At 56.8% G+C, this 50,457-nt stretch carries 47 protein-coding genes and 1 tRNA gene (1 of these 48 running past the window's edge); 31 read left to right on the forward strand and 17 right to left on the reverse strand.

The window, feature by feature from the left end:
• Window positions 1-94, forward strand: partial view of a D-alanyl-D-alanine endopeptidase gene (gene pbpG / locus QN370_RS09335; RefSeq protein WP_322128299.1) — the final stretch only. 971 nt of this gene lie to the left of the window's left edge; 94 of the gene's 1,065 nt are visible here — the last part of the coding sequence; the start codon falls outside the window, past its left edge; the stop codon is at window positions 92-94.
• Window positions 95-423: 329 nt separating this feature from the next.
• Window positions 424-1,767: an ankyrin repeat domain-containing protein gene (locus tag QN370_RS09340; protein ID WP_322128298.1), complete on the forward strand. Its 1,344-nt coding sequence runs from the start codon at window positions 424-426 to the stop codon at window positions 1,765-1,767.
• Between the two features lie 90 nt (window positions 1,768-1,857).
• Here the strand turns inward: QN370_RS09340 and QN370_RS09345 are convergent, their stop codons facing one another.
• A complete protein-coding gene (locus QN370_RS09345) occupies window positions 1,858-2,646 on the reverse strand; it encodes an IclR family transcriptional regulator (protein WP_322128297.1) in 789 nt (262 codons plus the stop codon).
• A gap of 263 nt (window positions 2,647-2,909) precedes the next feature.
• On the opposite strand from QN370_RS09345, the gene QN370_RS09350 reads away from it, so the two are divergent.
• A complete protein-coding gene (locus QN370_RS09350; protein ID WP_322128296.1) occupies window positions 2,910-3,317 on the forward strand; it encodes a diacylglycerol kinase in 408 nt (135 codons plus the stop codon).
• A gap of 100 nt (window positions 3,318-3,417) precedes the next feature.
• Here the strand turns inward: QN370_RS09350 and QN370_RS09355 are convergent, their stop codons facing one another.
• Window positions 3,418-4,470 (reverse strand): sulfate ABC transporter substrate-binding protein, encoded by a 1,053-nt coding sequence (locus QN370_RS09355; protein WP_322128295.1) that lies wholly within the window; start codon window positions 4,468-4,470, stop codon window positions 3,418-3,420.
• Between the two features lie 153 nt (window positions 4,471-4,623).
• Here QN370_RS09355 and QN370_RS09360 point away from each other — a divergent pair, with 153 nt between their 5' ends.
• Entirely contained in the window at window positions 4,624-5,877 is a 1,254-nt protein-coding gene (locus QN370_RS09360; RefSeq protein WP_322128294.1) for an MFS transporter, read from the forward strand.
• A 55-nt stretch (window positions 5,878-5,932) separates the two neighbouring features.
• On the opposite strand, the gene QN370_RS09365 is transcribed toward QN370_RS09360, so the two are convergent.
• Window positions 5,933-6,697: a sulfite exporter TauE/SafE family protein gene (locus QN370_RS09365; RefSeq protein WP_322128293.1), complete on the reverse strand. Its 765-nt coding sequence runs from the start codon at window positions 6,695-6,697 to the stop codon at window positions 5,933-5,935.
• Window positions 6,698-6,834: 137 nt separating this feature from the next.
• Here QN370_RS09365 and QN370_RS09370 point away from each other — a divergent pair, with 137 nt between their 5' ends.
• The gene (locus QN370_RS09370) at window positions 6,835-7,851 is read left to right on the forward strand and encodes a sulfate ABC transporter substrate-binding protein (protein ID WP_322128292.1); all 1,017 of its coding nucleotides are present in this window, start codon (window positions 6,835-6,837) and stop codon (window positions 7,849-7,851) included.
• A 130-nt stretch (window positions 7,852-7,981) separates the two neighbouring features.
• On the opposite strand, the gene QN370_RS09375 is transcribed toward QN370_RS09370, so the two are convergent.
• Window positions 7,982-9,154, reverse strand: coding sequence for an ATP-binding protein (locus QN370_RS09375; protein WP_322128291.1), 1,173 nt, complete (start codon window positions 9,152-9,154; stop codon window positions 7,982-7,984).
• 210 nt (window positions 9,155-9,364) lie between these two features.
• Here QN370_RS09375 and cysT point away from each other — a divergent pair, with 210 nt between their 5' ends.
• Genes cysT through QN370_RS09395 form a run of 4 tightly spaced genes read left to right on the forward strand, consistent with a single transcriptional unit; the run spans window position 9,365 to window position 13,089 of the window.
• Entirely contained in the window at window positions 9,365-10,228 is an 864-nt protein-coding gene (gene cysT, locus QN370_RS09380) for a sulfate ABC transporter permease subunit CysT (RefSeq protein ID WP_322128290.1), read from the forward strand.
• A gap of 1 nt (window position 10,229) precedes the next feature.
• Window positions 10,230-11,084 (forward strand): sulfate ABC transporter permease subunit CysW, encoded by an 855-nt coding sequence (cysW, locus tag QN370_RS09385; protein ID WP_322128289.1) that lies wholly within the window; start codon window positions 10,230-10,232, stop codon window positions 11,082-11,084.
• Window positions 11,085-11,086: 2 nt separating this feature from the next.
• Window positions 11,087-12,166, forward strand: coding sequence for a sulfate ABC transporter ATP-binding protein (locus QN370_RS09390; protein WP_322128288.1), 1,080 nt, complete (start codon window positions 11,087-11,089; stop codon window positions 12,164-12,166).
• Window positions 12,163-13,089 carry a CysB family HTH-type transcriptional regulator gene (locus tag QN370_RS09395; RefSeq protein ID WP_322128287.1) on the forward strand — a complete coding sequence of 309 codons (927 nt, stop codon included), beginning with the start codon at window positions 12,163-12,165 and terminating at the stop codon, window positions 13,087-13,089. The genes QN370_RS09390 and QN370_RS09395 overlap by 4 nt, the downstream gene beginning before the upstream one ends.
• Window positions 13,090-13,209: 120 nt before the next feature.
• On the opposite strand, the gene QN370_RS09400 is transcribed toward QN370_RS09395, so the two are convergent.
• From QN370_RS09400 to QN370_RS09425, 6 genes are read right to left on the reverse strand one after another with little or no spacing between them, the layout of a single operon-like run.
• Window positions 13,210-13,410, reverse strand: coding sequence for a hypothetical protein (locus QN370_RS09400; RefSeq protein ID WP_322128286.1), 201 nt, complete (start codon window positions 13,408-13,410; stop codon window positions 13,210-13,212).
• 21 nt (window positions 13,411-13,431) lie between these two features.
• The gene (locus QN370_RS09405) at window positions 13,432-14,475 is read right to left on the reverse strand and encodes an aldo/keto reductase (protein ID WP_322128285.1); all 1,044 of its coding nucleotides are present in this window, start codon (window positions 14,473-14,475) and stop codon (window positions 13,432-13,434) included.
• Window positions 14,472-15,515: a quinone-dependent dihydroorotate dehydrogenase gene (locus tag QN370_RS09410; protein ID WP_322128284.1), complete on the reverse strand. Its 1,044-nt coding sequence runs from the start codon at window positions 15,513-15,515 to the stop codon at window positions 14,472-14,474. Before QN370_RS09410 ends, QN370_RS09405 begins: the two co-directional genes overlap by 4 nt.
• Window positions 15,516-15,573: 58 nt before the next feature.
• Window positions 15,574-16,296 (reverse strand): arginyltransferase, encoded by a 723-nt coding sequence (locus QN370_RS09415; protein ID WP_322128283.1) that lies wholly within the window; start codon window positions 16,294-16,296, stop codon window positions 15,574-15,576.
• The gene (gene aat / locus QN370_RS09420) at window positions 16,283-17,038 is read right to left on the reverse strand and encodes a leucyl/phenylalanyl-tRNA--protein transferase (protein WP_322128282.1); all 756 of its coding nucleotides are present in this window, start codon (window positions 17,036-17,038) and stop codon (window positions 16,283-16,285) included. Before aat ends, QN370_RS09415 begins: the two co-directional genes overlap by 14 nt.
• A gap of 15 nt (window positions 17,039-17,053) precedes the next feature.
• On the reverse strand, window positions 17,054-17,623 hold the full coding sequence (locus QN370_RS09425; protein ID WP_322128281.1) for an NUDIX hydrolase: 570 nt from the start codon (window positions 17,621-17,623) through the stop codon (window positions 17,054-17,056).
• A gap of 140 nt (window positions 17,624-17,763) precedes the next feature.
• On the opposite strand from QN370_RS09425, the gene QN370_RS09430 reads away from it, so the two are divergent.
• The 9 genes from QN370_RS09430 (at window position 17,764) to typA (ending at window position 29,442) form a co-directional block, all read left to right on the forward strand.
• A tRNA-Met gene (locus QN370_RS09430) sits at window positions 17,764-17,840 on the forward strand.
• Between the two features lie 183 nt (window positions 17,841-18,023).
• Window positions 18,024-18,794, forward strand: a complete 771-nt coding sequence (gene scpB / locus QN370_RS09435) for an SMC-Scp complex subunit ScpB (RefSeq protein ID WP_322128280.1) — start codon at window positions 18,024-18,026, stop codon at window positions 18,792-18,794.
• Window positions 18,781-20,673 (forward strand): pseudouridine synthase, encoded by a 1,893-nt coding sequence (locus QN370_RS09440; protein WP_322128279.1) that lies wholly within the window; start codon window positions 18,781-18,783, stop codon window positions 20,671-20,673. Before scpB ends, QN370_RS09440 begins: the two co-directional genes overlap by 14 nt.
• Before the next feature lie 303 nt (window positions 20,674-20,976).
• Complete coding sequence (rimP, locus tag QN370_RS09445) at window positions 20,977-21,462, forward strand: ribosome maturation factor RimP (protein ID WP_322129177.1); 486 nt, start codon at window positions 20,977-20,979, stop codon at window positions 21,460-21,462.
• Window positions 21,459-23,018, forward strand: coding sequence for a transcription termination factor NusA (nusA, locus tag QN370_RS09450; RefSeq protein ID WP_322128278.1), 1,560 nt, complete (start codon window positions 21,459-21,461; stop codon window positions 23,016-23,018). Before rimP ends, nusA begins: the two co-directional genes overlap by 4 nt.
• A 50-nt stretch (window positions 23,019-23,068) precedes the next feature.
• The gene (infB, locus tag QN370_RS09455; protein ID WP_322128277.1) at window positions 23,069-25,891 is read left to right on the forward strand and encodes a translation initiation factor IF-2; all 2,823 of its coding nucleotides are present in this window, start codon (window positions 23,069-23,071) and stop codon (window positions 25,889-25,891) included.
• A gap of 163 nt (window positions 25,892-26,054) precedes the next feature.
• A complete protein-coding gene (gene rbfA / locus QN370_RS09460) occupies window positions 26,055-26,444 on the forward strand; it encodes a 30S ribosome-binding factor RbfA (protein WP_322128276.1) in 390 nt (129 codons plus the stop codon).
• A 23-nt stretch (window positions 26,445-26,467) separates the two neighbouring features.
• The gene (gene truB / locus QN370_RS09465) at window positions 26,468-27,400 is read left to right on the forward strand and encodes a tRNA pseudouridine(55) synthase TruB (RefSeq protein ID WP_322128275.1); all 933 of its coding nucleotides are present in this window, start codon (window positions 26,468-26,470) and stop codon (window positions 27,398-27,400) included.
• 209 nt (window positions 27,401-27,609) lie between these two features.
• Window positions 27,610-29,442: a translational GTPase TypA gene (typA, locus tag QN370_RS09470; protein WP_322128274.1), complete on the forward strand. Its 1,833-nt coding sequence runs from the start codon at window positions 27,610-27,612 to the stop codon at window positions 29,440-29,442.
• Window positions 29,443-29,666: 224 nt separating this feature from the next.
• On the opposite strand, the gene QN370_RS09475 is transcribed toward typA, so the two are convergent.
• Both QN370_RS09475 and QN370_RS09480 read right to left on the reverse strand, forming a co-directional pair.
• Window positions 29,667-31,010: an aspartate aminotransferase family protein gene (locus tag QN370_RS09475; RefSeq protein ID WP_322129176.1), complete on the reverse strand. Its 1,344-nt coding sequence runs from the start codon at window positions 31,008-31,010 to the stop codon at window positions 29,667-29,669.
• A gap of 149 nt (window positions 31,011-31,159) precedes the next feature.
• The gene (locus QN370_RS09480) at window positions 31,160-32,623 is read right to left on the reverse strand and encodes a DUF6056 family protein (RefSeq protein ID WP_323581711.1); all 1,464 of its coding nucleotides are present in this window, start codon (window positions 32,621-32,623) and stop codon (window positions 31,160-31,162) included.
• A 261-nt stretch (window positions 32,624-32,884) separates the two neighbouring features.
• Between QN370_RS09480 and QN370_RS09485 the strand changes: the two genes are divergently transcribed.
• Complete coding sequence (locus tag QN370_RS09485) at window positions 32,885-33,907, forward strand: glycosyltransferase family 2 protein (protein WP_322128273.1); 1,023 nt, start codon at window positions 32,885-32,887, stop codon at window positions 33,905-33,907.
• On the forward strand, window positions 33,882-34,310 hold the full coding sequence (locus tag QN370_RS09490) for a GtrA family protein (RefSeq protein WP_322128272.1): 429 nt from the start codon (window positions 33,882-33,884) through the stop codon (window positions 34,308-34,310). Before QN370_RS09485 ends, QN370_RS09490 begins: the two co-directional genes overlap by 26 nt.
• A 203-nt stretch (window positions 34,311-34,513) precedes the next feature.
• Here QN370_RS09490 and QN370_RS09495 read toward each other — a convergent pair whose 3' ends face one another.
• A complete protein-coding gene (locus tag QN370_RS09495; protein WP_322128271.1) occupies window positions 34,514-35,560 on the reverse strand; it encodes a PDDEXK nuclease domain-containing protein in 1,047 nt (348 codons plus the stop codon).
• Between the two features lie 286 nt (window positions 35,561-35,846).
• On the opposite strand from QN370_RS09495, the gene dusA reads away from it, so the two are divergent.
• Window positions 35,847-36,854, forward strand: a complete 1,008-nt coding sequence (dusA, locus tag QN370_RS09500) for a tRNA dihydrouridine(20/20a) synthase DusA (RefSeq protein WP_322128270.1) — start codon at window positions 35,847-35,849, stop codon at window positions 36,852-36,854.
• Between the two features lie 216 nt (window positions 36,855-37,070).
• Here the strand turns inward: dusA and QN370_RS09505 are convergent, their stop codons facing one another.
• From QN370_RS09505 to pgi, 4 genes are all read right to left on the reverse strand, one after another.
• Window positions 37,071-37,208: a hypothetical protein gene (locus QN370_RS09505; RefSeq protein ID WP_322128269.1), complete on the reverse strand. Its 138-nt coding sequence runs from the start codon at window positions 37,206-37,208 to the stop codon at window positions 37,071-37,073.
• Between the two features lie 202 nt (window positions 37,209-37,410).
• Window positions 37,411-38,292 (reverse strand): SIS domain-containing protein, encoded by an 882-nt coding sequence (locus QN370_RS09510; protein ID WP_322128268.1) that lies wholly within the window; start codon window positions 38,290-38,292, stop codon window positions 37,411-37,413.
• Window positions 38,293-38,297: 5 nt separating this feature from the next.
• Window positions 38,298-39,770: a glucose-6-phosphate dehydrogenase gene (gene zwf / locus QN370_RS09515; RefSeq protein WP_322128267.1), complete on the reverse strand. Its 1,473-nt coding sequence runs from the start codon at window positions 39,768-39,770 to the stop codon at window positions 38,298-38,300.
• 24 nt (window positions 39,771-39,794) lie between these two features.
• A complete protein-coding gene (gene pgi / locus QN370_RS09520) occupies window positions 39,795-41,462 on the reverse strand; it encodes a glucose-6-phosphate isomerase (protein ID WP_322128266.1) in 1,668 nt (555 codons plus the stop codon).
• Between the two features lie 234 nt (window positions 41,463-41,696).
• Here pgi and edd point away from each other — a divergent pair, with 234 nt between their 5' ends.
• From edd to rpiA, 10 genes are all read left to right on the forward strand, one after another.
• The gene (edd, locus tag QN370_RS09525) at window positions 41,697-43,550 is read left to right on the forward strand and encodes a phosphogluconate dehydratase (protein WP_322128265.1); all 1,854 of its coding nucleotides are present in this window, start codon (window positions 41,697-41,699) and stop codon (window positions 43,548-43,550) included.
• Between the two features lie 17 nt (window positions 43,551-43,567).
• A complete protein-coding gene (gene eda / locus QN370_RS09530) occupies window positions 43,568-44,197 on the forward strand; it encodes a bifunctional 4-hydroxy-2-oxoglutarate aldolase/2-dehydro-3-deoxy-phosphogluconate aldolase (RefSeq protein ID WP_416172180.1) in 630 nt (209 codons plus the stop codon).
• A 153-nt stretch (window positions 44,198-44,350) separates the two neighbouring features.
• A complete protein-coding gene (locus QN370_RS09535) occupies window positions 44,351-44,503 on the forward strand; it encodes a DUF3309 domain-containing protein (protein WP_322128263.1) in 153 nt (50 codons plus the stop codon).
• A 59-nt stretch (window positions 44,504-44,562) separates the two neighbouring features.
• Window positions 44,563-45,501 carry a DnaJ C-terminal domain-containing protein gene (locus QN370_RS09540; RefSeq protein ID WP_322128262.1) on the forward strand — a complete coding sequence of 313 codons (939 nt, stop codon included), beginning with the start codon at window positions 44,563-44,565 and terminating at the stop codon, window positions 45,499-45,501.
• Window positions 45,498-45,815, forward strand: coding sequence for a chaperone modulator CbpM (locus QN370_RS09545; RefSeq protein ID WP_322128261.1), 318 nt, complete (start codon window positions 45,498-45,500; stop codon window positions 45,813-45,815). The genes QN370_RS09540 and QN370_RS09545 overlap by 4 nt, the downstream gene beginning before the upstream one ends.
• Window positions 45,816-46,008: 193 nt before the next feature.
• Entirely contained in the window at window positions 46,009-46,404 is a 396-nt protein-coding gene (locus QN370_RS09550; RefSeq protein ID WP_322128260.1) for a TraR/DksA family transcriptional regulator, read from the forward strand.
• Window positions 46,405-46,436: 32 nt separating this feature from the next.
• Complete coding sequence (locus QN370_RS09555; protein ID WP_322128259.1) at window positions 46,437-47,309, forward strand: universal stress protein; 873 nt, start codon at window positions 46,437-46,439, stop codon at window positions 47,307-47,309.
• Between the two features lie 130 nt (window positions 47,310-47,439).
• Window positions 47,440-47,904: an RcnB family protein gene (locus QN370_RS09560; RefSeq protein ID WP_322128258.1), complete on the forward strand. Its 465-nt coding sequence runs from the start codon at window positions 47,440-47,442 to the stop codon at window positions 47,902-47,904.
• A 303-nt stretch (window positions 47,905-48,207) separates the two neighbouring features.
• A complete protein-coding gene (locus QN370_RS09565; RefSeq protein ID WP_322128257.1) occupies window positions 48,208-49,548 on the forward strand; it encodes a hemolysin family protein in 1,341 nt (446 codons plus the stop codon).
• A gap of 51 nt (window positions 49,549-49,599) precedes the next feature.
• Window positions 49,600-50,271, forward strand: coding sequence for a ribose-5-phosphate isomerase RpiA (gene rpiA / locus QN370_RS09570; protein WP_322129174.1), 672 nt, complete (start codon window positions 49,600-49,602; stop codon window positions 50,269-50,271).
• Window positions 50,272-50,457 lie beyond the last annotated feature (186 nt).

Below are 50,457 nucleotides of genomic sequence, written 5' to 3' on the forward strand. Positions count from 1 at the left end.
GATTCGCAAATGGATTGAAACATCGAAGCCTGACAATCTGACCAATCCGCTGGCTGTGCCAACTGCGCGTAACTTACCGGTAGCACACAGCTGAAAAAGTAGGTTGTTGAAGAAAAATCAGATCCTATCCTGATGCCGTTCAGTTAAACACTGAGCGGCATTTTTTATGGGGATTCCGATTTTGCGTATCGATGATGGCCTTCAGCATGAAGTCCATTTGTGATCAGACAGACCGTTCTAAAAGCGTTTGTTCTGCGTCGCCTGATGACATTGGTTTGTCAACGCATCACATATGTTGGTTTGTCGATACGCTGAATCCCGTTTTGGTAAGACGGAACCTAGTTGAGGGAAGTGTTACTTAATGAGCTGTCAATACGGTTTTTAACGTTGGTCGCACCGACTCTCTTTAATGGAACTCTTTCAATGCAACCCTATTCACCACTATCCAGAACGCAAAATACTTACTTGCCGCACAGTGCTCATGATCAATCGGGACGTATCTCCGATGCTCACTTCCTTCCCGGCGCAGTCGAGGTACAGACACGGGCTAGCTACCTGCCGCGAACGGTCCCTGCGCCACGTGGCACGGCGATGGCGGCAGGACTCCGGTCACAACTTTCAATGACCAGCGAACCCGACTACCTTCTCGATATCAGCATGGCTGATGAGGCCGAACTTCATCGGATGCTGGATACATTTTGTGCTGACATAAACCGATCATCGGCTGACGGCACTACGCTGCTCATGACAACAGTCAGGAAAAACAATTTGCCCGAAATGCAGGTTCTGCTGGAGTGGCCTGAGCTGGATGTGAATTTAACGGATCAACAAGGCAACACGGCCCTGCACATGGCGGCTCAGGCAGGGCAGATCGATCATCTGGACGCATTGCTTGGCGATGCGAGAGTCGATCCTCATGTACGAAATAGGCATGGCAATACTGCGTTGTGCCTTGCTGCTCAACACGATCAGTACCAAGTGGTGGAGCGGCTTCTCAATCACCAGTTGTTAAATTTAAGCATCCCTGAAAATGCCGCTGACGAGTACAACAAGACCTACCGGTTGGCCGCGGATCAACACGGGTTCAATACCGTCTTCACTTTATTGGACTCCAAACCATGGCTCATGAATGCGGTCAGGTCAGATGGACATACGGCATTGACATCGGCAATCAAGGCAGGTCGTATCGATGTGGTGAAGGCGCTTTTGCAGCACTATCCCGAGCTCAACGTTAATCTGGCGGGCGAGGGACTGGGAACAGCCCTGAATGTGGCGGCCGGTCAGCACAATGCAGAGATGGTGCTGACATTACTGAGGCATCCCGGACTGGATCCCAATAGTCCTGTTGATCACAGTGGCAGCACTGTGTTGCATCTGGCCGCCGCCCGTGGTGACGCGAACATTGTCCAGGCCTTGATGAGTGCACTGCCTGTCATTAACGTGAATGCCGAAGCAGCATGTCGTGACACACCGTTGCATCGGGCGGCGTATTTCGGCCAATTGGATACCTTGCGCATGTTGGCGACGCGGGTGGATGACATCAACCAGAGGAACAAAGAAGGTCTGTCGGTAATGCATTTCGTCGCCGGTTCCGGAAATATGGAAGCAGTCAAATTTTTGCAGCAACTACCAGGCATTGATCCGTTAGTCTTTTCGGATATTGGTCAATATCCCTCGGATATCGCACAGCAGTCCGGTCATGCCGACGCCGCGCGGGTTCTGCAAGAAGCGGAATTTCAGAGTTACGTACGCTCAACCGAAAGCTAGCCTTAGCCTGACATATCGCCACCTGAGATGCGTGCAGTCGCAGAAATCGCCAGCGCGTCGCCGCTTTCAATTCAGAGCGGGACTGCCGGGTTAGCCGGCATCCTGAGGAGAATATCCCAATACCGCAGAGATCTGATTCACGGTCAGCATCAAGTCGTCGAGCCATTCTTCTTGCAGCCGATCGGCGGGTGCGGAAATGGACAGTCCGGCGATCAGGCGTCCCGAGTCATCGCGAATGCCGGCAGCCATGCAGCGCACGCCGAGTTCGAGCTCTTCGTTGTCACGCGCAAAACCGCGTGCCCGCACCAGGCTCAATTCGCGTTCGAGCGTGGTCAGTTCAGTGATCGAATTCTTGTTGTGTCCCGATAGACCGGTGCGAGTTGCATACGAGCGCACGGACTTGGGATCATCAACCGACAGGAATAGCTTGCCGGTCGAGGTCAGGTGTAGCGGTGCGCGTCCGCCGATGGCGCGTACTACCTGCATGCCGGAGCGTTCCGAAAAAGCCCGGTCGATGTAGACGATCTCATCGCCTTGGCGCACCGAGAGGTTCACCGTCTGGAATGTCTTGCGATGCAGTGCACGCATGAAGTCGACTGCCGCTTCCCGCACGTTCAGGCGGCTTTTGACGACGTTGCCCAGTTCCAGCAAACGCATGCCCAGACGATAGGCCCCTGGCTCTGCGCGTTCAACGAAACGCTTGAGCACCAGGTCGTTGAGGATGCGGTGGGCGGTCGAGGGATGCAAGCCGGTATCGGCTGAAAGCTGCTTGAGGCTGACCGGATCGGGGTAGCGGGCCAGTGCATCGAGCAGCGAGGTCAGGCGTTCGATGACTTGAATGGACGTTTTATCGGTCTCTGAAGGCGCTGTCGCAGTCATGATGTTTTTCGTGGCAAATGGAAGCTACCGTTTATACCACAATGCGAAACGCGGACGCCGATCCCTGACTTATTACGGTGGGATTATTTCAGCTTGATGACCTGTGATTCACGACCAGAATAATGCCTTCGTAACCTCGGCGCACTGTTAGAATCCGGCGGCGGTGCGCGCGTACGATAGACTCTGTGCGGCCGCTTTCGCGACCGGTTAGCGATTATTTTTTCCGCCGATTTGTTTGATAACGTAATCCAGCCAGGGCCAGCATGAGCGACGAAAATCAACCGATCAGCCAGTTCAAGAGCAAGAGTGGTCTCAAGCGCATCGCCGGCGCATTCTTTTATTCGATGGAAGGATTCAAAGCAGCCTGGAAAGGCGAACATGCGTTTCGCCAGGAACTGGCGGTCATGGTGGTGGCAACCATTGTCGCGCTGTGTTTGCCGGTGCCCGCCTTGCACCAGCTGTTGCTGATCGGCGTGTTCGTGCTGGTGCTGGTCGTCGAGTTGCTTAATTCGGCGATCGAAGCAGTGGTCGACCGGGTCTCGCTGGAACGCAATCCGCTGTCAAAAAATGCCAAGGATTTTGGTAGCGCGGCGGTCTTCCTTACTTTTTCGCTGGCAGCGGCGACCTGGGGCGTGATCGTGATACCGCTGCTGCGGGGATTCTGGAGCTGAGGTGGCGTTTAAAATTCTGGTAAAGCGCAGGGCAGGCACGATACTGCCGTGATCATCCTTGCGCTTGCTGTTGACCGCCAGGTGCAGGTGGCCGCGCTGGCTATTTGACGTATATCTTGTCGAATTCGCCGCCGTCATCGAAATGCGTCTTCTGCGCTTGTTTCCAGCCCCCAAAAAATTCATCCACGGTGAATAGTGAAACCGGCTTGAAACTGGCCTGGTATTTTTTCGTCACCGCTTCAAGGCGCGGGCGCAGGTAATGCTGGGCTGCGATTTCCTGGCCTTGCGGTGAGTACAGGAATTGCAGGTAGGCCGTGGCTTGCTTGCGGATGCCGCGCTTGTCCACCACCTTGTCGACCACCGCCACCGGCGACTCAGCCAGGATCGATACATCCGGATAGACCACATCGAAGTTATCGCCGAATTCCTTGCGTACCAGTTGCACTTCATTTTCAAACGTCACCAGCACATCGCCGATGGCACGTTGCGTGAAGGTCGTGGTCGCTGCGCGGCCGCCCGTATCGAGAATCGGGACGTTCTTGAACAGCTTCGTCACCAGCTCACGGGCTTGCACGTCGGTGCCGCCTTTTTTGAGGACCGAGCCCCATGCCGCCAGATACGTGTAGCGGCCGTTGCCTGAGGTTTTCGGATTCGGCACGACGACCTTGATGCCCGGCTTGGCGAGGTCGTCCCAGCCCTTGACCTGCTTCGGATTGCCCTTGCGCACCAGATACACCATCGTCGAATAAAACGGTGCCGCACCGTTCGGGAATTTCTTCGACCAGTCGGCTGCCAGCAAGCCGCGTTCGGCCAGCAAGTCGATATCGTTGGCCTGGTTCATCGTCACCACCGAGGCTTCGAGGCCATCGGCGACCGAGCGGGCCTGTTTGCTGGAGCCACCATGCGACTGGTTGATGGTGAGGGTTTCGCCAGTGGTCTTTTTCCACTCGGCGATGAAGGCCGGATTGATGTCCTTGTACAGTTCGCGGGTGACGTCATACGACACGTTGAGCAAAACCGTATCGGCGGCATTGGCAGTGTGAGCGAACGCGAACGTCGCGCTCGCCAGCAGCAGGACCTGGCCGACGCGGCGCAGCAGGGCAGGAGGTGTGAAGACGAATGTGGACAGGTGCGTGGACAAGTGCGTTGACATGGGGCAGGCCTCGGAAAATGGACCCGTGATTGTGCAAACTGTTGGCGGGAAAGCCAACAACTCATTCGTCATAAGCTTAGGGAATGTGCAGCGCCGTGTTTTTTGAGGTCACTCTTCGGTAAGATGACGCGATTCTTTCAGGCAAGGCAATGGATGACATCCGACCCGGACTCAGGCAGTCGCTACGGCGTTCTGCGTTACCGCAATTTCCGTTTTTATCTGGCAGCGCGATTACTCTCGACGCTGGCCGTGCAAATGCAAAGCGTCGCCATCGGCTGGCAGGTCTATGCGATGACCGGCGATGTCTTCGACCTTGGCCTTATCGGGCTGGCGCAGTTTGCGCCGTTCCTGTTACTGATCCTGTACGCCGGCCATGTCGCTGACCGCTACGACCGGCGCAAGATCATCACCGGTTGCATCCTTGCGCAACTGGCATGCGGACTCGGCTTGCTGGCATTGACGTTCATGGGTCTGCAAGTGGTCTGGCCGATCTTCGCGGTGCTGGTGCTGTTCGGCAGTGCGCGCGCATTCATGATGCCCGCCAGTCAGGCCATCCTGATCAACATGGTGCCGACCGACAGCTTTGGAAAAGCCGTCGCCTTAAGTTCGTCGACCTTCCACGTCGCGGTGATCGTCGGCCCGGTGCTGGGCGGTTTGCTGTATCTGGCCGGTCCGAAAACGGTCTATCTGATTGTCGCCATGTTGCTGGTGCTGTCCGCCGTCCTGATGCTGATGACCCGTAGTACGCCGCAAGTGACGCACAAGGAACCGGCCACCTGGCACAGCGTGATGGAAGGCTTGCGCTTCGTCTGGTCTCGCCCGGTCGTACTCGGCGCGATTTCGCTGGACCTGTTTGCCGTACTGTTCGGCGGGGCCACCGCGCTGCTGCCGGCGATTGCCAGCGACATCCTGCATGTCGGTCCGAACGGCCTCGGCTTGCTCCGCACTGCACCGGCTCTCGGCGCGGCGGCTACCTCGATTGCACTGACGTTCTGGCCGATCACGCGCCGTGTCGGGGTGTGGATGTTTGGTGGTGTCGCGCTGTTCGGCGCCGGCACCGTCGTGCTGGGTCTCACGGGTAGCGTCGTCGTGGCGATGGGTGCGCTGGTGCTGATGGGCGTTGGTGACATGGTCAGTGTTTACATCCGGCATTTGCTGGTGCAGTTCGAAACGCCGGACGCCATCCGCGGGCGCGTCAGTGCCGTCAACTCGGTCTTCATCGGCGCGTCCAACGAGCTCGGTGAGTTCGAGTCGGGCATCACCGCCGGCTGGTTCGGGCTGGTGCCGGCGATTCTGATCGGCGGCATTGCCACGCTAGCGGTCACCGGTGCATGGGCCCTCGGCTTTCCGGTGCTATCAAAAATGGACCGCTTCCCGCACGCTAGCAAGGAGACTAAAAAAGAGTAGGGTGCGATAACCGAAGGGCATTGCACCGAGCGGACCGCGCAGGTTCAACAGAAACTCACATGACCCAGTGCCGCAATCCATCCCAGCTTAGCTTCAACCCGGTCAGCAACAAAAAGCCATACGAGATCCGGTAAAACACCTTCGCATCAATGCGGTCATGCATCCACGCACCGAGTTTTACGCCGATCGGCGCCAGAGGCGACAACACCGCCGCCGTCGCGAGGTTGTCCACGCTGAGCTGACCAAGCAGCGCATAGGGCACGATCTTGGCGTAATTGATTGTCGTGAACAGGATCGTTACGGTACCAACATAAACCGCCTTGTCGAGGTTTTTTGGCAGCAGATAAATAGCCATCGGCGGGCCACCTGCGTGGGACACGAAACTGGTGAATCCCGAGAGGAATGACCACAGTCCTGCGCTAGCTTTGTCCGGCAAATGCACGGGGGAACACACCTTGCCCTTGAACCAGTAATTGAGCGCGAACACTAGCGCCATCACGCCTACCATCGCCGTCACCATCGCGTCGTTTAATTGGTGGAACATTAGCGTACCGGTAAGTATGCCAATCAACGCGCCGGGCAACAGCAGTTTGAGCAAGCCAGGATCGCAGCGTTTGCGCCAGGTCACGAAACCGGTCAGGTCCATCACGCACAATATAGGCAGCATGATGCTGGCGGCTTGGGTCGGCGAAATCGCCAGTGCCATCAACGGCACCGCCACGATGCCCAGTCCTCCGGCAAAACCGCCCTTCGAAATGCTGGTAATCAGTACGGCGGGAATGGCGACGGCGTAGAACAGCGGGTCCAGGATGATCTGCATGATTGCTAATTAGTAACTGATGGGAACGCGGAGCATATCTGAAATTTGCATATCGAAGCGCGAATGCATTCGTTCAGTTTTGCCAATGCGGCGCTTACTGTGGAGGCCTCAGAAACTACTTGTTCCAGGACCATCAGATGGCACTCCCCTCTTTATTCAAGTTGCTACTCGTCGCCGTGCTGCTCATCCCCGCCGCGCAGTGCGTGAGTGCCGCCGAGCTGTCACTGCTCAATGTATCGTACGATCCGACCCGCGAGCTGTACCAGGATTTCAATCAGGCTTTTGCAAAGCAATGGACAGCCAAGCAGGGTGACACGATCCGCTTCAAACAATCCCACGGGGGTTCCGGTAAGCAGGCCCGTGCCGTCATCGATGGTCTGGAAGCGGACGTCGTCACGCTGGCGCTGGCCTATGACATCGACGCGATCGCCGCACGTGGCCTGATCGCACCCGACTGGCAAAAACGCTTGCCGAACAACAGCGCGCCATACACCTCGACGATCGTGTTCCTGGTCCGCAAGGGCAATCCGAAAGGCATCAAGGACTGGAGTGATTTGATCAAGCCCGGCATCGCTGTCATCACGCCGAATCCGAAGACGTCGGGCGGTGCGCGCTGGAACCATCTGGCGGCATGGGGCTATGCGCTCAAGCAACCTGGCGGCAATGAAGCAACGGCGCGCGCTTTCCTCGGCAAGCTCTACAAGAACGTGCCGGTGCTCGATTCCGGCGCACGCGGTGCCACCACCACCTTCGTCGAACGTGGTATCGGCGACGTACTGATCGCATGGGAAAACGAAGCGCTGCTGGCGATCAAGGAACTCGGTCCGGACAAGGTCGAAATCGTTGCGCCGCCGCTGAGCATCCTGGCCGAACCGCCAGTGGCCGTGGTCGATAAAGTGGTCGACAAGCACGGCACCCGCAAGCTTGCCGAAGCCTACGTCCAGTACCTGTATTCGGACGAGGGACAAGAGATCGCCGCCAAACATTACTACCGCCCGACCTCGGTGGCAGCGGTCAAAAAATACGCCACGCAATTCCCGAAAGTGCAATTGCTGACCATCGACGACGTCGCTGGTGGCTGGACCAAGGCACAGAAAATCCATTTCGCCGATGGCGGCGTGTTTGATCAGATTTATCTACCGGAGCGCAAATGAACCGCTTCACTATCCTGATGCAGGCGGGGAGCCTGCGATCTTGGTCATGACGGAGCGCAGACAGAATCAGCAACCGCAGTCAGGGCATTGCACCAAATGTCCGGACTGCCATCATTAAAACGCAGCCAACTCAGGCGCGCAGCAATCCCGTCAGTTCCGGCAAGCCGATGGCTTCGGCACCGTGACGCAAGGCGAAGCGCTCGGTGCCGGGATAGACCACGAAGCGTTGCGTGATGCCGAGGTCATCGCAGGCAATGGCAAAGCCTCTGGCCGGAGTCGGTGATGACGAGCGCTTGATCTCGATGGCCATCTCGATCCGGCCGCCTTTTTCGAATAGCAGATCCAGTTCGGCACCGGCCTGGGTACGGTAGTAATACGGCACCCGATTCGGACCAGCAGCGGCGATCAGGTTATCGATGCAGTGTCCTTCAAAACTCGCACCACAGACTGGATGGCCGAGTACGTCGTCCTGTGTTTCCAGTGACAGCAGCGCATGCACGATGCCGCTGTCGCGCACGTACACTTTCGGACCCTTGACCAGGCGCTTGCCGGCGTTGCCGCTCCACGGGCGCAGTCGTCGCAGCAGCTGCAGGTCGACCAGTAAATCAATGTAGCGATCGACAGTCGGGTTGGCGACGGCCAGCGCGCTGGCCAGGCGCGTCTGCGTCAATATGCCGCCTTGCTGATGCGCCAGCATGGTCCAGAGCCGGCCGATGGTTTCGGCGGGAAGGCGCGGGGCAAACATCGGCACGTCGCGTTCCAGATAACTGCGGATAAAGTCGCGTCGCCAGTCGAGGCTGCGCCTGTCGTCGGTTGCCAGCAGGCTGTCCGGGAAACCGCCACGCAGCCAGAGCGTGGCATCGGCGATGCCTGCGTCGCTGGCTTCGCTGGTCTCGATCGGGCCAATCTCCATATAAGCGATGCGTCCGGCCAGCGTTTCGCTGGACTGGCGCATCAGGTCCAGCGAGGCGGAGCCCAGAAGCAGGAATTGACCGTTGCGCTGGCCAGCGCGGCGGTTGTCGTCAATGATGCCGCGCAGGATTTCAAATACGCCGGGTGCGCGGTGGATTTCATCGAGGATGACCAGCTTGCCTTGCTGCGCACGCAGGTAGCTGTCGGCATCTTCCAGCCGCAGCCGATCGGCCGGGCGTTCCAGGTCCAGATACACCGCGCCACCGGGCCAGCCATCGGCGACGGTGCGCGCCAGCGTAGTCTTGCCGACCTGGCGCGGTCCCAGCAGCACGACGGCCGACGTGTGGGAGAGCTTTTCCTGAAGCAACAATAAGGCGGTTCGATTGATCATAGGTAGTTATCTTAACGTCTGTCGTTAAAATAACAAGGTAAGTAAAGTAAATGTCGGTGTTTTTTAATCGTGTCAGTTTTTTTCCAACACAGCCGCACGCACGGCTTATATGGATTCCAGCTATCCACATGCACAAAAAATCGTTTTCGTTATTTGTCCATCATGCAATCATCGCGCCTCGATAGTTGGATCGGTAATAACGAGGCGTCAATGACTACTGCAGCAACTTCTCTTCCCGGCCGGGCATCCGCGTTTCGCGTGATGCCCGGCTTTAATTTGTCACTCGGGTTCACGGTGTTTTACCTGAGCCTGATCGTGCTGCTGCCGCTGTCGGCGGTGTTCCTGAAAACCTTCGGCATGACCTGGGAAGCGTTCTGGAGTGCAGTCAGTTCCGAGCGTGTGGTGGCGTCCTACCAGCTCACGTTTGGCGCAGCGCTGATCGGTGCCTTGCTCAATGTGCTGTTCGGCGGCATCGTCGCCTGGGTGCTGGTGCGCTACGAATTCCCCGGCAAAAAAATTGTCGATGCGCTGGTCGATTTGCCATTCGCGCTGCCGACTGCCGTCGCCGGCATCGCGCTGACGGCGCTGTATTCGTCCAACGGCTGGCTGGGACGTTATCTCGAACCGCTCGGTATCAAGGTCGCATTTACGCCGCTGGGCATCATCGTGGCGCTGACCTTCATCGGTTTGCCGTTCGTGGTGCGTACCGTGCAACCGGTGTTGCAGGATGCCGAGCGCGAACTGGAAGAAGCCGCTGCCAGCCTCGGTGCCTCGCGCTGGCAAACCTTTATTCGCATCATCATGCCAACGATTTTGCCTGCCTTGCTGACCGGTTTTGCGCTGGCCTTTGCCCGTGCTACCGGCGAATACGGCTCGGTGATTTTCATTGCCGGGAACATGCCGATGGTGTCAGAGATCACACCGCTGCTGATCATCACCAAACTCGAACAATACGATTACGCCGGTGCCACCGCGATTGCAGCCGTGATGTTGACCGCCTCGTTCGTGCTGCTGCTGTCGATTAACCTGTTGCAAGCCTGGACCCGCAAGCGCGGCCAGACAGAGAGGATCTGAGATGGCCGCGACCCGGATTTCTTCTACCGTCGAACCCGTGTGGATACGCTGGATACTGATCGGTATCGCGCTGATCTTCCTGACGCTATTTTTGTTCGTGCCGCTGGTAGCGGTATTTGTCGAAGCCTTCAAGAAAGGCTGGGAGACGTATCTTGCTGCGGTGATCGAGCCGGATGCGCTGTCGGCGATCCGGCTGACCTTGCTGATCGCGGCGATTGCCGTGCCGCTCAATCTGGTGTTCGGCGTGGCGGCAGCATGGACGATCGCCAAGTTCGAGTTTCGCGGAAAGAACATCCTGCTGACGCTGATCGATTTGCCGTTCTCGGTCTCGCCGGTGATTTCGGGGTTGATCTACGTGCTGCTGTTCGGTGCGCAGGGCTGGTTCGGACCGTGGCTGCAAGCGCATGACATCAAGATTCTGTTTGCTGTGCCGGGCATGGTGCTGGCGACGATCTTCGTGACCTTTCCGTTCGTGGCACGCGAGCTGATCCCGCTGATGCAGGCACAGGGCAGCGAAGAAGAAGAGGCCGCGCTGGTGCTGGGTGCATCCGGCTGGCGGACTTTCTGGCATGTCACGCTGCCCAATATCAAATGGGGTTTGTTGTACGGCGTGATCCTGTGTAACGCCCGGGCGATGGGTGAATTCGGCGCGGTATCGGTGGTGTCCGGACACATCCGCGGCGAGACCAACACAATTCCGCTGCATGTCGAAATCCTCTACAACGAATATAACTTTGCGGCTGCCTTTGCCGTTGCGTCGTTGCTGGCTGTGCTGGCACTGGTGACACTGGTGCTGAAATCATTCATCGAATGGCGCTTGCAGGAGAGCGGCGCCCATCAACCGGAAGGACATTAATCATGGCTATCGAAGTCAGGAACATCCACAAGCGTTTCGGCAATTTCATCGCCCTCGATGACGTGTCGCTCAATTTTCCGGCTGGAGAATTAACTGCACTCCTGGGGCCATCCGGCTGTGGCAAGACCACGCTGCTGCGCATCATCGCCGGCCTCGAACAGGCCGATCGTGGCCAGGTGCTGCTCGATGGCGAAGATGCTTCGGCGCGCCATGTGCGCGAACGTCAGGTCGGTTTCGTGTTCCAGCATTACGCGCTGTTCAAGCACATGACGGTGTTCGAGAACATCGCCTTCGGCCTGCGCGTCAAGCCGCGTGCATTGCGTCCGTCCGAAGCGCAGATCCGCGACAAGGTCAAGAGTTTGCTGGAGCTGGTGCAGCTCGATTGGCTGGCTGATCGCTTTCCGCCGCAACTCTCGGGCGGCCAGCGCCAGCGCATTGCCCTGGCGCGTGCGCTGGCGGTCGAGCCGCGTGTGCTGCTGCTTGATGAGCCGTTCGGTGCGCTCGATGCGAAGGTCCGCAAGGAGTTGCGTCGCTGGCTGCGCCGCCTGCATGACGAACTGCAGGTGACCAGCATTTTTGTCACGCATGATCAGGAAGAGGCACTCGAAGTGGCTGACCAGATTGTCGTCATGAACAAGGGCGTAGTGCAGCAGATCGGTGCGCCGAAAGAGGTCTATAACCATCCTGCCTCGCCGTTCGTCTACGGCTTTCTTGGCAACGTCAACCTGTTCCAGGGCCGCGTGCATGAAGGTGTACTGGAGTCGGGTGGCGTCACGTTTGATGCGCCCGATCATGCGCTGGCGCAGGACGCTGCCGGGGTCGGATTCGTGCGTCCGCACGACATCGAGATTGACCGGTATGCGGTCGGTGCCGAAGGCATCGTCGCGACTTTGCGGCGTGCCCATGCGATCGGTCCGCTGGCGCAGCTCGATCTCGAACGTGACGACAACGGCGAGATGATCGAGGCGGTGATATCGAACGAGCGCTTTATTCAGCTCAATCTGAAAGAGGGCGAGACGCTGGTGCTGCGACCAAAGCGCTTGCGCGTGTTCGTGAACGAAGCGGTCGACGAATCGCTGTGAATTTCCAGCAACTGCGCTCGGTCCGCGAAGCCACGCGCTGCGGTTTCAATCTGACCGAAGTGGCCACCGTGCTGTTCACGTCGCAGCCCGGCGTGAGCCGCCAGATCCGTGAACTCGAAGACGAACTGGGCGTCGAGATTTTTCAGCGCAACGGCAAGCGTCTGACCGGTCTGACCGACCCCGGCAAGGGCATCCTGGCTATCGTCGAACGGTTGCTGATCGAAGCCGATAACCTGCGTCAGGCCAGCGAAGAATATGCCGGCAAAAAGAGCGGCACGCTCACGGTGGCGACGACCCACACGCAGGCGCGCTATGTCTTGCCGCGCGTGGTGCAGGCATTTCGTACCGCGTTCCCGGAGGTACGCATCGCTTTGCAGCAAAGTTCGCCCGAGCATATCGCTGAATTAGTTTTGTCAGGCAAAGCCGATGTCGGTATCGCCACCGAGGGGTTGAGCCAGTTCGATGAGCTGGTGTCGTTCCCGTGCTACGCATGGAATCACGCGATCGTGGTGCCGGACGGTCATCCGCTGCTGGCCTTGCCAAGCGTGTCGTTGCATGATCTGGGCGCGTATCCGCTGATTACGTACGACGTTGGATTCACTGGTCGCGGGCACATTGATGACGCGTTCCGGCAAGCCGGCATCGCCACCGACATTGTCCTCACGGCGATGGATTCGGACGTGATCCAGCAGTATGTCGTGCTCGGGATGGGCGTGGGCATCGTCGCCTCGATGGCGATCGAAGCGAGCCAGCGCAATGGTCTCAAGACGATTGTGGCAAGCCATCTGTTTGCGCCCAACGTGACCCGGTTGGCCGTGCGACGTGGCGCTTACCTGCGCACTTATACACGTGACTTCATCCTGCAATTTGCGCCTGAGCTGACGCGGGTGGATATGGATGAGGCGATGAAAAACGGGGGGTGATGTCAGGCTGAGTTTGTAATGAACAATGCGTGATCATTTGGAGAAGAGACGCTTCATCAGATGCGATCTGAAATTATTTTTGATCAGGTATTTGCATCATCAAAAATAAGAATCTTCGATTTATCCCTCCGCATCCATTTCTACAAAGAAGGCGTCCGCTATCTGGTAGTTGCCTTGTTCAAATTCTCTCCTTCCGAGCGCGATGAGCTTCAGTAGCGCGAAAGTCTCTTGCTGGCACTCATATTCGTGACTGTCTATAGCAACCATTTTCGCTTCCCCATTCTGGGTAATGATGAGCGTTTCATAGCCAAGGTAACGCATGCGCAGTATGAAGCACGGTCTTTATTGCCCCGGATTCGTGATCTCCTTGTGGATCACATTGATCGCAGCAATCACTTCATCGCTCAATACGACCGTGTGCGCATCGATGTTTTCCTTCAGTTGCGACAGGCTGGTCGCGCCGATGATGGTCGAGGCGACGAACCAGCGCGAGTAGCACCAGGCCAGCGCCAGCGCCGCCGGTGTCATGCCGTGCTCGGCAGCCAGTATGGCATAACGGCGCGCGGCCTCCACCACGGTCGGGCGCAAATAGCGCGGGCTCCAGGTCGGCGGGAAAATTGTCAGTCGGCCACTGGCTTTCGCATCGCTGAGGTATTTGCCGGTGAGTTGACCAAATGCGAGCGGGCTGTAGGCCAGCAAGCCGACCTGCTCGTGAAAACAGACTTCGTCGAGCGCACCTTCAAAACTCCGGTTGGCCAGATGGTAGCCATTCTGGATCGAGATAATGCGCGGCGAGCCGTGCAGTTCGGATTGCTTGATGAACTCGCTGACGCCCCAGGCACTTTCATTCGATACGCCGATCTGGCCGATCTTGCCTTCCTTGACCAGTTCACCGAGAACGTCGAGCGTCTCGGCGATCGGCGTGCAGGGACGCTCTGCGTCCGGATTGAACGAGCTCTGGCCGAAAATCGGCACGTTGCGGCTCGGCCAGTGCAACTGGTACAAATCGATCCGGTCGGTTTGCAGACGCTGCAGGCTGCCATCGACGGCGGCGCGCATATTGACCGCATTGAGGTCGCTCTTGCCGCCGCGTATCCAGTGCATGGCCGGATTCGGGCCGGCTATTTTGGTGGCTAGCACGATGTCGTTGCGACGGCCGGATTTCTTCAGCCAGGTGCCGATGAAGCGTTCAGTCGAACCCTGGGTTTCGGCGCGTGGCATGACCGGATACATCTCGGCAGCATCAATGAAATTGATACCGCGTTCGAGCGCGTAATCGAGTTGCGCGTGCGCTTCGGCTTCGCTGTTCTGTTCGCCGAAAGTCATCGTGCCGAGGCAGATAGGTGTCACTTGCAGATCGCTGTTGCCAAGCCGGATTTTTTTCATGAGTTTCCTTTCAGGGCGCTGGCGCATTCGCGTACCAGTGCCGGGCCGCGATAAATCAAACCGGTGTAGAGCTGGACCAGCGCGGCACCGGCATCCTGTTTTTCCTTTGCATCCGCACCGGAGAGGATGCCGCCGACGCCGATGATCGGTACTGTGTCACCGAGTTCGGCTTTCAATGCGCGGATTACGGCCGTCGACAAGTCCTTGACCGGCGCGCCCGACAAGCCGCCGGCTTCGTCGGCATGCGCCATCCCTTTGACTGCTTCACGGTTGGTCGTGGTGTTGGTCGCGATGACACCGTCGATGCCGTGGCGCAGCAGGGCGGCGGCGATAGTTTTGATCTGTTCTGAATCGATATCCGGCGCGATCTTCAACGTCAGCGGCACGTAGCGGCCATGCTTGTCGGCCAGTCGGCGCTGTGCCGTTTTGAGTTGCGACAGCAAGGCATCGAGTTCATCGGCCCCTTGCAACTGGCGCAGGTTCTTGGTGTTGGGCGACGAGATGTTGACCGTCACGTAACTGGCGTAGGGGTAGACTTTTTCGAGGCAGATCAGGTAGTCGTCGGCAGCACGCTCGATCGGCGTATCGGCATTCTTGCCGATGTTCAGGCCGAGGATGCCGACCTTTTCCTGATAAAAGCGTGAGGCTTGCACGTTGCGCACAAAAGCGTCGGCACCGCCATTGTTGAAGCCCATGCGATTGATCAGCGCGTTGGCTTGTTGCAGACGAAACATGCGCGGCTTGGGATTGCCTGGTTGTGCACGCGGTGTCACGGTACCGACTTCAATGAAACCAAAACCGAGCGCGGCGAGCCCATCAATATAGGCACCGTCCTTGTCGAGTCCGGCGGCGAGTCCGACCGGATTGGGAAAGTGCAGACCCATGACGGACCGCGGATCGGCAGCGGGTTTCGGGATCAGTCCGGTCAGGCCAAACCGGGCGGCGCGGCGCAGTGACGGCAGGGTCAGGTTATGGGCAGTTTCGGCATCAAGCAAAAAGAGTAGCGGGCGGGTGGCAGCGTAGAGAAGTTTGTCGGACACGGGAATAAAGTAGAGAAGGTGAATGGACGTGAAGAATGCGCGCAGGGACTAGCGGGGCTTAGAGCCGCGCCCAGATGCCCAGTCGCAGTGCTTCCAGCGGTTTGAAGTTGATCTTGTACGCCATCTTGGGACTGGCCTCGATCCAGTAGCCCAGATACACATAGGGGATGCCAAGCGTTCTGGCCTGTTCGATTTGCCACAGCACATTGTAGGTGCCGAATGACACGCCTTCGATGTCAGGTTCGTAAAACGTGTAGACCGAGGACAGGCCATCGTCGAGTACATCGATGATGCTCACCATGCGCAGCGTGCCATCGTCTTCGCGGAATTCGACCAGGCGCGTATTGACTTTGCTTTGCAGCAGGAACTGTGCGTACTGATCGCGGCTGTCCTGATCCATGCCGCCGCCGGCGTGGCGGGCGGCCTGGTAACGCAGGTACAGGTCGTAATGTTCGTGGCTGTAGGCGAGGCTGGTAACGGCGATGGTCAAGTGCTTGTGCTGTGCCCATGCACGGCGCTGGCTGCGGTTGCGCTGGAAGGCGGCGACATCGACACGCACCGGTGTGCAGGCCTGGCAGCCATCGCAATACGGACGGTAGGTAAAGACTCCGCTGCGACGAAAGCCTGTCTTGACTAACTGCGAGTAGACATCCGCATTGATCAGATGCGACGGCGTCGCTACCTGCGAGCGGGCTTGCCTGTCACTCAGATAACTGCATGGATACGGTGCCGTTGCATAGAACTGCAAGGTGGAAAACGGCAAGTCTTTAAGATGCGTCATCGTCGTTCGGCCCTGTTCGCGTTACTACCGAGGATACATTGACTGGTGCCCAGTGTTCGATCTGCGGTTGGGTGACGGCGTCACGCAGATGCTCGATGAATGCGGCACGCCGGATTGGCGCTGCCCCCAGAGAAGCCAGATGGGCTGTCTCTTGCTGGCAGTCTATCATTGAAACCGCATGGCTTTTCAGGAAACCTACCAGGTAGGCAAGGGCAATTTTGGACGCATCAGTGACGCGGGCAAACATTGATTCGCCATAAAACATGCGACCGATACTGACCCCGTAGGCACCGCCGACCAGTTCGCCGTCGAGCCAGACTTCGGATGAATGGGCATAGCCGAGTCGATGCAAGCCGCAATAGCCAGCGACGATCTCCTCGCTGATCCAGGTTCCCGGGCCATCGCGTCGCGGCGCAGCGCACGCTCGCATTACTTGCTCAAAGGCGCAATCGAAACGGACCTCCCACCGGCTGTCGCGGCTGACCTTGCGCAAGGTTTTTTTCAGGCTATCGGAAACCACAAAATGTGCGGTTTGCAACACCATGCGTGGATCGGTACTCCACCACAAAATGGGCTGGCCTTCTGAAAACCACGGAAAAATACCTTGCCGGTAGGCTTCCAGCAGCCGCTGTGGTGACAAGTCGGCACCTGCTGCCAGCAAACCGGCAGCGCCGTCGGTTTCGGTCAGTGCCTGTTCCACGTCCGGAAACGCGTCATGGTGATCGAGCCAGGGGATATTCAATGTTGCCGTGTCCTGTTAGGTGGAGCGCATCGGTTTGAGGATGTCCTGTGCATGGAAGCCAAAACTTCCGCCTTCCCTGACCTTGCGCATGTCCTTGAAAAATAGCTCCAGTGTCAGGCTGACGGTCGGAAAGGCGATGTCATCCCACGGTATCGTTGCTTCGGAAAACAACTGCACTTCAAGGCTTTCGATTCCCGCCACATAGTTCAGGTCCAGCAGCGTCGCGCGATAAAACAAATGGACTTGATGCACATGCGGGACATTCATCATCGTAAAGACATCGTGCAGTGCAATGTTCGCACCGGCTTCTTCTTCCGTTTCGCGCTGCGCGCCCGCCGCACTCGTTTCCGCATTTTCCATGAAGCCAGCTGGCAAGGTCCAGTAACCCATGCGCGGTTCAATGGCCCGGCGGCACAGTAATATCTTCGTGTCACCGCCCTGGTCCCAGATCGGGATGGAGCCGACCACCAGCTTCGGATTCTCGTAATGGACCATGCCACATCCGGAGCACACATAACGTAAGCGGGTGTCGTCAGGAGGAATGATCATCGTGACGGGTTGCGCGCATTCGGAGCAGAATTTCATGGCTTGTCGCTTAATGAGTAGGGGGAATGCTTGGCTGGGGTCAGGCCCTTAATGCAGGCCGCCATAGAGTGTATCACCGCAAAATCGGCATTGAAGTCGTTGCCATATCGACTGAGACGCTGTATATTCCAGCAATCAGACGCGGGGTGGAGCAGTCTGGCAGCTCGTCGGGCTCATAACCCGAAGGTCACAGGTTCAAATCCTGTCCCCGCAACCAAGTCTCTTTCAGCAGTGCCAAGCCAAACTTAATAAATATCCCCGCTCATTAACTATCTCCCTGGTATGGGCGCCGGAAAGCAAGATCAACAGGTTCTCTGACCGTGCAGTCGTTTCATATGACTGTGGTTGAATACAAATTTCTACACGCTCACGCAATAAAAAAGTTGGACAACAATTATTAATGAATACCGCTGAGGCGAAAATAGTCCTCGAAACAGCTCTCTTGTGCGCCCACGAGCCCTTGTCGGTTTCTGCGCTGAAAAAGCTCTTCGTCGATCCGGATGTTCGCGGCGATGACGTCGGCGCGGATACGATCCGTTCACTGCTGGAGCAATTGCGGGTGGATTGGTCCGGCAAGGGAATTGAGCTGATTAGTCTGGCGACAGGCTGGCGCTTCCAGAGTCGGCCTGAAATGAAAACTTATCTTGAGCGACTCAACCCGGAAAAGCCGCCAAAATATTCGCGTGCGACGCTCGAAACGCTGGCCATCATTGCTTACCGCCAGCCCGTAACGCGTGGTGACATCGAAGAAATCCGCGGCGTCGCGGTTAATTCCTTGACGATCAAGATGCTGGAAGAGCGCAACTGGGTCGAAGCCATCGGACACCGTGATGTGCCGGGTCGTCCCGCCTTGCTGGCGACGACGCGGCAGTTTCTTGATGACCTTGGTCTGGCGTCGCTCGACCAGATGCCGCCGTTGCAGCAGGCGCTCAAAGGTGCCGAGCAAGAGGGCTTGCTGGAGCAGATTCAGAGTCTCGATGCCGGTCTGAAGTCCTGGATGGAGCGAGACGGAGCAGTTCGCCTTTCCGTAGTACCGCAACCCGAATTAACCTTAGCACCGGCAGCGTCATCGGGGCAGGTCGCAGTTCCTGACGATACGCATGTCCCAGACCCGATGGCCGACACCTCGTCGGTCGAGAACAATAAAGAATCCAATAATGAATCCGCCTAATCCTCACGACGACAGTCCGAACGAAGCCATTCCAGCAGCATCAGCCGAACCAAAGGCACCGCGCAAGCGAGCTCCGCGTGCAAAAGCGGCCGTGCCGGCTGTCGTTGAAGCGGCGGGCGCAGAGACGGTTGCGGTCGTGGAATCCGGGGCACCCAACTTATCGCTATCCTCGGTGCCGGATGCGGCAACCGTTGCACCCCGGCGCGCGGTGCGCGGTCCGCGTAATCTGCGTCGTACCCGTGACCCGGTCGAGCGCAATGTGGTGACGCAGGATGGTGTTGCGGCGGGAGCTGCCGTGACTGCACAGGAAGGTGTTGTCGATAGCGCTGCCAATCCAGTCCAGCCCGCGCAGGTCCGGCCGCCTCGTCAGCATGCCCCGCGTGAAGCGCGTGCCCGTCCCAATGAAGATCGTCCGAAAGGACAGGGCGCTGGCCAAAAAACGCGTCAGAAGCCGGTGGCCGGCAATGCAGGCCGCCAGGCACCGCGTGCTACCGATGCGGATTCGGTGTTTTCTTTTGTGACGTCGGCTGCGTTCGATGATTCCGATGGTGGGCAAGACGCGGGTGCCGAAGGGGGCCGGAATGGTCGTGCTCCCGCTCCAAAAGCGGTGCGACGTGACCTGACCGCCGATGATGACGCACCGAAGTTGCATAAAGTCCTGGCCGAAGCAGGACTGGGTTCACGGCGCGATATGGAAGAGCTGATCATTTCCGGGCGCGTCTCGGTCAATGGCGAACCGGCTCACATTGGTCAGCGCATTTTGGCGCAGGACCAGGTGCGCATTAACGGCAAGCTGATCCAGCGCCGTGTCAGCAAGAAGCCACCACGTGTGCTGGTGTATCACAAGCCCGCAGGTGAAATCGTCAGCCATGATGACCCGGATGGTCGTCCATCGGTTTTCGAGCGTTTGCCCAACATGAAGGCCGGAAAGTGGCTGGCCGTGGGTCGTCTCGACTTCAATACCGAAGGCTTGTTGCTGTTCACAACCTCGGGTGACCTGGCCAATCGGCTGATGCATCCGCGCTATAACATCGACCGCGAATACGCCGTGCGTACGCTGGGCGAGCTCGAAGAAGGAATGCGCCAGAAATTGCTGGCCGGTGTCGAGCTTGATGATGGCGTGGCGCAGTTCTCGCGGGTCGCTGATGGCGGCGGCGAAGGCGTCAACAAGTGGTACCGCGTCACCATCGGCGAGGGACGCAATCGTGAAGTGCGTCGTATGTTCGAGGCCATCGGTCTGACCGTGTCGCGGCTGATTCGCACGCGGTATGGCGCGATGGTATTGCCGCCAAACCTCAAGCGTGGTCGCTGGGAAGAAATGGATGAACATTCGGTACGCGACCTGTTGAAGATCAGCGGACTCGAAAAAACGGTCGGCAAGAGTGAGCCATCGAGAAGTCGCAGCGACGAACATGACAGCGAAGGCGGCGTCAATGGTAATCGCATCGAGCGTGCACCCGCGACGGCACGCAACGGCGGGCCGAACGGTAATCGTGCCAATGCGCCGGAGCCAGGTCAATGGCCGGGCAAGAGCCGGGGTGCGCAAGCGCGCGGTCCGGGCGGTTTCGCTGGTCAGGGCCAGCCACGTGGTCCGGGTGCTTATCCGGCCCAGAGTCAAGGTGGCCAGGGTCAAGGACGCGGTGCTCCGGCCAAGGCGCGGTCTCGCCAGCCTGATCCAATGCAAACCGCGCTCGGGTTTCCCGGAATGGGGCAACCGCGTCGCACGGGCGGGCCGGGACGTGGTCCAGGTCAGGGTGGTCAAGGTGGTCAGGGACGCAGCGGTCAGGGCGGTTCCGGCGGTAATCAGGGTGGCGGCCAGGGTGGCTTTGGCGGCAATCAGGGTGGTCCAGGCGGTCAGCGGCGTCGTTCGCGGGGATAATATCGCGTTGGTAAAACGCTTGTCTTCGGTTAGTGGAGCGTCAGTTTGTTCGGTCTCAATGCACTCGGATTGAGACCAGTTCAGGATTGCAGCGACCAACGTAATGGACTATACTGCGGCAGTTATTAAAATCGTCGGATAGCCTGTGCAAGTACATCAAACATACTCAAGCGCAAAGTGACGCTACCGACGAGGCAGGATTGTAAGATGGGCATCTGCCCATTTTTTTTTTTGTTGAACAGATTGTGTTGATCGTGCTGGCATGATGGTGAACAGTTTTGCTGCCCAATTTGGAGAATGGCCTTGCAGTTGCTGGAATTGATAGAGAAAACCGTGGTTGGGATGGAGTATGAACTGGTCGATTTCGAGCAGGCCGCACGCGGTCTGCTGCGCGTATACATCGACTTTCTCCCCGAGCAGGCCGAGCGCGGCATGATCACGGTCGAAGACTGTGAAAAAGTCACGCATCAGTTGCTGCATGTGCTCACTGTCGAAAATGCGGTGTATGAACGGCTGGAAGTATCTTCTCCTGGTCTGGATCGGCCACTCAAAAAATTGGCCGATTATGCGCGATTCGCCGGGATGGAAGCAATTGTGAAGTTGCGCATGCCGATGCCTGGCGCAGCGAACCGGAAATCATTCCAGGGAATATTGCAGGCCCCCGAGGGCGATCAGTTGGCGCTCGAATTTGAAGGTAAAGAAGGGTCGGCGATGCTGGAGTTTACGCTCGCCGATGTGGATAAGGCACATCTGGTGCCGAAAGTGGATTTTAGGAGTCGCAAAGCATGAGTCGCGAAGTTTTATTGTTGGTTGATGCGCTGGCGCGCGAAAAAAATGTCGACAAAGATATCGTCTTTGGTGCCCTGGAGCACGCGTTGTCCCAGGCAACCAAAAAACGCTATGACGGAGATGTCGATATCCGGGTGACGATCGATCGTGACACCGGATTGTTTGAGTCGTTCCGCCGCTGGCATGTCGTTCCCGATGAAGCTGGCCTGCAACTGCCTGACCAGGAAATCCTGCACTTTGAAGCTATCGAACAGATCAGTGATATCGAAATTGACGATCATATCGAAGAGCCGATCGAGTCAGTCGATTTCGGCCGACGATTCGCGCAGGACACCAAGCAGGTCGTCTTGCAGCGTATTCGTGACGCAGAGCGCGAGCAGATATTGCAGGACTTCCTTGATCGCGGCGACGCGATGGTCACCGGTACGATCAAGCGCATGGAGCGCGGTGACGCCATCGTCGAGTCAGGCAAGATCGAAGCCCGTTTGCCACGTGACCAGATGATTCCGAAAGAAAACCTGCGTATCGGTGATCGCGTCCGCGCCTTCATTCTGCGGGTTGACCGCAACGCACGCGGACCACAAGTGATCCTGTCGCGCACATCGCCAGAATTCATCATGAAACTGTTCGAGCTCGAAGTGCCAGAGATTGAGCAAGGTTTGTTGATTATTAAATCGGCAGCCCGCGATGCTGGTGTTCGTGCAAAGATTGCTGTTTTCACCAGCGACAAGCGGATCGATCCGATCGGAACGTGCGTCGGCATGCGCGGCTCGCGTGTGCAAGCCGTAACCGGTGAACTCGGTGGTGAACGCGTCGACATCGTATTGTGGTCCGAAGACCCGGCGCAATTCGTCATTGGTGCGCTGGCACCGGCGAACGTGTCATCGATTGTTGTCGACGAAGAAAAACATGCGATGGACGTCGTGGTCGACGAAGAAAATCTGGCCATTGCGATCGGTCGTGGCGGACAAAATGTCCGTCTGGCAGCAGAGCTGACCAACTGGCAAATCAACATCATGACCGCTGAAGAGTCGGCCAGCAAGTCCGCTAATGAAACCGCCGCCATTCGCGCGCTGTTCATGGAAAAGCTCGATGTTGATCAGGAAGTCGCCGACATTCTTGTCGATGAAGGTTTTGCTAGCCTGGAAGAAATCGCGTACGTGCCGATCAGTGAAATGCTGGAGATCGAATCGTTCGACGAAGATACCGTCAATGAGCTGCGCACCCGCGCCCGCGATGCCCTGGTGACGGAGGCAATTGCTTCCGAAGAAGGTCTTGAGGGTATGGATGACGCGTTGGCAACGATGGAAGGTATGGACCGGGTTACCGCCGGCAAGCTCGGATTGGCTGGCGTGAAAACGCTGGCGGCATTCTCCGGCTTGGCCTACGACGAGTTTGGCGCGATCCTGGCTTTGCCAGCAGACCGCGCACGGCAATTGATCGATGATGAATTTAAAGATGTGACCGATGAAGAGATGAAGCTCATCGATGCCAAGTACGATGATCGTGTCAAGGCCCTTCAAGCCAAAGCATGGAACCTCGCGGAAACCAAATGATCCGAGAAGTTCGATTATCATCTACCGCGCCACATAGAAAAGAGGACTGAATGGCGAGTAACAACGTAGCCCAATTTGCGACCGAGCTGAAGATGCCGGCTGATTTGCTGTTGACTCAGCTGCGCGCTGCTGGCGTAGACAAAATGACGACCGATGATGTGCTGTCGAAAGAGGATAAGGACAAGCTTCTTGATCATCTGCGGCGAGCGCATGGTGCCACTGCGGCCAGCGAAGCAAAAAAAATCACGCTGACCCGCAAGGAAACGACCGAGATCAAACAGGCCGATGCCACAGGGAAGTCACGCACCATTCAGGTCGAAGTTCGCAAGAAGCGCACTTTCGTGCAGCGTGATGAAACACCGGTGGCTGCGCCAGTCGCCGTGGCACCCGTGGTGCCGGTGATCGATGAAGCGGAAGTGGCTCGTCGTGCCGAAGAAGGCCGTCGTCAGGCCGAGTTGATCGTGCAGCAGGAAGCCGAGTTGCGCGAAAAGCAGGAACGTCTTGCCAAGCTCGATGCCGACAACCTGGCACATGCCAAAGCCATGCAGAAAGCGGAACTGGAGGCCCTAAAAGCCGCCGCCGTCGAAGCTCCTGTTGAAGTTTCCAAGCCGGATGGTTCAGTGATCGAAGAGAAAAAGCGTGCAGATGCCGAAGAGGCAAAGAAAAAAGCCGCCCTGTTAGCCAAGGAAAGCGCTAGAGAAGCGGCAGAAAAAGCCGCTGCGTCGGACAAGGCTCGCAAGGCTGTGGCAGACGAAGTAGCGCAGATCAAGGCAATGATGAGTGCGCCACGCCGCGTCATCAAGGCACCGGAACCCGTAGCGCCGCCAGTCGTTGCAGCCAAGAGTGCCGAAGGAACGTTGCACAAGCCCGCAGACAAGAAGCCAGGCGAAAAGAAAGACGAGAAGAAACCGGCCGTTGTCGTCGACAAGAAGGCAATCAAGACTGCCAATGTCTCGTCAACCTGGCAGGACGATGCCAAGAAGCGCGGCGCCGGTATCAAGACCCGCGGTAATGCTGGCGGTGGTCGCGATGCATGGCGCGGTGCCAAGGGACGTCGTCCGACGCATGGTGGCGCGGACGATCGCGAAACGAATTTCCAGGCGCCGACTGAGGCTGTCGTCAAGGATGTGCTGGTGCCGGAGACAATTACCGTCGCGGAACTGGCGCACAAGATGGCGGTCAAGGCATCCGAAGTGATCAAGCACTTGATGAAACTGGGCCAGATGGTCACGATCAATCAGGTACTGGATCAGGAAACGGCAATGATTCTGGTCGAAGAGATGGGCCACACGGCGCATCCTGCGAAAGCCGATGATCCTGAAGCACTGCTGGAAGATGGCGTCGAACACGCTGATGCCGAGCTGCTGCCACGTGCCCCGGTCGTGACGGTAATGGGTCACGTTGACCACGGTAAGACGTCGCTGCTTGATTACATCCGTCGTGCCAAGGTTGCCTCCGGTGAAGCCGGCGGAATCACCCAGCACATTGGTGCGTATCACGTCGAGACGCCACGCGGCATGATCACCTTCCTCGACACCCCGGGACACGAAGCCTTTACGGCCATGCGTGCTCGCGGTGCCAAGGCAACCGACATCGTTATTCTGGTGGTGGCTGCCGACGATGGCGTGATGCCACAAACCAAAGAGGCGATCGCTCACGCCAAAGCAGCGGGCGTCCCGCTGGTCGTGGCGATCAACAAGATCGACAAACCGGGCGGTAACCTTGATCGCGTCAAGCAGGAACTGGTTTCCGAAGGCGTGTTGCCGGAAGAGTACGGTGGTGATTCGCCATTTATTTCAGTCTCTGCCAAAACAGGCCAGGGTATCGACGACTTGCTCGAAAGCGTTCTGCTGCAAGCCGAAGTGCTTGAGCTGGTCGCACCGCTGACGTCGCCTGCCCGTGGTCTGGTGATCGAGGCGCGTCTCGACAAAGGTCGCGGTCCGGTCGCCACGATTCTGGTGCAGTCCGGTACCTTGCGTCGCGGCGATGTAGTGCTGGCAGGTTCGGCTTACGGTCGTGTCCGTGCAATGCTTGACGAAAACGGTAAATCGATTACCGAAGCAGGTCCATCGATTCCGGTCGAAATTCAGGGCCTGACCGAAGTGCCGGTCGCCGGTGAAGAAGTCATGGTCATGCTGGACGAGCGCAAGGCGCGCGAAATTGGCTTGTTCCGTCAAGGTAAGTTCCGCGACGTGAAGCTGGCCAAACAGCAAGCCGCCAAGCTTGAGAACATGTTCGACAATCTGGGTGAAGGCGAAGTCAAGAATCTGCCGATGATCATCAAGACCGACGTGCAGGGTTCGCAAGAAGCGCTGGCGCAGTCGCTGCAAAAGCTGTCTACGTCCGAAGTACGGGTGCAGATCGTGCACGCCGGCGTCGGTGGTATCACCGAATCCGACGTCAATCTGGCCGTGGCATCGAAAGCCGTCATCATCGGTTTCAATGTCCGTGCCGATGCGCAGTCACGCAAGGTTGCCGAATCGAATGGCGTCGATATTCGCTACTACAACATCATTTATGATGCGGTCGATGAGATCAAAGCGGCGATGTCGGGGATGTTGTCACCGGAGAAGCGCGAACAGTCATTGGGTCTGGTCGAGATTCGTCAGGTTCTGCTGGTCAGCAAGGTCGGCGCGATTGCCGGTTGTTACGTGCTCGAAGGATTGGTACGCCGCGGCGCATCGGTGCGGCTGTTACGCGACAACATCATCCTCTGGTCGGGCGAGATCGATTCGCTCAAGCGCTTCAAGGACGACGTCAAGGAAGTCAAGTTCGGCTTCGAATGCGGCCTGACCCTGAAGAACTTCAACGACATCAAGGAAGGCGATCAACTGGAAATTTTCGAAGTCCAGGAAGTCGCGCGTACCTTGTAAGACAGTTGCATGCACATGCGCAGGCCTGCGTGGCTGCGCGAGAACCCGATCTTAACGATCCGGTCTCGCGCAGGCACACAGGCCTGTACTATTTGGGGCCTCCCATTTGCAGTACTTCGACCGGACGGACATTTTCCGCGGTTGAATTTATCGAGTCATCATCATGGCAAAGCACAGCAAAACTATCCCCGTCCGCGGTATCCGCGTGGCCGATCAGATCCAGCGTGATCTGGCAGAAATCGTCGCTTACGAATTAAAAGATCCGCGCGTCGGCATGATCACCGTTACGGAAGTCCAGCTCACGCCGGATTACGCGCACGCCAAAGTATTTTTCACGATGCTCAGCGATGACAAGGAATCGATCAAGAACACCGTCACCGGTCTGAAGATTGCCTCCGGTTTCATTCGCGGCCAGCTTGGCCGGCGTCTGCATGTCCACACGCTGCCGGAACTGCATTTTGTGCATGACACGTCAACGGCACGTGGCATCGAATTGTCAAAGCTCATCGATGAAGCCAACGCAACGCGTGCAAAGGATGACGACCAGGCGTAAGCCAGGTCAGATCGGGCATCACGATGGCGACTTTCCCTCCCCGTAAAAAACGCGTTCCGGTGCATGGCGTGCTGCTGCTGGACAAGGCCGCCGGTCATTCCAGCAATGATGTCCTGATCAAAGCCAAGCGGCTGTTCAACGCCGAAAAGGCCGGACATACCGGTACCCTCGATCCGTTTGCCACCGGCTTGCTGCCGTTGTGTTTTGGTGAGGCGACCAAGTTCGCGCAGGATCTGCTGGAAGCCGACAAGACCTATGAAACCGTGGTCCATCTCGGCTTGCGAAGCGACACGGGCGACACCGAAGGCGTGATCCTCGAAACCTTGCCGGTCGATGTCACGTTGGCACAGATCGAGACGGTGCTGGAAAAATTCCTTGGGCCGATCGACCAGGTGCCACCGATGTATTCGGCACTCAAGCGCGATGGCAAGCCGTTGTACGAATACGCCCGTGCCGGTATCACACTCGAGCGCGAAGCGCGGCCAGTGGTAATTCATTTGCTTGAATTCGTTCGCTACGAAGCACCGTTCCTGACTTTGCGCATCAGTTGCAGCAAAGGAACCTACATCCGGGTTCTTGGTGAAGACATCGGTGCGGCGCTCGGTTGCGGTGGTCACCTCAATGCGTTGCGGCGCACGCAAGTTGGCGATCTGGTCCTCGCCGATGCACTCACGCTGGAGCAGTTGGCCGCGGTCGATGAAGATGAGCGTGGCACGTTGCTGGCACCAGTCGACGCGCTGCTGGCGAGTTTTCCGGTGTTGTCGCTCGACGATGAACTGGCACGTCGTTTCTTGCACGGACAGCGGCTGTCGCTGGGCAAGGAAGCCGTCACGTTACCGGCGACCGAAGGACGGGTGAGAGTGTATCGGGAGTCCGATGCGTGCTTGCTCGGTACCGGACTGATGCAGGAATTTGGCGTGCTGGCACCAGAGCGTCTGGTATCGACAGCACGCTAGTCGACAGGAGTGACCACGTCCGCACTCCTGTTGGTCATCAAAAACTCCGGTCTGATTTAACGGTTCGTGCAACGCAACATGTTAGAATGCACGGTTTTCGAAATTACACACTCATTTCTTGATGCTTCAAGCTCGAAGCAATGATCCACCGAGCACTAAGCAAGCTACCAGCAAGAACGAACCACGCAAGAATTCAGCCCGAAAAGATCATGTCAAATACAAAACGCGCCATCCGTAACATCGCCATCATCGCTCACGTTGACCATGGCAAAACCACCCTCGTTGACAAGTTGCTGCGTCAGTCGGGTACCTTCCGCGATAACCAGCAAGTCGATGCACGCGTGATGGACTCCAATGACCTCGAAAAAGAACGTGGTATCACGATTCTGTCGAAAAATTGCGCCGTCGAGTATGAAGGCACACACATCAACATCGTTGACACCCCGGGCCATGCCGACTTCGGTGGCGAAGTCGAACGCGTCCTGTCGATGGTTGACAGCGTGTTGCTGCTGGTGGATGCACAAGAAGGTCCGATGCCGCAAACGCGTTTCGTGACCCGCAAGGCGCTGGCGCTGGGCTTGAAGCCGATTGTCGTCGTCAACAAGATTGACCGTCCGGGTGCGCGTCCTGAATGGGCCATCAACGCCACATTCGAACTGTTCGACAAGTTGGGTGCCACCGAAGAGCAACTCGATTTCCCGGTTGTGTTCGCCTCAGCACTCAATGGCTATTCAAGCCTTGAGTCGACTGCCCGCGAAGGCGACATGAAGCCACTGTTCGATGCCATCCTGCGCCACGTTCCAGCGCGCGAAGATGATCAGGACGGTCCGCTGCAGTTGCAAATTTCTTCCCTTGATTACTCGTCCTACGTCGGCAAGATCGGTATCGGCCGGATTACCCGTGGCCGGGTGCGCGGTCTGCAAGACGTCATCATCATGGACGGTCCTGACGGCGTGCCACGCAAGGCCCGCGTCAACCAGGTTCTGAACTTCAAGGGCCTCGATCGCGTTCTGGTCGATGAAGCCGTCGCCGGCGACATCGTGCTGATCAACGGTATCGAAGAACTCGGTATTGGCACAACGGTGTGCGCACCGGAAATGCCAGACGCGCTGCCAATGCTGACCGTCGACGAGCCAACATTGACCATGAACTTCATGGTCAACAACTCGCCACTGGCTGGCCGTGAAGGCAAGTTTGTCACCAGCCGTCAGTTGCGTGAGCGTCTTGACCGCGAACTGAAAGCCAACGTCGCCTTGCGCGTTGCGCCTACCGATGACGATACGATTTTTGAAGTCTCCGGTCGCGGCGAATTGCACCTGACCATCCTGATCGAAAACATGCGTCGCGAAGGTTTCGAGCTGGCGGTTTCCCGTCCACGCGTGGTGTTCAAGATGGTTGACGGTGTCCGTCATGAGCCATTCGAGTTGCTGTCGGTTGATGTGGAAGAAGTCAATCAGGGCGGCGTCATGGAAGAGCTGGGTCGCCGTCGTGGCGATCTGCAAAACATGGAATCCGACGGTAAAGGTCGCGTGCGTCTTGAGTACCGTATCCCGGCCCGTGGCCTGATCGGTTTCCAGGGCGAGTTCATGACCCTGACGCGCGGTACTGGCTTGATGAGTCATATTTTTGACGAATACGCCGCCGTCGACAACACCCGTGGCGAAATGGCTTCGCGTCGTAACGGCGTGCTGGTCTCGCAAGATGACGGTGCTGCTGTTGCTTACGCACTGTGGAAACTGCAGGATCGCGGTCGCATGTTCGTCGTGCACAATGACCCCGTGTACGAAGGCATGATCATCGGCATTCACTCACGTGACAACGATCTGGTCGTCAATCCGATCAAGGGCAAGCAATTGACCAACGTGCGTTCGTCGGGTACCGATGAAGCTGTGCGCCTGGTTCCGCCGATTCAGATGTCGCTTGAATACGCCGTCGAATTTATTGATGATGATGAGCTCGTTGAAATCACGCCAAAAAGCATTCGTCTGCGCAAGCGCTATCTGAAAGAAGCGGATCGCAAGAAAGCATCGCGCGACGCGTAAGCCGTCGTGACGGGATCAGGCAGCAAGCCTGATCCGTTGCAACGAACCCGCCGGATTCCGGCCGCCTTGGATGGCGGTATGGAACCGGCGGGTTTTTTTATTGTTGATGTTCGTAATAAGAAGTTGGCTATCCGTTTTAGCGGGTCGCCTCTTGCAACGGTTGCTGGCGCATTGCACCGAACCCGTTCACTCCAATGACGCTAACCTTTTTGTTGCGCTATCTTTCAAACCGTCATTTCCTCAACATCCGGCACAGTCTTCTGTGTCTTCAGAATCGCACCAATGGCAGCGAACAACTGGTCGATTTGCGGTTTGTCGATGATCAGCGGCGGCGACAACGCAATGATGTCGCCGGTCGTGCGAATCAGCACGCCTTTCTCCCAGAACGCTTTCAGGAACACATCGAATGCGCGCATCCCCGGTTTGCCAGCGACGCCATCAAGTTCGATGCCGCATACCAAGCCCAGATTACGGATGTCTTTGACGTAAGGCAAACCTCTCAGACTGTGCGCCGCTTGTTCAAAATACGGTGCCATCGCAGCAGCACGTTCAAACAGGTGCTCGGATTTATAGACGTCAATCGTGGCGACTGCCGCTGCCGCAGCCAGCGGATGGCCGGTGTAGGTGTACCCGTGATAAAACTCGATGGCATTTTCCGCAGCCATGCTCATGAACGTGTCATGGATGTCCTGACGCACGATGACGGCACCCATCGGAACGGTCGCATTGGTCAGGCCTTTGGCGCAAACGATCATGTCTGGTACCACGCCGAAATAGTCAGCACCAAACGGTGTGCCAAGGCGACCAAATCCAGTGATGACTTCATCAAAGATCAGCAAGATGCCGTACTTGTCGCAAATCGCACGGATTTTTTGCAGATAGCCTTTAGGCGGCAAAATCACGCCGGTCGAACCCTGCAATGGTTCGATGATCACGGCGGCGATCGTGGCCGGATCGTGCAGTGCCAGCAAGCGCTGTTCGAGTTCGTCGGCTAGTTCGGCGCCATGCTCCGGTAGACCTTTTGAGAATGCATTCTTGCCGATGTCAAGCGGATGGCGCAGATGGTCGACCGCCGGCAATCCCGGACCAAAATGTTTGCGATTTCCGGCAATTCCGCCTACCGAAATGCCACCGAAACCGACGCCGTGATAACCGCGCTCACGGCCTATGAGCCGGTGCCGCATGCCATCACCGCGCACACGGTGGTAAGCCAGCGCGATCTTCAGCGCCGAGTCGACGGCTTCCGATCCATCATTGCAAAAGAAGACCCGGTTCAATCCTTCCGGTGCCAGCGACACCAGCGCAGTGGCTGCTTCAAACGCTTTCGGATGGCCCATCTGGAATACGGGTGCGAAGTCCATTTCACCAGCCTGGCGGCGAATGGCTTCGGTGATCTTTGGATGGCAATGACCGGCATTGCTGCACCACAGGCCGGCAGTACCGTCGAGAATCTGGCGACCGTTGTCCGTTGTGTAATGCATGCCTGATGCCGAGACCATCATGCGCGGTTTGGACTTGAACTGGCGATTGGCAGTGAACGGCATCCAGAAATGGTCGGTATTGAGCATGGCAGCAGGTCCGGGAATAATGAAGGAAGACAATCATGGTAATCCTGTTTTCCTGCCAATGGCGGCGTATTTTGGATTCGTGTAATTACGTGGTGAAAACCATTTCATTTCAAATCAGGACCAACGCTCTGACATACCCGATTTATCGATCAATCCTTGCCAGGAGAGGTTATCTCTCCCAAGGTATCTGGTTCAGATAAACTATTTTTTAATCTTATTTCTTTTAAATGGAAATAATTTGAAAAACAGACATTTCTCCAGTCCTTGCTACCTTTCTGAATGTCGTCAAAATAGGTGGCAGGTCGTGATTTATCTTTCAGATCATCAACGCTCAACGCAGTGTCCCTTCCGTTTTGAGCCATCTGGATTCGTGCAGACATGTATGTTTTTAAAGACTTGCTATATTTTAAATTTACTAAAGTGTCTAAAAAAGAAATATTGTCTGCAGTAGGGCGAAGAATGAGTGCGACAAAAAACATACAAGAAAAACTAATGAATATTGGCTTAAGTCTTCTGGATTGAAAAACAGCTTCCATGTTGGAATTAAAAATATACAAGGCAGCGATAAATGCTGCTAAGCTTAAAATGACAAAGTCAATAGTGTGTGTTCGTGATGGACCTGAACCATTAAGAACATATGCTCTTGTGAATAAACTTGCCCAAAGTGTAAAGAAAAGGATTGCGATAATTAAAAGGAGATATTTATTCTCCGATTTATTGGGTTTTCTTGGATAAAAAACAATCAGAGAGCTGTAAAAAAGAAGCCATGTCATTATAAATATATGAGTATAACGCTCGAATATCCAGCCAAATGACTTCGTCGCGCTTGCCATCACATTTTGTGAAGACATGTCATTCATGCGTGTTAAATTTCCTGGTGCATATTTAACGATCAATGCTCCAATGACAGCAGTAAGCATTATTGCACCAATCATGCAGGTAACTCTTGATTTCCAGTTCTGGTAAGCCAGGATGATAAATAGTTGTCCCAGTAGTGCAATGTGTGCAACCATCACTGTTTCGTTGAATCCGGCTAAAATTAAAGTCATGAGACAAAGATTGCCGATTTTCCAAAGCGCTGGATTTTTCTTATTAGCCATGAAATCAAGAAAAATTAATAATTCCTGAGCAATGAGAAATAAGAAAATTGCAGCCGCTATTCCATATGTAAATCCACCGGCCATCCAGAAAATGGATTCGCGATAACTAAAGCAAGATATGAGTGCGACAAAAAAGACGAAATGATATGTTTTGTCTTGTATAGAGAATTTGATTAGGAAATGCCGAGCAGCCAAAAAGACGGCTAATATTATTGAAATCGGAACAATATAATACGCCTCAATCAATAGCTTTGATGCGCCAAAGACAGATAGGAGAAGTGTTGCTGAGTATCTGCCGCCCCAGGTAAGATACTCGATAGATACGGATTGCAGTATTCCTTGTTCGATTGCTCGGGCACCGTAACAGAAATCGTCAGCTGTTGGAAAAGAATTGATGGAATTAAGGAAGATCCATGTAATACATATTCCAAGGAATATAATTATGCTTATTTGACAAAGCTTGATTGTTCTTGTTATTGGAGATTTATAATCAGCGGTGTGGTCTGGGATCATAATTTTCAAGAAAAATTTACAGGGGTATTGTTCTGCTTGTCCTGACCAGCAAAAATGATCAATAAATAATATTTTTTTTATTCGAACAGGACAGCATCCGTGAAAAAAATAATTATTCAGGCTTCGATCTATTGATAAAAATATTTACAGGAAAAATACCTTGCAATGCTAATAATAAGAAAGTAATCTTTTTAAAAAATATTTCCGTTAAATTCATGCTTGCAATAGCAGGAGTAAATAATGCTAGTTGAAACCTAACTTATGAATAATAATTTATCTGCTTCCGATGCAGCTTTACAGCCAAAGACAAGGCGATTATCGCAGCCGAACAAGCCGGTAGTAACTTTACTTTCTCTCGTTGTTCCTTTTTATAATGAGGAGGAAACAATAACGCATTTTTTTAATCATGTCATCCCTGAGCTTGAAGCCATATCAGAAATTAAGTTTGAAATTGTATGCATTAATGATGGCAGCACTGATAGCACTCTTCAGCAACTCAAAGATTTTGCGATTAACGATTTCCGAGTCCGGGTGATTGATTTGACCAGAAATTTCGGTAAAGAGGCTGCATTATCTGCGGGACTTGATGAATCATTCGGCGATATTATAGTTCCTTTTGATGCCGATCTTCAGGATCCGGTTGAGGTAATTATAAAGCTGGTTGAAAAATGGCGAGAAGGATACCAAATTGTCTTGGCGAGAAGAATAGACCGGAATGCGGATTCAGCATTGAAGAGATGGACTGCAGCGAAATTTTATCAATTGCATAACTCGCTGTCTGAAATCAAAATCCCCGAAAATGTTGGAGATTTCCGTTTAATTACACGTGAGGTGGCGGATTCATTAAAACGATTGCCGGAAACGCAGCGGTTCATGAAAGGACTTTTCGCGTGGGTTGGATATGACACTGCCACGATCGACTATGCGCGAAAGCCACGGATTGCTGGAAGCAGCAAGTTCTCCGGTTGGAAACTATGGAATTTTGCACTCGAAGGTTTTACCAGTTTCAGTACGTTACCGCTGCGGATATGGACGTACCTCGGCGCGATGGTTGCTGCTGCAGCTTTGTTACGCGGTTTTTATTTGATGTTCCGAACGATTTTCTTTGGCATTGACGTCCCCGGATATGCGTCCTTGTCAACTGCCATCCTGATGCTGGGTGGAATTCAATTAATTGGTATCGGTGTATTAGGTGAATATATCGGAAGAATATATGTGGAGTCTAAAAACCGTCCCGTCTATTTAATACGGAATCGGTATGAAAAAAAAGAAGAAGATGTCTAAATTCGCTACATTATTGCAGTTTGCCAAATATTCAGTAGTGGGAGCATTTGGTACCGTTATTCATTATCTGATATTGATTGTATTGGTATCCAGCAGTTTGACTAATCCAGTTATCGCTTCGATCACCGGTGCATTGACAGGTGCGATCGTCAATTACTTTTTAAATGTAAAAATAACGTTCAAGACAGAGGCAAACCTGCTGTCAATTCGTCGGTTTGCATTGATAGCACTCGTTGGCGCGGCACTGAATGGTTTGTTGATGGCAATCGGAATGAAATTGTTAACCTCTAATTATCTGATCGTGCAGTGTGTGGCAACTTCGTTAGTTTTAAGTCTGACTTATGTTGTGAACTCCAGATGGACGTTTCAACGTACTGTTAAAACTACAAGGGATGGTGCATAAATCTGTTTGGGATAAGGTGTTTGTGGAGATATTGTCGATGGCTTGTGCAACTTATGAGTGATGGGTTTAACGGATGTAATTCGGCCCAATTCGATTCATTGTCATGAAGTCGATGGACCTACTTGCATTCAACCGCGCGTGTTGGGATCTGTGCTCACTGATGTTGAAGTTCGCATTGTTTCGGATCTTTTGAGGTTAGGGGCTTATGGCCCACCGTTGCTGCCCGCAAGTTCTCGCTCAATCTGTTCTATGCTCGGCAAGCTGGTTTGTAATTCCTCAGGCAAGGATTCCAGTAGCTGGTATTCGGCGACGCCGAGCGGTTGGGCGCTGTTGCGCAGCGCGTATTCAGCCACCACCTTGTTTTTGCTAGTGCACAGTAACAAGCCAATCGTTGGGCCGTCTTGCGGGTGCTTGATCTGGGTGTCGACGGCAGTGAGGTAAAAACCCAACTGGCCAAGATGGTCCGGCTTGAATTTGCCACCTTTGATTTCGATCACCACATAGCAACGCAGTTTGAGATGGTAGAACAGCAGGTCGATGAAGAATTCGTCACCCCCGACATCCAGTAGCACCTGTCTGCCGACAAAGGCAAAGCCTGCCCCCAGTTCCAGTAAAAAGTCGGTGACGTGTTTGATCAGGGCGATTTCGACTTCGCGTTCGTGGGCCTTCTCGGTTAGACCCAAAAAGTCAAAACGGTACGGATCTTTCAGCGATTCACGGGCCAGATCGGACTGCGGCTTGGGCAGGCTAGTCGTGAAGTTAGTGACTGCGGCTCCTGTTCGTTCCAGCAGACGGGCTTCGATTTGCATGACCAGGATAGTGCGGGACCAGTTGTGTTCGATGGCTTTCGCGGCATACCAGCGGCGTGTTTCGGGGCCGGGCAGTTTGTCGAGCAGCGCCAGTTGGTGATACCAGGGCAATTGTGCAAGCACCGCTTGCACAAATTGCTCATCCGGCCACGCCTCCGCAAACGCCCGCATATACTTGAGATTACGCGGTGAAAAGCCTTTCATTTCCGGAAAGGCGACCCGCAAATCCAGCGCCAGTCGCTCGATGACTTTGGCACCCCATCCCTGAGCCGCTTGCCGCGTCAGAATATCTCGTCCGATCTGCCAGTACAGCAGCACCAGTTCCCGATTGACGGCGAGTGTGGCCCGCTGCTGCGCGGTATGGATGCGGCTTTTCAGATCGGAGAGCCAGTCGGCATAACCCTCCGGGAGCGGTGCCAGACCAGCAGGTTGATCGTTCATGTTCACTTTTTTTCCCAGTCCTGATGAGCGGCATGGACGTCGTTGTGATCGTCAGCGTCATCGGTTTTCATTGAATTGGCGTCGCATCGGCAGCGACGTCCCGTGGTCATACGCTACAGATTTTGGGCAATAGTGTGCCGGCTCGTCTTGCGGTTTGTCATCGCCGCTATGGAAGTGCTTGCAATCGGCTGCACATGTTGGTATCTGTGCTCATCGATTTTGGGTTTGCATCGGTTTGGACCGCACGTCGTCCAAAGAAATTTCTTCCACAATTCAATTCAAGTAAATGAAAACAAGCACGTACAAGAGCCGGCGTATCTCCGCCGCCCCGATGATGGACTGGACTGACCGGCACTGTCGCCTGTTCCATCGTCAGATTTCCCGCCACACCTGGCTATACACAGAGATGGTGACGACCGGTGCGCTGGTGCATGGCGACGTCGCGCGTCATCTCGATTTCAACGATGAAGAACACCCGGTCGCGCTGCAACTCGGCGGCAGCGATCCGGCCGATCTGGCACACAGCGCGCGACTCGGGCAGCAGTGGGGCTACGATGAAATCAACCTCAATTGTGGTTGCCCTTCCGAGCGCGTGCAAAAAGGTGCTTTTGGTGCCTGTCTGATGTCGGAGCCACAACTGGTCGCCGATTGCGTCAAGGCGATGCGTGATGCGGTATCAATTGATGTCACGGTCAAGCACCGGATCGGCATCGACAAGAACGAGTCGTACGAATTCATGCGTGACTTTGTCGGTACGGTGGCCGAGGCCGGCTGCACGACCTTCATCGTCCATGCCCGTAATGCGATCCTGAAGGGCTTGAGTCCGAAAGAAAATCGTGAAGTGCCACCACTGCGTTACGACGCGGTGTATCAGCTCAAGCGCGAGTTTCCCGATCTCGAAATCATCATCAACGGCGGCATCAAGACCGAGGCCGACATCGATCTGCATCTGCAGCATGTTGATGGCGTGATGCTCGGACGCGAGGCGTATCACAACCCGTACCTGATGGCTGGTTTCGATGCGCGCTACTACGATGATCCGGCGATGCCACGCACGCGTGCGGAAGTCATTGAAGCGATGTTGCCGTATATCCGTCGCCAGCTCGGGCCGACCCCGTCGGTGGCAATGAAGGGTGGGCCGCGTCTCAACAGCATCACGCGCCATATGCTGGGTTTGATGGCAGGGCTGCCTGGTGCGCGGCATTTTCGGCAGACCTTATCGGACTCGAAGCGGCTTGCAATTGGCGATGCCGCCTTGTTGATGGAGGCGATGGTCAGCATGCAAGACCGTTGAGGTTAAGAGGAATTGAGCGGGATCAAAGGCAGCGTGAGCGATCAAGCTACGCTGTTCACAGGCCACCTGCCTGCTGAAAACAGGCCGCTTTTCCTGCGGTCTTTACCTTAAGGGAATATTAATGAAAGTCTCATCTTCTATCCTGACATTCTTGTTCGCTGCCGCGCTGGGCACGACTTTGCTGGGCGGTTGTGACCGCCGTTCGCCGACGACGGATCAACCAGCTGCTGGTGGCTTGCCTTCAGCCGCAGCGCCGGGCAACGTGCCCTCGACGGTAATGCCGAGCCCGCCGAGTCCGTCGGCCGCGCCAGCTGCTCCAGCCACACCGGGATCGCCACCGCCAGAGTCAGGCAAGTAGCCGCCGACAGCGCCTCAGGAAGGAACGAAGTGCCCAGGCGCTGTGCGACGCAGATCCATGTGTTGGGCAAGTTGGATGAGCTTACCCAACTTGCGAAGCGCTGGAGTCCACCAAAAAATTGACTGGGTGTTTGATGGAGTTGCGATGGAGCCGCGTTGAAACCGCAATGAACCCTCAATGATCCCGCATTGAAACGCGTCAGCCATCCTCATCATGACGCAGCGGTGATCGCAGGAACGAGTCGAATTGCATGTCAATTTTTTGCAGGGCTTTTTGCGCGTTTTGCATTTGTTTGCGAAACTCCGGACCGCGTCGTAGCGCGAGTCCGACCGCGAGAATGTCGATGACCACCAGATGCGCCAGGCGCGCTGAAATCGGCGTGTAGGGATCGGTATGAAAATGCAGATCGACCGGTACCAGCACCGTCGCCAATTCGGCGAGTGGCGTACCGCTGGGCGACAACGCAATTACGTCGGCACCGACCTTGCGCGCCAGTTGCACACTGCGCAGCAAGGCCACGCTGTTGCCGCGCTGTGAGATGGCTAGCACCACATCGCCTTTTTTCAGGAGCGCCGCCGCGATACTGTGAATATGCGGATCGGAATACGCCACGGTTGGCACACCAGCGCGGAAGAACTTGTGCTGCGCATCGGCGGCGATGATGCCCGATGATCCTTGTCCGTAGAACTCGATCTTGCGGGCCTTGGCCAGCAAATCCAGCGCACGTTCGATGGCAGCTGGATCGAGTGTGTTGCGCAAGTCGAGCAGCGCATTGATCGAGCGACTGCAAATTTTGCCGACGAGGTCGGCAGCCAGGTCGTTGGGTGTCAGGTTTTCATTTGCGCCGGGCAGGGCGACGGCCAGTGCCTGTGCCAGTTTCAATTTGAACGTCTGCCAGCCATCGAAACCGATGGCGCGACAAAAACGTACGACGGTCGGCTCCGATACCTCGGCATTGCCAGCCAGTGCGGTGATGTTTCCGGACACGGCGAGGGTCGGGTCCCGAAGCACGGCCAGTCCGACCTTGCGTTCGGATTTGGACAGCGCGTCAAGCTGCGACCGTATGGAATCGAGCAACATCGTCGTCACATTTCTGGCAGCGCTTCTTCGCGCCATTGCAAACCGTCACGGCCAATCAGCGCGCTGGCAGCGGCCGGACCCCAGGTACCGGCCGTGTACGGAATCGGTTCGTTTTCTTCCTGTTCCCAGTGATTCAGGATGGGCTCGACCCACTCCCAGGCGGCTTCGAGTTCGTCGCTGCGCATGAACAGCGTCAGCTGGCCGCGCAGTACATCGAGCAGCAAGCGTTCGTAGGCATCCATGCGCGGTGTCTTGAAGGTCTCGCGGAAATCCAGTTCGAGATCAACCGGCTTGAGGCGCATGTTGTCGCCCGGTGTCTTGGCCATCAGGTTCAGGTGCAAGCCTTCATCGGGCTGCAGCCGGATCACCAGGCTGTTGGGCTGGAAGCTGCCGCTCGACTGCGCAAAGATCGAATGCGGGATGGCCTTGAAGCGCACGACTATTTCGGCCAGCTGGTCGGCCATGCGCTTGCCAGTGCGCAAATAAAAGGGCACGCCGGCCCAGCGCCAGGTATCGATTTCGGCGCGCACGGCGACGAAGGTTTCCGTCTTCGATTCCGGGTCGGCACCGGGTTCCTTGCGATAGCCGGGTACGGCCACGCCATTGACATGGCCGGCCCGGTACTGGCCGCGCACCACGTTCTGTGTCAGCGTCGTGGTGGTGAATTTTTTGAGCGCGTGCAGTACCTTGAGCTTTTCGTCGCGGACCGCATCCGGCGTGATCATCGTCGGTGGCTCCATGGCGACGATGCACAGTAATTGCAGCAAATGGTTTTGAAGCATGTCGCGCAGCGCGCCGGACGTGTCGTAATAACCGGTGCGGTTACCCACGCCGAGTTCTTCGGCGATCGTGATCTGCACATCCGAAATCCACTCGCGCCGCCACAGCGGTTCAAACAGGATATTGCCGAAGCGCAGTGCCAGCAAATTCTGCACGGCTTCCTTGCCCAGATAATGATCGATCCGGTAAATCTGCGATTCGGTGAATACGCTGCCGACATCGGCATTGATCTGGCGCGCGCTGGCCAGATCGCGGCCGAGTGGCTTTTCGAGCACGACGCGCGCGTTCGGCGTGGCACTGCCACAAGCGGCCAGGTTCAGGCAGATGGTGGCAAACAGCGTCGGCGGTGTCGCGAGGTAAAACACCCGCACCAGTGCCGGATCATCGCGCAAGGCTGCCGCTAGCGTGCAGTAACTTTCGGGTTTGTCGGCATCGACAGCAACGTACTGGATGCGCTGACAAAAGCGCTGCCAGACAACGTCGTCGAAACTACCCGCGGTTAGGTTTGGTTTCGCGGTCGACTCGACCGATGCGAGAAACTCCGCGGTCGTCAAGTGATGCCGGCCAACGCAAATAATGCGCGCAGTGGCGGGGAAATCCCGGGCACGATCGCGGGCATACATGGCCGGTAGCAGTTTGCGCATCGACAGGTCGCCGCTGCCGCCAAATAGTACGAGATCGAAATCAGTCAAGGCCATGGGTTTCATCAGATTGTGTGCAAGTTAATCGGGTGCGATGGGTTGGTGCTCCAGCGCAGCTTTGGCCAGTGCGATGAGCGCGTTGGTCGAACTGTCATGCTGCGCCGGTTGTGCCGCGCCGGTCAATTCCTGGGCGATCGATTTGGCAAGCACCTTGCCGAGTTCGACGCCCCACTGGTCGAAACTGTTGATCCCCCAGATCACGCCTTGCACGAACACCTTGTGTTCGTAGAGTGCCACCAGTGCACCCAGCGTCGCCGGAGTCAGTGCCTCCATCAGCACCATGTTGGACGGGCGGTTGCCGGGGAACGTCTTGTGCGGCATCAGCGCCTCGACTCTTGCCGCATCGAGTCCCTGTTCAGCCAGGTCGGTACGGACTTCATCGGCGGTCTTGCCGCGCATGAAGGCTTCGGCTTGTGCAAAACAATTGGCCAGCAGTGCCGCCTGATGTCCGGGCAGCGTGTGGCTGGCACCCAGTACCGCAATGAAATCGATCGGAATGAGGTCGCTGCCCTGATGCAGCAACTGGAAATACGCGTGCTGGCCGTTGGTGCCGGTATCGCCCCAGATGACCGGGCCGCTGGCTGTGGTCAACGGCTCGCCGGCGGCACTGACGTGCTTGCCGTTACTTTCCATATCGAGCTGTTGCAGGTAGCCGGCGAACAGGCTCAGGTCCTGATGATAAGGCGCAATCGAGACCGAACTGCTGCCATGAAAATTGCGGTACCAGACGCCCAGCATGGCCAGCAATACCGGCATGTTGCGCTCCAGCGGTGCTTCCTGGAAGTGCTTATCCATCTGATGGGCACCATCGAGGAAAGCGCGGAAAGCCGGGAAACCCACCAGCACCGCCACTGACAGCCCGATTGCCGACCAGATCGAATAGCGACCACCGACCCAGTCCCAGAACGGGAACATGTTGGCCGGGTTGATGCCGAAGTCGGTCACGCCGGCGAGATTGGTGGACACCGCAACGAAGTGTTTTGCCAGGTCACTGTTGCTGCCTCCCTGAAGGAACCAGCTGCGCGCCGACCGCGCATTCATCATCGTTTCGGCGGTGGCGAAGGTTTTCGAGGCGATGATGAACAGGGTCGTGGCCGGCTCGACGCGTGCCAGTACCGCAGCGAGATCGTGGCCATCGACATTCGAAACGAAATGGCAAGTCAGGCGCGGATGGGCGAAGGTACGTAGCGCCTGGCAGACCATCTTCGGTCCGAGGTAGGAGCCGCCGATGCCGATGTTGACAATGTCGGTGATAGCCCGTCCATCACGACCAGTCCAGGCACCCGAGCGCACCTGTTCGCTGAAGACCTGCATGCGCGTCAGTACCGCTTGCACATCGGTATCGACATCCTGACCATCGAGCACGAACGTCTGGCCTGCCGGTGCCCGCAAGGCCGTGTGCAGCACGGCGCGCTGCTCGGTGGTGTTGATTTTTTCACCGGCGAACAGCTTGTGCCGGTGGCCTTCCACATCGCGTTCTCGCGCCAGATCGAGCAACAAATCCAGCGTGACGCGGTCAATCCGGTTCTTGGAATAATCCAGCGTCAGACCGGCGGCCTGCATCGAAAATTGCTGGAAGCGATTCGGCTCGCTGGCGAACTGGGCGCGCATTGTGGTGGAACACGTTTCGGCGTGGCGAGTTTGTAATCGCCGGAAAATCGGATTGTCTGTCAGCGGTGTCGACGCCATGGCAGGAGGTCTCTGAAGTAGGATGGTGTGATCGACTATACATTAACTGAAGGTAATTTCACTACAAAACATCAGAGTAAATCGAGTTTTATCCGTCTCGTGCAAGAGAAATTTCAGCTAAGAAAGAGTCAGCTACAAACATTGCCCTCGGTAATCATTAGCAATAAACCACACTGCCGGCGATGAAATGTTTGTAGTAAAATTACTTATTCAGTCTTCACGCAAGGAGTTTTCATGAAAATGCATTCCGTTCTGACTTCCGTCACCGACCGCATCATCGAGCGTAGCCGGCCATCACGTGGCGCTTACCTGACGCGCATGGAAGCGGCCTTGCAGCAGGGCGTGCAACGTAATGCGCTGTCCTGTACCAACCTGGCGCATGGTTTTGCCGCCTTCCCGGCCAACGATAAACTGGCGCTGCGGCAAGCGCGCTTGCCATCGGTGGCGATCATTTCTGCCTACAACGACATGCTCTCGGCGCATCAGCCGTTCGAGCGTTTTCCGCAATTGATCAAGGACGCTGCGCGCAAGGCCGGTGGCGTGGCGCAATTTGCCGGCGGCGTGCCAGCCATGTGTGATGGTGTCACGCAAGGCCAGCCGGGCATGGAGCTGTCGCTGTTTTCACGCGATACGATTGCCATGGGTACGGCCGTTGCGCTGTCGCACAACATGTTCGATGCTGCCGTGTACCTTGGCGTGTGCGACAAGATCGTACCGGGCCTGCTGATCGGCGCGCTGCACTTCGGTCATTTGCCTGCCGTGTTCATCCCGGCCGGACCAATGACCAGCGGCATGTCCAATTCCGAAAAAGCCCGCGTGCGCCAGTTGTACGCGCAGGGCAAGATTGGTCGCGCCGAATTGCTCGAAGCCGAATCGCAGTCGTATCACGGTGCCGGCACCTGCACGTTCTACGGTACGGCCAACAGCAACCAGATGCTGATGGAAGTGATGGGCTTGCACTTGCCGGGTGCTGCGTTCATCACGCCGGGTACGCCGTTGCGCGATGCGCTGACTGCTGCAGCGGCGGCACGTGCGGTCAAGATCGCTACACACACACCCGAGTACACGCCGGTCGGTCGGCTGGTCGATGAAAAATCCATCGTCAATGCAATCATCGCCTTGCTCGCCACCGGCGGTTCGACCAATCACACATTGCATCTGGTCGCTATCGCCAAGGCCGCCGGCATCGTCATCGACTGGAATGATTTTGCGGCGCTGTCTGCGGTCATTCCGCTGCTCACGCGGATTTATCCGAACGGTGACGCCGACGTCAATCATTTCCATGCCGCCGGCGGTACCGGTTTCGTGATCCGTGAATTGCTCGATGCCGGTTTGCTGCATGACGATGTCACCACTGTCCTCGGCAAGGGTTTGCGCGCACATTGCAGCGAGCCGTTTCTGCAAGACGACGTCGTGGTCTGGCGGCCGGTACCACTCGAAAGCGCCGATCGCAATGTGGTGCGCGGTGCCGCCGAACCGTTTTCGGCCGATGGCGGGTTGCGTCTGCTGACCGGTAATCTTGGGCGCGCCGTCATCAAGGTCTCGGCAGTCAAGCCGCAATACCGCCGTGTCGAAGCACCGGCCATCGTGTTCGATTCGCAAGAAGATTTCATGCGGGCCTACAAGGCGGACGAACTCAATCAGGATTTCATTGCTGTCGTGCGATTCCAGGGACCGCGCGCCAATGGCATGCCGGAGCTGCATGCGCTGACCCCCGCGCTGGCCAATCTGCAGGATGCCGGTTTCCATGTCGCGCTGGTGACCGATGGCCGCATGTCGGGTGCCTCCGGCAAAGTGCCGGCAGCCATCCACGTCTCGCCGGAAGTGCTGGCCGGCGGGCCGCTGGGCCGGATTCGCACCGGCGACCTGTTGCTGCTCGATGCCGAAAACGGCGTGCTGCAAGCCGATGTGCCAGCCGAGGTCTGGGATGCGCGCGAGCAGGCCACGGCGGACCTGCGCCACAACCAGGTCGGCATGGGCCGCGAACTGTTCGGCATGTTCCGCGCTACCGTCAGCGCTGCCGAAGAAGGCGCGACGACGTTTGATTTGCCCCCCGTTTTATCTGCCGTCGAGAAAGTGACCTCATGAATCAAGCTCCCCATCTGATGCCCGACCTGCTCCACATCATGCGCACTTCACCAGTGATCCCGGTCATCGCCATCGATAACCTCGACCATGCGGTGCCACTGGCGCGAGCGCTGGTCGCCGGTGGAATCCGCGTACTGGAAGTGACATTACGCACCGCCCACGGACTGGCGGCGATCCGCGCGATGGCCGAGCAGGTGCCCGAGGCGATTCTCGGTGTCGGCACGCTGACGCTGCCCGAAGAATTTGCCGCCGCACGTGATGCTGGCGCGGTGTTCGGTGTCTCGCCCGGCCTGACTGCGGCGCTCATTGCGGCGGCACGGTCGAGTGGCTTGCCACTGCTGCCCGGCGTGATGACGCCGTCCGAAGTGATGGCCGCACGCGAAGCCGGCTTTCGCCAACTCAAGCTGTTTCCAGCCGTGCCGGCAGGCGGCGTCGGCATGCTCAATGCGATTGCCGGACCGCTGGGTGATGTGATGTTTTGCCCGACCGGTGGGATTTCGCTGGCGACGGCACCGCAATTTTTGGCGTGCAAGAATGTCGCCTGCGTCGGCGGTTCATGGCTCACGCCAAAAGACGCGATGCTCTCCGGCGACTGGGCGCGCATCACTGCGCTGGCAACGGCAGCGAGTGCGTTGCGGCAGACCTGAGACCAGGATGCCCAATTTCTGATTGCCTTTTCATAACGACGTATCGCGCAGGTTTCGTGCGGTAGCGCACGGATGGTATGGGTATTTCTGGTTAGCCTCGGATCGTCTTCAGTGATGAAGAAATCCGCAGTTCAATCGGTTCAAGGGAGCACCATGGGCACTATTTTATTGATCATCCTCATCCTCGTGCTGATCGGCGCGTTCCCGTCTTGGCCGCATAGCCGCAGCTGGGGCTACGGTCCGAGCGGTTTAACCGGCCTGATCGTCATAATTCTGATTATCATGTTGCTGACCGGGCGACTTTGACCGTCGCCGACCGCCGATTGCGTCATGCAATCTGGCAGCCACTCTGACGCAGGAATCCGATGAAGTACAAAGACTATTACGACACGCTCGGGATCGAGCGCGATGCCACCCTCGATGACATCAAGAAGGCCTACCGCAAGCTGGCTCATCAATATCATCCGGATGTCTCGAAGGACCCGAAGGGCGAAGAGAAATTCAAGGCGGTGGCCGAAGCCTATGCCACCCTGAAAAATACCGAGAAGCGGGCCGAATACGACCAGCTCGGTCAGCGCTCGGCCGGCGAAAACTTTACGCCACCGCCGCAGTGGCAGCAGCGCTATGGCTCGGGTGCCAATGCCTTCGACGATGTCGACCTGTCCGACCTGATGGGCGCATTTCGTTCCGGCGGGACTGGCCGGCGCACCCGGGCGGCGATGCCGGAAGAGGGCACGGACTATTCGGTCAACGTCGACGTCACGCTCGAACAGATTTATAGCGGTGCGGAAACCGACGTCACGGTTGAACTGCCTGAAATGGATGCCCATGGCTTGCCCCATCGGGTGAGCCGCACTTTCCGTATCACGGTACCGAAAGGGGCGACCGATGGCCAGCGTCTGCGACTGGCCGGCAAAGGCGGTCCGGGTCGCCATGGTGGCAAAGCCGGCAACCTGTTCGTAGTGTTGTCACTGTTGCCGCATCCGCTGTACCGGGTGACCGGCCGCGATCTGGTGTGCGACCTGTTGCTGGCACCGTGGGAAGCTGCGCTAGGGACGACGGTGGAAATTCCTACGCTGGGCGGCAAGGTCGAACTCAATATCAAGCCCGGCACGTCGTCAGGACAACGCCTGCGTCTCGGTGGACGTGGCTTGCCGGACCCCGGCGGTGCGGCGGGCGACCTGTTTGCGCTGGTGCGCATCGTGCTGCCCAAGACCCTTAGTCCGGCTGAGCAGGGCTTATACGAACAGCTGGCGGTACTCTCGGACTTCAAGCCGCGCAGTACCGGACACAAGGAGACATGATGAAGGTCACGACCGTAGAAAGTATCTCGCTCGATGCCGAGCATGTCTGCACGATCGCGCATCTGGCCGAGGTCTCGGGCCTGTCGCGCGAAGAGCTCGAGGAGCTCGTTGGCATCGGTCTGATCGTGCCGGCCGATGCGCAGACCGAACCGCTGTTGTTCCAGTTGCGCACGGTGGTCACTGCGTGCACCGCGCGCCGTTTGCGCGATGATTTCGAGCTCGATCAGAACGGTGTGGCGCTGGCATTGACGCTGCTGCAACGCATCGAACAGTTGCAGCAGGAATTGACCGCGCTGCGTGCTCGTACGCGCTAACGCGTTGGCCTGATGCCATCGGCACGCAGGCCATGCCAGCGTAGAGAAAACCGCTTGTCGGACAAGTGTTCGAGGCGGTCCTTGAAGACAGTTTTTCTGTCAGCGACCGGGTCGCTGGCGACACCAGACTATTGTTAGAACCGGCGCGCAACAAGTCATCCTGACAGCGCAGCCATTTTTTACCGGAGACATCATGAGCGACTTAACTCCCGCCAAATTGCAAGAACTCGAATCCGCTTTACTGCTGCGCCGCCAGGAATTGCAGGCGCGGATTGATCCCCAGTTGCACCGTTCCGACGAGTCCGATGAACTGGTGCTGACCGAGCAAAAAGTCGCCGACGACAATGCCGTCATTGCCGATGTGCTCAACGATACCGACCTTGCCGAGCTTGAACTGGATCTGGCCGTGCTGGTTGAAATCGATGCGGCACTGGGCCGGATCAAGGCCGGAACCTATGGCATCTGCACCGCTTGTGAGGAAGCCATACCCCTTGCCCGACTGCAGGCGATGCCCTCGGCGCATTTCTGCATCGGCTGTCAGGCAAAAAGCGAAGAACGTCAGGGTTTCCCGCATAGCGCCTCGTTGTAAGTCATTTTTCATTTACCGAGAAAGGAAACACCATGAGCTATCCCACCATCCTGGTTCACGTCGACGCCTCCGTACGCACGGCTGAACGTATCCGCATCGGTGCCGAACTGGTCTTGCGCAATGGCGGCCATCTGACCGGCACCGCCACCACCGGCGTCTCCGGCCTGTTCTATTTGCCGGGCGCGATCGGCGAAGGCAACCTGCAACTCGGCGCGATGCTCGACATGCTCAAGGAGCGCGGTACGTTTGCGCTGCAAGAGTTCGAGCGTGCGGTCAGTACGCTCGGCGTGCAATCGTTTGAAAAGCGCCTGGTCGACGAAGAGGCCGGTCCTGGCGTGAGCCTGCAGGCACGCTACTGCGATCTGGTCATCGTCGGACAGAGCAATCCCGAAGAGCCGTCGCCGTCGACCGCTGATGAATTCCCCGAATACGTGGTGATGCATTCCGGGCGCCCGGTGCTGATCATTCCGTATGTCGGTCATTTTGAACACATCGGCCAGAACATCCTGGTGGCTTGGGATGGCAGCATGCAAGCCACACGTGCGGTGACGGCGGCAATTCCGTTGTTGAAGCAGGCGAAGCAGGTGCAACTGGTGGTCTTCAATCCGGAGGCCAAACCCGATGTGCATGGTGATGAGCCCGGTGCCGACATCGCGCTGTACCTTGCGCGACACGGCGTCAAGCTCGACGTCGTGGTCCTGACCACCACCGAAAAAGCGTCGAAGAGCGGGCGCATGGACGATCTCGATGTCGGCAATGCGCTGCTGTCGCATGCTGCCGATTGCAATGCCGACCTCATTGTCATGGGCGGTTATGCCCATTCGCGCTTTCGTCAGGTCTTGCTCGGTGGCGTGACGAACACGATCCTGACCTCGATGACGGTGCCGGTACTCATGGCGCATTGATTGTTCGTGCCGGCGATGTGCGGGGCACCGTACAGATAGATGCTTGCTTGTCGGCTATCCTTTCGGCAGATCGACGAACGCTGGTGATGTTTCGATACCAGCATGTCGTTGCAACCAAAGGGAATCCAACATGAACAAGAAAGCACTTGTTAGCGCCATCCTCGCCATGGCATTAGGGTCGAGCGGACTATCGTTTGGCCAAGGCCGATCAGATAACGACCACGGGGGCGATCGCGGTGATCGCGGCCGTAACGAGCAAGCCCAGCGTGGCGGTCCGCCGGACCGTGGCGACAAGGGTCGTGGACCGGATCGTCGCGATGACGACCGACGCGACAATGACCGTGGTCACGACAACCGTAAAGAAGCGCGCTACAACGATGGCCGCGACGGTCGTGGTGCCGGACCGGGCCACAACTATCGCAAGGGCGACCGCCTGCCGCGCGACTACCGTAGTCGCCAGTATGTTGTTGACGACTGGCGCGGTCACCGCCTGTCGGCTCCGCCGCGTGGCTATCACTGGGTGCAGACCGGCGGCGACTACGTGCTGGTAGCGATTGCCAGCGGCATCATCTTGCAGCTGTTTCTGGGGAATTGATGGCGTGGCGGAGGGGATGACCTCTTCGCTTGTACTTGCCATCGGTAGGTTGGGTTGGGACGGTGCAATAACCGAAGGGCATTGCACCAAATGCACTGGCTACCGTCATCAACCCTGATGGATGAGCACCAACCCATCTGACTTAACACTATTTCTAATCACCTCCCTATCTCGCTTGCTTCGGCCCTCTGCCATTGACCCAGCGCATCGATATGTCGACCTGCGTCGCCGCCACCCCGTCAAAGTCATCGACACCACGACGTTTGCGTCTACACTACCGGCTGGTCCACTTTCCACCCCTCCATGCAAGACTTCATGCTGATTTTCCTGGCGCTGTTTCTGGTTGCCCTCAATGGCTTTTTCGTTTGTGCTGAATTCGGCATGGTCAAACTGCGCGAGACCCGCATCCGCGCAATCGCCAAAACCCAGGGCCTGCGCGGTCGTATCCTGGCCACCGTACACCGCCAGCTCGATTCCTATCTGTCGGCCTGCCAGCTCGGCATCACGCTGGCCTCGCTCGGCCTTGGCTGGGTCGGTGAACCGGCTTTTGCCAGTCTGCTGCATCCGGTCTTCATCGCCATCGGCGTGACTTCGGTAAGTCTGATCGAGCTGGTGTCATTCGGTTTTGCCTTCCTGGTCATTTCATTCCTGCACATCGTGGTCGGCGAGCTGGCGCCGAAGTCGATGGCGATCCGTCATCCCGAGGCTGTCAGCCTGGTGTGCGCGGTGCCGTTGTATGGTTTTTACTGGAGCATGTATCCGATCATCTGGGTACTCAACAAAAGCGCCAATGGTGTCTTGCGACTGGTCGGACTGGGTAGTGCGAGCGGTCATGACACCGCGTATTCCTCCGATGAACTCAAGATCATTTTGCGCGGCAGCCACTCTGGCGATAAATTCAGTTCGGACGAATGGAAGGTGCTGGCGCAGACACTGGATTTCAGCGAACTTGATGTCGGTGACCTGATGCGCCCGGCGCATGAGATGGCCGCCTTGCATGCCGGCCAATCGCTGGCCGACAATCTGCAGGTGGTCTATCGCAGCCGCTTTAGCCGCTATCCGTATTTCGATGCCGAGCAGCGCGAAGTACTGGGCGTGATCCATCTGAAGGATCTTTTTTTGGGACAGGAACAAGGCAAGTCGATCGAGAGTCTGGAGCCGTTTTTCCGGCCAGTGCAATATGTCTCGCCGCGCATGCCGGCACCTGAATTGTTCCGCTTGTTTCGTCAGGGCGCACCGCATTTTGCGGTGGTTGGTCATCCCGGCCAGAAGCCGGTCGGCTTCCTGACGCTGGACAATCTGCTCGGTGCGCTGGTCGGTGAAATCCGCGATGAATTCCGCCAGAACGATCAGGACTGGAGTCGTCTCGATGACGGCACGCTGGTTGGCAAGGGCAGCCTGCCGATCTACACCCTCGAACGCATTCTTGCCATCGATATCGAAAATGAAGCGCTCGACCTCGACGACATCGATTCGGTCGGCGGTCTCGTCATGGCCAAGCTGGGCGACATTCCAACCGAAGGCCAGCGCATCGAATTCGACCAGTTCGACGTGATGGTCAAGAAAATGAATGGACCGCGCATCGTGCTGGTCTATGTCACTCCAAAACAGGTCGATGTCGATGAATTCGGCTTGTCGGGCTGAAGACTCTCTTTTTAATTTTTTGCAATAACTACGATGACTACGATGACCACAATGACCCAAGACGAACTCAAACAAGCAGTCGCCCGCGCTGCCCTCGACTATGTGGTCGACGGTGACATCATCGGCGTCGGCACCGGCTCCACCGCGAATTTTTTCATTGATGCGCTGGCGGGTGTCAAGCACCGCATCAAGGGCGCAGTGGCCTCTTCCGAAGGTACTGCCGAACGCTTGCTCGCGCACGGGATCACCGTGTTTGATCTCAATGACGTTGCGTCGATGTCGGTCTACATCGATGGTGCCGACGAAATCACCGATACCGGCGCGATGATCAAAGGCGGTGGCGCGGCACTCACGCGCGAGAAGATTGTCGCCTCTGTCGCCACAAAATTCATCTGCATCGCCGATGGCTCCAAACTGGTCGATGTGCTGGGTGCGTTCCCATTACCGGTGGAAGTCATCCCGATGGCGCAGGCCGTGGTCGCGCGCAAGCTCGCCGAACTGGGCGGCACGCCGCGTTTGCGGGTCAAGGATGGGCGGGCTGTGCTCACTGATAACGGCAATGTCATTATCGACGTGCTTGGCTTGCAGATCACCGATCCCGTCGCGACCGAGCTGGCCATCAATGCGATTGTCGGGGTTGTGACGGTAGGGTTGTTTGCGGCGCGTGGGGCGGATGTGGCGTTGCTGGGGATGGCGGATGGGGTGCGGACGCTGGTATTTTGAGGACGTGATTTGGAGCGCTTGGTGCAATGCCCTTTGGTTATTGCACCCTACGGGTTTTGGGGTGCTTGGTGCAATGCCCTTCGGTTATTGCACCCTACGGTTCTGGAAGGTAGATACTCTGTTCAAAAGCAAGCCTTTTTCAGGTTGAAGAGCGAATCATTTGAGCAGGGACCGCATAGAATCGCG

The sequence above is a fragment of the Actimicrobium sp. CCI2.3 genome, assembly GCF_035019065.1.
Classification (GTDB): Bacteria; Pseudomonadota; Gammaproteobacteria; order Burkholderiales; family Burkholderiaceae_D; genus Actimicrobium.

What these genes read in the sequence shown, in the direction of transcription:
- QN370_RS09340 (WP_322128298.1), top strand. Translation starts at nt 424, where the DNA reads ATGCAACCCTATTCACCACTATCCAGAACGCAAAATACTTACTTGCCG.
- QN370_RS09345 (WP_322128297.1), bottom strand. Translation starts at nt 2,646, where the DNA reads ATGACTGCGACAGCGCCTTCAGAGACCGATAAAACGTCCATTCAAGTC.
- QN370_RS09350 (WP_322128296.1), top strand. Translation starts at nt 2,910, where the DNA reads ATGAGCGACGAAAATCAACCGATCAGCCAGTTCAAGAGCAAGAGTGGT.
- QN370_RS09355 (WP_322128295.1), bottom strand. Translation starts at nt 4,470, where the DNA reads ATGTCAACGCACTTGTCCACGCACCTGTCCACATTCGTCTTCACACCT.
- QN370_RS09360 (WP_322128294.1), top strand. Translation starts at nt 4,624, where the DNA reads ATGACATCCGACCCGGACTCAGGCAGTCGCTACGGCGTTCTGCGTTAC.
- QN370_RS09365 (WP_322128293.1), bottom strand. Translation starts at nt 6,697, where the DNA reads ATGCAGATCATCCTGGACCCGCTGTTCTACGCCGTCGCCATTCCCGCC.
- QN370_RS09370 (WP_322128292.1), top strand. Translation starts at nt 6,835, where the DNA reads ATGGCACTCCCCTCTTTATTCAAGTTGCTACTCGTCGCCGTGCTGCTC.
- QN370_RS09375 (WP_322128291.1), bottom strand. Translation starts at nt 9,154, where the DNA reads ATGATCAATCGAACCGCCTTATTGTTGCTTCAGGAAAAGCTCTCCCAC.
- cysT (WP_322128290.1), top strand. Translation starts at nt 9,365, where the DNA reads ATGACTACTGCAGCAACTTCTCTTCCCGGCCGGGCATCCGCGTTTCGC.
- cysW (WP_322128289.1), top strand. Translation starts at nt 10,230, where the DNA reads ATGGCCGCGACCCGGATTTCTTCTACCGTCGAACCCGTGTGGATACGC.
- QN370_RS09390 (WP_322128288.1), top strand. Translation starts at nt 11,087, where the DNA reads ATGGCTATCGAAGTCAGGAACATCCACAAGCGTTTCGGCAATTTCATC.
- QN370_RS09400 (WP_322128286.1), bottom strand. Translation starts at nt 13,410, where the DNA reads ATGCGTTACCTTGGCTATGAAACGCTCATCATTACCCAGAATGGGGAA.
- QN370_RS09405 (WP_322128285.1), bottom strand. Translation starts at nt 14,475, where the DNA reads ATGAAAAAAATCCGGCTTGGCAACAGCGATCTGCAAGTGACACCTATC.
- QN370_RS09415 (WP_322128283.1), bottom strand. Translation starts at nt 16,296, where the DNA reads ATGACGCATCTTAAAGACTTGCCGTTTTCCACCTTGCAGTTCTATGCA.
- QN370_RS09425 (WP_322128281.1), bottom strand. Translation starts at nt 17,623, where the DNA reads ATGAAATTCTGCTCCGAATGCGCGCAACCCGTCACGATGATCATTCCT.
- scpB (WP_322128280.1), top strand. Translation starts at nt 18,024, where the DNA reads ATGAATACCGCTGAGGCGAAAATAGTCCTCGAAACAGCTCTCTTGTGC.
- QN370_RS09440 (WP_322128279.1), top strand. Translation starts at nt 18,781, where the DNA reads ATGAATCCGCCTAATCCTCACGACGACAGTCCGAACGAAGCCATTCCA.
- nusA (WP_322128278.1), top strand. Translation starts at nt 21,459, where the DNA reads ATGAGTCGCGAAGTTTTATTGTTGGTTGATGCGCTGGCGCGCGAAAAA.
- infB (WP_322128277.1), top strand. Translation starts at nt 23,069, where the DNA reads ATGGCGAGTAACAACGTAGCCCAATTTGCGACCGAGCTGAAGATGCCG.
- rbfA (WP_322128276.1), top strand. Translation starts at nt 26,055, where the DNA reads ATGGCAAAGCACAGCAAAACTATCCCCGTCCGCGGTATCCGCGTGGCC.
- truB (WP_322128275.1), top strand. Translation starts at nt 26,468, where the DNA reads ATGGCGACTTTCCCTCCCCGTAAAAAACGCGTTCCGGTGCATGGCGTG.
- typA (WP_322128274.1), top strand. Translation starts at nt 27,610, where the DNA reads ATGTCAAATACAAAACGCGCCATCCGTAACATCGCCATCATCGCTCAC.
- QN370_RS09475 (WP_322129176.1), bottom strand. Translation starts at nt 31,010, where the DNA reads ATGCTCAATACCGACCATTTCTGGATGCCGTTCACTGCCAATCGCCAG.
- QN370_RS09480 (WP_323581711.1), bottom strand. Translation starts at nt 32,623, where the DNA reads ATGATCCCAGACCACACCGCTGATTATAAATCTCCAATAACAAGAACA.
- QN370_RS09485 (WP_322128273.1), top strand. Translation starts at nt 32,885, where the DNA reads ATGAATAATAATTTATCTGCTTCCGATGCAGCTTTACAGCCAAAGACA.
- QN370_RS09490 (WP_322128272.1), top strand. Translation starts at nt 33,882, where the DNA reads ATGAAAAAAAAGAAGAAGATGTCTAAATTCGCTACATTATTGCAGTTT.
- QN370_RS09495 (WP_322128271.1), bottom strand. Translation starts at nt 35,560, where the DNA reads ATGAACGATCAACCTGCTGGTCTGGCACCGCTCCCGGAGGGTTATGCC.
- dusA (WP_322128270.1), top strand. Translation starts at nt 35,847, where the DNA reads ATGAAAACAAGCACGTACAAGAGCCGGCGTATCTCCGCCGCCCCGATG.
- QN370_RS09510 (WP_322128268.1), bottom strand. Translation starts at nt 38,292, where the DNA reads ATGTTGCTCGATTCCATACGGTCGCAGCTTGACGCGCTGTCCAAATCC.
- zwf (WP_322128267.1), bottom strand. Translation starts at nt 39,770, where the DNA reads ATGGCCTTGACTGATTTCGATCTCGTACTATTTGGCGGCAGCGGCGAC.
- pgi (WP_322128266.1), bottom strand. Translation starts at nt 41,462, where the DNA reads ATGGCGTCGACACCGCTGACAGACAATCCGATTTTCCGGCGATTACAA.
- edd (WP_322128265.1), top strand. Translation starts at nt 41,697, where the DNA reads ATGAAAATGCATTCCGTTCTGACTTCCGTCACCGACCGCATCATCGAG.
- eda (WP_416172180.1), top strand. Translation starts at nt 43,568, where the DNA reads ATGCCCGACCTGCTCCACATCATGCGCACTTCACCAGTGATCCCGGTC.
- QN370_RS09535 (WP_322128263.1), top strand. Translation starts at nt 44,351, where the DNA reads ATGGGCACTATTTTATTGATCATCCTCATCCTCGTGCTGATCGGCGCG.
- QN370_RS09540 (WP_322128262.1), top strand. Translation starts at nt 44,563, where the DNA reads ATGAAGTACAAAGACTATTACGACACGCTCGGGATCGAGCGCGATGCC.
- QN370_RS09545 (WP_322128261.1), top strand. Translation starts at nt 45,498, where the DNA reads ATGATGAAGGTCACGACCGTAGAAAGTATCTCGCTCGATGCCGAGCAT.
- QN370_RS09550 (WP_322128260.1), top strand. Translation starts at nt 46,009, where the DNA reads ATGAGCGACTTAACTCCCGCCAAATTGCAAGAACTCGAATCCGCTTTA.
- QN370_RS09555 (WP_322128259.1), top strand. Translation starts at nt 46,437, where the DNA reads ATGAGCTATCCCACCATCCTGGTTCACGTCGACGCCTCCGTACGCACG.
- QN370_RS09560 (WP_322128258.1), top strand. Translation starts at nt 47,440, where the DNA reads ATGAACAAGAAAGCACTTGTTAGCGCCATCCTCGCCATGGCATTAGGG.
- QN370_RS09565 (WP_322128257.1), top strand. Translation starts at nt 48,208, where the DNA reads ATGCAAGACTTCATGCTGATTTTCCTGGCGCTGTTTCTGGTTGCCCTC.
- rpiA (WP_322129174.1), top strand. Translation starts at nt 49,600, where the DNA reads ATGACCCAAGACGAACTCAAACAAGCAGTCGCCCGCGCTGCCCTCGAC.